This is a genomic window from Kitasatospora sp. NPDC127060 (genome assembly GCF_042724935.1).
GTDB lineage: Bacteria > Actinomycetota > Actinomycetes > Streptomycetales > Streptomycetaceae > Kitasatospora.
The window spans coordinates 57,672-101,807 of sequence record NZ_JBHXEG010000021.1; the positions used below are offsets into that span (position 1 = coordinate 57,672).

The following is a 44,136-nucleotide window of genomic DNA, read 5'->3' on the forward strand; positions in this document are numbered from 1 at the left end:
CCGGACGCCGAGTGGCTGCTGCCCGGCGGGCCCGGCGGCGCCGGGGACCCGGCCGCGGTGCGCCGCGGCATCGGCTACGCCGTCGGCATGGTGCACATGCTGGGCGCCGAGGGCGAGGACGAGGTCTCCACCGCCACCGTGCGGGTCAGCGGCGACCACGCCACGGTGATCTGTGCGGCCGTCGACGCCGGGCAGGGCTTCGCCACGCTGGCCCGGCAGATCGTGCAGAGCGTGCTGGGCGTCAGCGAGGTCTACATCGCGCCTGCCGACAGCGACCAGTCCATCGCCGGGCCGTCCGCGCGGGGCCGGCACACCTGGGTCTCCGGCGGGGCGGTCGAGCGGGCCGCGCTGATGGTCCGCCACCAGCTGCTGCAGCCGATCGCGGCCAACTTCGGGATGTCGGTGGAGCTGTTGCAGATCGCCGACGGCAAGATCACCTCCTACGACGGGGTGCTGGGGATGCCGGTCGCCGAGGCGCTGGAGGGCAAGGAGCTCTGGGCCACCGCCCAGTGCCGCCCGCACCCGACCGAGCCGCTGGACGAGTCCGGGCAGGGCGACGCCTTCGTCTCCATCTCCTTCTGCGCGATGCGCGCGGTGGTGGACGTGGACATCGAGCTGGGGGCCGTCCGGGTGGTCGAGATGACCGTCGCCCAGGACGTCGGCCGGGCGCTGAACCCGCGCCAGATCGAGGACCGGATCGAGGCGGGCGTGGCCCAGGGCGTGGGCCTGGCGCTGCTGGAGGACCTGCGCACGGAGGGCGGGGTGCTGGGCAACCCCTCGCTCACCGGCTACCGGCTGCCCACCTCGCTGGACACCCCGGAGGTGCGGATCGCCGCGCTGCTGGAGGAGCGGGACGTGGTCGCCACCTTCGGCGCCAAGGCCGTCAGCGCGGTGCCCGCGGTGGTCGCCCCCTCGGCCGTCGCCGCCGCCGTCCGGGCCGCCACCGGCCTGCCGGTCGGCCGGCTGCCGATCCGGCCGGAGGACGCCGTCACCGCCTGAGCGGGGCCGGCCGGAAAAGCGGAATGCCGGAATGTCGAATTGCCGGTCGACTTCAAGAAGTCGACCGGCAATTCCCCTTTCGAGGCCGTGGCGGGAATTGAACCCGCGTACACCGCTTTGCAGACGGTTCCCTGAGCCACTCGGGCACACGGCCAGCGAATTCAGGATGGCCGATCGCCGGAATGGGGTCAACGAACTTCTGTAAATTCTGCGTGGCAATGTGTGCTACCGTCGGAGGCGGTGGCCGTTTTCCCGCCACCCCGGACGAGAGCGTCGTACCCGGTGACGACAAGACGACGCAGTTCAGCGGTAATCCGGCCGCTGTGGACTGCGGAGGTACGGCCGTCATGGCTTGGCTCGTTCTGATCGTCTCGGGTCTCCTGGAGACCGTCTGGGCAGTGGCCCTGGAATCGTCCAAGGGTTTCTCCCGCCCCGTTCCCAGCCTCGTCTTCGGCGTCGCGCTGCTGTTCAGCATGGGCGGGCTGGCGTACGCGATGCGCACCATCCCGATCGGCACCGGCTACGCGGTCTGGGTCGGCATCGGTGCGGTCGGCACCGCGCTCTACGGCATGGCCGTCCTGGGGGACGCGGTGACCATGGCCCGGATCGGCTGCCTGCTGCTGATCGTCTCCGGCGTGGTGGGGCTCAAGGTGCTGCACTGACGCCCCGGGGGGCGGCTGGTCCTAGGGCCTGCGACGGATCCGGTCAGGGACCGCGGTCAGGAGTCACCGAGGCGGACGGCTCTTACGATGTTACGTATGACCACTGCCTCCCCCACCTCGGTCGACTCCCCCTCGATACCCTCCGGCTCCGGAGCCGACCCCGGTGGGGGAGTCATGAGCGGCCGCTACCGCGCCCTGACGCTCGGGATCGTGTCGGTGGTCCTGGTGATCGCCTTCGAGGCGACCGCCGTCAACACCGCGATGCCGACCGCGGCCCGGCAGCTGAACGGCCTCGGGCTGTACGCCTTCGCCTTCTCCGGTTACTTCACCACCACGCTGTTCGCCCTGGTCGTCTCCGGTCAGTGGTGCGACCGGCGCGGCCCGCTGCAGCCGCTGTTCACCGGCATCGCGGTCTTCGGCGCCGGCCTGGTGGTGGCCGGGACGGCGCCCGGCATGTGGGTGTTCGTGGCCGGGCGGGCGATCCAGGGGCTGGGCGGCGGGCTGGTGATCGTCGCGCTGTACGTGGTGGTCGGCCGGGCCTACCCGGAGCGGCTGCGGCCGGCCGTGTTCGCCGCCTTCTCCTCGGCCTGGGTGCTGCCCTCCATCGTCGGGCCGCTGGTGTCCGGGGCGGTCACCCAGCACCTCGGCTGGCGCTGGGTCTTCCTCGCGGTGCCGGTGCTGATCCTGCTGCCGCTGGCGGTGATGGGCCCGGCGCTGGCCCGCTCCGAGCGGGAGCACCCGGTGCTCAGGGGTGCCGAGTTCGACCGCCGCCGCACCCTGCTGGCGGCCATGGCGGCGGTCGGCGCCGGCCTGCTGCAGTACGCCGGCCAGCGGCGCGACCTGGTCGGGCTGCTCCCCGGGATCGCCGGGGCGGCGCTGCTGGTGCCGGCCGTGCTGGGGCTGCTGCCGAAGCGGACCCTGCGGGCCGGGCGCGGACTGCCGACGGTGATCCTGCTGCGCGGGCTGGCGGCCGGGGCGTTCCTCGGCGCGGAGGCCTTCGTCCCGTTGATGATGACCACCCAGCGGGACCTTTCGCCGACCCTCTCCGGGCTCACCCTGACCAGCGGCGGTCTCACCTGGGCGCTGGGCTCCTGGCTGCAGGGCCGGCCCGGGGCCGAGCGCTACCGCGGGGCGATGATCCGGGGCGGCTTCGTGCTGACCGCGGTGGCGATCGCGGGCGCCGCGCTGGTGCTGGTCCCGGCGGTGCCGGCCTGGACGGCGTCGGTGGCCTGGGGCGTCGGCGGCATCGGAATGGGGCTGACGGTCGCGAGCGTCAGCGTGCTGATGATGAAGCTCTCCGCGCCGGAGGACGCCGGGGCCAACTCGGCCGCGCTGCAGATGAGCGACGCGCTGGGCAACGTGCTGCTGACCGGTCTGGCAGGGGTGCTGTTCGCGGCGCTGGGCGGCGGCTCGTTGGCCGCCGCCCAGGAGGGCGCCGGGGCCGACGGCTCGCCCGGCGCCTTCGCGGTGATCCTGCTGGTGATGGCCGCGGTGGCGGCGCTGGGGGCGCTGCTCTCCGGCCGGATCCGTCCGAAGGGCTGAAGCTCAGCCGGCCGTGGCCGTGGCCGTGGCCGTGGCCGTGGCGGTGGGGACCGGCGGCGCCGCCGGGGTGCCGAGGAAGCTCTCCCAGCCGCCGGCCGGGGACTGGCCCGGGCCGAGGCCCTGCAGCTTGCGCAGCACCGCGGGGTCCTGGGCGTCCAGCCAGTCCACCAGTTGGCGGAAGGAGACCAGCCGGACCTCCGGCTTGCCCGCGATCGACTTGAGCACGTCCTCGACGGCGTTCATGTAGATGCCGCCGTTCCACTCCTCGAAGTGGTTGCCGATGATGTACGGCGCCCGGTTGCTGTTGTAGGCGCGGTCGAAGCCCATCAGGTAGGAGTCCCGGGCCTGGGCCTGGAAGCCCGGGTAGAGCGCCGGATCGGCCTTGGTGTTGGAGCCGCACTGGTTGAACATGATGTTGTAGTCCATCGACAGCACCTGGAAGGTGTGCCCGGGGAACGGGATGGCCTGCAGCGGGAGGTCCCACAGTGCGCCGCCCTGGATCTTCTGCGGCCACACCTGGGTGCCGTTGCCGCTGCTGTCGTAGCGCCAGCCGCGCTTGACGGCGGTGGGCAGCAGGTTGCGCTGGCCCTCCAGGCAGGGGGTGCGGCTGCCGATCAGCTCCTTGCGGTAGTCGAAGGGCAGGGCGGGCAGGTCGGTGAAGCCGGTGTTGGTGCGCCACTTCGTCACGAAGTCCATCGCCTGCTGGATCTCGCTGTCCCACTCCTCCGGGGACCACGCGCTGACCCCGGTGGAGCCGCAGAAGTGGCCGTTGAAGTGGGTGCCGATCTCGTGGCCCTCCAGCCAGGCGGCGTGCACGTTCTCCAGGGTGTCGTGGATGTGCTGGTCGCTCAGGTAGCCGATCTCGGAGGCGCCGACCTTGTGCTGCGGGGGGCGGTACAGGTCCTTCTTGGACTCCGGCAGCAGGTACAGGCCGCTGAGGAAGAAGGTCATCGAGGCGTTGTGCTCCTGGGCCAGCCGGCGGAAGCGGGCGAACAGGCCGTTGTCGAGTTCGCCGGCGCCGTCCCAGGAGAAGACCACGAACTGCGGGGGCCGCTGGCCGGGTTGGAGCCGCTCGGTGACGGGCTGGTGGGGCTGGGCACCGGTGTCCGAGGTGGAGCCGTCGCCGATCAGTACGGCCTGCGGCTTCTGCGGGACCGGGGCCGGGGTGGTGCTCTGCCCGTCCGGCGGGCCGGCCGGGGTGGCGCTCTGCCCGCCGGCCGCGTGTTCCCCGCCGTCGGCCCGGTCGGTGCCGCAGCCGGTCGCCAGGGTCGCGGCGGTGGCCGCTCCGGCGGCCAGCAGGGTTCGGCGGGAGAGCGCGTCCATGGTCACTCCGTTCGTGAGGCGATCGGCAGGCGGCCGGCTCGGGTGCCGGGTGCGCGCGGCGTGCGGAAGTCCGGTCCGACCGGAGGGGGATGTCCGGGCCGACCGGAGGGGGATGGAGCCCGTGACCGGGTCAGCATGGCATGCGGTCCGGAACGGTCGGAGAGGCGCAGCGGACGGTCGGGATCGATCGCCCGATTGACGCAACCGAACCGGCGGGCCGGAACGTCGATGCTGTTCGACGAGTGGTAGGGCCGCGGTCGCCCGCGCGACAGTGGAATCACGTTCCGTGGTGACACGGGTACCCGGCGCAGGACCGGAGCCGCAATCCCTGCCGATCGGCGGGTGCGGATACGACCGTCGTGGGGACGTGCCGTAGGGTCCGATCCGATTGAATGAGTTCCCAGGAAACTCTCAGGAATGGGATCCGGGCCGGCAGGAGGGAGCACCCGTGGGCGACCAGCAGAGCAGGAGCCCCTGGCCGGGCACCCTCGCGGCCGGCGCCGCGCTGGTGCTCGGCGCCTGGCTGCTGCACGACGGCGGCTCGCCCGTGCTGCCGCCCGCGCCGACCGGCCAGGCGCTGTCCGGCTTCGCCCCGGTCTCCGTCGTCCCCCCGCTCGGCCCGTCCGCCCCGACCCGGATCCGCATCCCGGCCGTCCGCCTGGACGCCCCGGTCACCGAGCTGGGCCTGGACCCGGACGGCCACCTCCAGGCCCCGCCCGCGACCGACCGCAACCTCGCGGGCTGGTACCGCGGCGGGGCCACCCCCGGCCAGCGCGGCACCGCCATCCTGGCGGGGCACGTCGACAACCAGGCCGGGCCGGCCGTCTTCTACCACCTGGGGGCGCTCCACCGCGGCGACCGGATCGAGATCGCCCGCGCCGACGGCGCCACCGCCGTCTACCAGCTGTACGCCATCGAAGTGCACGACCGAAAGGACTTCCCGGACGACCGGGTCTACCGCCAGGCCGCCGACGCACAGCTGCGGGTCATCACCTGCGGTGGCGCGTACAGCGAGGAACAGGGCTACGAGGGAAACGTCGTCGCCTACGGATTCCTGGCCGACACCACACCGCCGGGCAAAGCCGCATGACCACGCTCACCCTCGCCACCCGCTGGAACCCGATCGACTGGCCGCTCACCCACGGCCCGATCCCGTACGCCGTGCTCGCCGCGGGCTGGGGTGCGCTGGCCCTGCTGGCGTTCTCCCGGCACGAGCGCTGGCGCGCCCCGCGCATGCTCGGCGCCCTGCTGCTCGGCGGGGTGCTGACCGTCCTGGTGAAGATCGCCGTCGACGACTGGTGGCACCCCTTCCCGGAGGGCACCCCGGACTTCGTGCTGCGCTGGATCGGCGTCGCGCTGTTCGCCATCGCCCTGCTCTGCTTCCGCGCCCCGCTGCTGACCGTCCGCCGCCGGCTGTTCGCGGTCGGCGGCCTGGTCCTGGTGGTGCTGATGGCCGCCTCGCAGGTCAACCGGGGCTTCGACCAGTACCCGACGGCCCGGGCCATGCTGGCGCCGCAGACCGACGAACTGACCACCGGACGGGCGACCGCCACCGTGCAGGGCACGCCCGACCGCCCGCTCGCCGAGGTCTGGCACGCGCCACCCGGCCTGCCGGACAAGGGCACCCTGTCCACCGTGACCGTCCCCGGTACCAAGTCCGGCTTCTCGCCGCGCCCCGGGTACGTCTACCTGCCGCCCGCCTACCGGGCCAACCCCCGGCCGCTGCTGCCCGTCGTGGTGCTGCTGCCCGGCCAGCCCGGCGGTCCCGAGGACTGGGTGAACTCCGGCGCGGTCCGGGAGACCATGGACGCCTTCGCCGCCCGGCACCAGGGCCTCGCGCCGATCGTGCTGGTCGCCGACCAGACCGGCGGAAACTTCGCCAACCCGCTCTGCATGGACTCCCAGATCGCCAAGTCGCAGACTTACCTGGCCGTCGACATCCCGGACTGGATCCACCACAACCTGCAGACCGCCACCGGCCGCGGTGCCCTCGCCATCGGCGGGCTCTCGCTCGGCGGGACGTGCGCGCTGCAACTGGCCGTCAACGCGCCCGAGGTGTACGGGACCTTCCTGGACATCTCCGGACAGGAGGAGCCGACCTTGGGCAGCCACCAGGAGACCGTCGCCAAGGCCTTCGGGGGTGACGAGGCGGCCTTCGCCGCCGTCGACCCGGTGCACGTGATGGCCCGCAAGAAGTTCCCCGACACCGCCGGCATGATCGTGGTCGGCGCCGACGACCCGTGGTTCCGGCCGGGCCAGGAGAAGATCCACGCCGCCGCCCAGGAGGCCGGGATGAAGGTCGGCTTCCAGACCATCCCCGGCTGGCACAGCTGGGTGGTGTTCCGGCAGGCCCTGGAGCAGAACCTGCCCTGGCTCTCCCAGCAGATGGGCCTGATCCGGTGAGCCGACTGCTCGCGGCCCCGACCGCACCGCCGCCGGCCGCCGAAGCCGGGCCCGGCAGCGACCTCGCCCCGGTCACCCGGACGCCGGAACCCGGCCCCCAACGGATCCGCCGGGCCGCCCGGGCGCTCGGCGGCCGACTGCGCTCGGCGCCGCTGACCCTGGCGATGCTGGCCGGGCTCTGGGCGCTCGGCGCGGCCACCGGGAGCCTGTCCGGCGGGCCGTCCGCCCGGCTGCTCGCCCGCGTCGGCGTCGGCCAGGGCACCCTCGGTGAGGGCCACTGGTGGACGCCGGTCACCTCACTGTTCTGGTGCTCGGGCATCGGCTCGTACGTCTTCACCAGCCTGCTGCTGCTCCTGGTCGGCCCGGGCGCCGAGCGCCGGCTCGGCCGGCTGCGCACCCTCGCGGTGCTGGCCGGCGGGCAGCTGGCCGGCACCCTGCTGGGCACCGCGCTGGTGGCCATCGGCTCCTCGGCCGGGGAGCAGTGGACCGCCTCGGTGGCCGACCAGACCGCGGTCGGGCCAGCCATCGGGCTGTTCGCCCTGGCCGGCGTGCTCGGCTACCGGCTCACCGTTCTCTGGCGCCGTCGGCTGCACCTGCTGGTGCTGCTCGTCCCGCTGGTCATGACGCTGTACGTCGGCCACCTGCAGAGCGTCCAGCGGTGCGCCGCGGCGCTGGTCGGCCTCGGCCTGGGCGCGCTGCTCAGCCGCGGGCGGCCGTACCTGCGCAGCCACCGCTCCTCGCACACCGAGACCCGGGTGCTGGTCGCGCTCTGCCTGGTCGCCGCCGCCTGCGGGCCGCTGATCGCCTCGCTGTACGACAACGCCAGCGGGCCGTTCAACACCTTCTCCGAGCTGTACTTCTCGCACCGGCTCAGCCCGGAGGAGGTGGCCGACTTCTGCGCCGTCTCGGCGCACGACTGCGCCCGGGCGCACGCCGTCGAGCGGATATTCGACACCCCCGGCCGGCTGATGGCCGCGCTGTTCCCGGCGCTGCTGCTGGTGCTCGCCGAGGGGCTGCGCCGGGGCCTGCGGTTCGCCTGGCGGATCAGCGTCGCCACCGAGCTGCTCTGGGCCGTGCTGCTGGCCTGGCTGTACTTCGAGGCCGGACCGGTCAGCGGGGACGTCGTGCAGTACTTCGTCGAGGCGATGCTGCTGCCGCTGCTGACCACCGTCCTGCTGCTGGCCACCCGGCAGCGGTTCCGGCTGCGGCTGTCCGGCCGGGCGGTGCGCCGGCTGGCCGCGGTGGTCGGCGGGGCCGCGCTGGTGGCCTCGGCGGCGTACGTGGGCCTCGGGCGGGTGGTGGCCGGGCAGTTCGAGCCGGGTGCGGGCCTGCGCGGGCTGGTGAACGGGCTGCCGGCCCAGTTCCTGCCGCCCGCGTACAACGACCTGCTGCCGGACTACCCGATAGCGGTCGGCCCGGTGGCGCTGTTCCTGGAGACGTACTGCGGGCTGGCGTTCTGGGCGGTCGCGCTGGTCGCGCTGCTGACGGCGTTCCGGCGGCCGGTGCTGCGCACCGACCCGGCCGCGGTCGCCCGGGCCCGGGCGCTGCTGGCCGAGCACGGCGGCGGGACGCTGTCCTTCATCACCACCTGGGACGGCAACCACTACTGGTTCGACGAGGGGGGCCGCGCGGCCGTCGCCTACCGGGTGGTCGGCACCGTCGCGCTGACCACCGGCGACCCGTTCGGCGCCCCGGAGGACCGGGCCCGGGCGGTGGCCGGCTTCGCCCGGTACTGCGACGCCCGGGGCTGGACGCCGTGCTTCTACAGCGTCTGCGCCGACACCCGGGCGGCGACCGCCCAGCTGGGCTGGCGCTCGGTGCAGGTCGCCGAGGACACCGTGGTGCCGCTGCCCGAGCTGGCCTTCACCGGCCGCAAGTGGCAGGACATCCGCACCGCCCTGAACAAGGCCGGAAAGCAGGGCATCACCGCCGAGTGGTGGGCGTACCACGAGGCGCCGCTCGCGCTGCGCGAGCAGATCCGGGCGATCTCCGAGGAGTGGGTCTCCGAGAAGGGCCTGCCCGAGATGGGCTTCACCCTCGGCGGGCTGGAGGAGCTGGACGACCCGGCGGTGCGGGTGCTGGTCGCGGTGGACCAGGACCGGGTGGTGCACGGGCTGACCAGCTGGATGCCGGTGTACGAGGACGGCGAGCCGGTCGGCTGGACGCTGGACTTCATGCGCCGGCGCTCGGACGGCTTCCGCGGCGTGAACGAGTTCCTGATCGCCTCGGCCGCGCTCGGCTTCAAGGGCGAGGGCGCCCGCTTCCTCTCGCTGTCGGGGGCGCCGCTGGCCCGCGCCCGGCAGGACGAGGAGCCCACCGGGCTGCAGCGGATGCTGGACTGGATGGGCAAGGTGATGGAGCCGGTGTACGGCTTCCGCTCGCTGCTGGCGTTCAAGGCGAAGTTCCAGCCGGAGTACCGGCCGATGTTCATGGCCTACCCCGACCCGGCCGCGCTGCCCGGCATCACCAGGGCGATCGGCAAGGCGTACCTGCCGCACCTCACGGCGGCGCAGGGCGTCCGGCTGATGCGCAAGCTGTCCGGCTGATCCCGCGGGCCCCGGAGGCGTGGGGGCGCTCCCGGACGCCGTCCGCGCGGTTGGTGCGGTCGGTGCGGTCGGTGCGGTCGGTGCGGTCGGTGCGGTTCGCGGGGTCCGGGTGGCCAGGGTGGCCAGGGTGTCAGCGCCGTCAGTCGAGCAGTTGGGCGAGCGCGCCGTCGGCGTCCAGGTGCAGGTGCTCCTCGCCCTCCGGGACGACCAGCCGGCTGCGCCACAGGAAGCGCCGCAGGTCGGCGCTGTCGAACTGGAGCAGGGCGGTGCCCTCCGGGGCCCGCAGTTCGACCATGGTGCGCCGGCCGGGCGCGGGCCGGACGTGCACGTCGCCGACGCCGGCCGGCAGCTCCAGGCCGGAGGAGAGCAGCCGGCGGGCGAACACCCAGACGATGGACTCGGCGTCCTGGCCGTCCGCGGCGTCGTCCAGCGAGAACTCGACGGGGAACGCCATCCGGACCGCGAACGGGTCCTCCGGCAGGTAGGACAGCACCACGCGCAGCCGGGCGGAGCGGTGCGGGGAGAGGATCAGGCGGGCCTGGACGGTCTCTTCGACGATGGCGTGCAAGGGTGGGCCCTTCGTTCGGCGGCCGCCCGACGGCAGGTGGGGTTGGGGCGGCCTCACCCTGGTGAGAGTCCCGTGACCGGTGGGGATTACCCGGTTACGCGAGTGAATCGACGTGACCTGCGTCACATCGATTTCCGGCCGTCCGGGCCCGGCGCGAAGCCCGTCCTGGAGGCTCGAACGGCCCCGGGCCGGTAGGCTGGGCGGGTTGTCCGATCGCCGCCCGACCGCGGGACGGGGCCGAAAAACCGCCTCTGACCTGCGATGATCCCCCTCGGAGACCGTGAGTACTGCCGCCGCCTCCTCGATGCCGCTGTTCTCCGACACACCGGAGCCGCAGGAGCCCGTCCGGGCCGTCGGCCATGCCGCGCCCGCCGCCTCGCACCACCTCTCCCCGGCCTTCCCCGGTCGTGCCCCCTGGGGCACCGCGGGCAAGCTGCGGGCCTGGCAGCAGGGTGCGCTGGACAAGTACATCGAGACCCAGCCGCGCGACTTCCTCGCGGTCGCCACCCCGGGCGCAGGCAAGACCACCTTCGCCCTCACCCTGGCCTCGTACCTGCTGCACAACCACCTGGTGCAGCAGGTGACGGTCGTCGCACCGACCGAGCACCTGAAGAAGCAGTGGGCCGAGGCCGCCGCGCGGATAGGCATCCGGCTGGACCCGGCGTACTCCTCCGGCCCGCTGTCCCGGGACTACCACGGCATCGTGGTCACCTACGCGGGCGTCGGGGTCAACCCGATGCTGCACCGGAACCGGACCGAGGCCCGCAAGACCCTCGTGATCATGGACGAGATCCACCACGCCGGTGACTCCAAGTCCTGGGGCGAGGCCTGCTTCGAGGCCTTCGAGCCGGCCGCCCGCCGGCTCGCGCTGACCGGGACGCCGTTCCGCTCGGACACCAACCCGATCCCGTTCGTCGCCTACGACGCCGGCAGCGACGGCATCCGCAAGTCCATCGCCGACTACACCTACGGCTACGGGCACGCGCTCGCCGACCACGTCGTCCGCCCGGTGATCTTCCTCAGCTACAGCGGCAACATGCGCTGGCGCACCAAGTCCGGCGACGAGCTGGAGGCCCGGCTCGGCGAGCCGATGACCAAGGACCTGATCGCCCAGGCCTGGCGCACCGCGCTGTCCCCGCAGGGCGAGTGGATCCCGTCCGTCCTCCAGGCCGCCGACCGACGGCTGACCGAGGTCCGCAAGGCCATCCCGGACGCCGGTGGACTGGTGATCGCCACCGACCAGAACGTGGCCCGCGCCTACGCCAAGATGCTGCGCGAGATCAGCGGCGAGAAGGTCACCCTGGTGCTCTCCGACGAGGCCGAGGCCTCCCAGCGGATCTCCGACTTCGCGGAGGGCACCTCGCGCTGGATGGTCGCGGTCCGCATGGTGTCCGAGGGTGTCGACGTGCCCCGGCTGTGCGTCGGGGTGTACGCCACCTCGATCTCCACCCCGCTGTTCTTCGCCCAGGCCGTCGGCCGCTTCGTGCGTGCCCGCAAGCGCGGCGAGACCGCCTCGGTGTTCCTGCCGACCATCCCGATGCTGCTGGGCTTCGCCAACGAGATGGAGCTCCAGCGCGACCACGTGCTGGACCGGCCGAAGAAGGAGGGCGACGGCCTCTTCGACGAGGAGGACCGGCTGCTCGCCGAGGCCGAGCGGGCCAACGACGGGCCGGACGGCGCGGGCGGCGAGGAGTTCTCCTACGAGGCGCTGGGCTCCGAGGCGGTCTTCGACCGGGTGCTGTACAACGCCATGGAGTTCGGCATGCAGGCCCACCCGGGGAGCGAGGAGGAGGAGGACTACCTCGGCATCCCGGGCCTGCTGGAGCCGGACCAGGTGCAGATGCTGCTGCAGAAGCGCCAGCACCGGCAGATCCAGCGCAGCAAGACCAAGCCCGCCGAGGAGGCCGACCTGCTGGAGCTGCCGGCCGAGCAGCGGCCGGTGGTCACCCACCAGGAGCTCCGGGAGCTGCGCAAGGAGCTGAACGCGCTGGTCGCCGCCTGGCACCACCGCACCAACCAGCCGCACGGCACCGTCCACAACGAGCTGCGCCGCCAGTGCGGCGGGCCGCTGACCGCCCAGGCCACCGCCAACCAGCTGAAGGCGCGGATCGCCAAGATCCGGGAGTGGGCGAAGTAACGGTCCGGCAGGCGGGTCCGGGCCGACCGGCCCGGACCCCGCCCGCCCGGGGTGTCCGGACTTCGGACCGGGCTCGAACCGACGCCCGAACCCGGCCGGTGGATTGGTGGGTTTCGTCCGGATTTCCCGGCGGCGCCGATGACGATCACGACCGAATTTTGGACAACCACTTCCGCCGCGACATTTCCTTCACTACCTTTCCCCCACGCTCTTCCGCCGGGCAACCCCCGAGGGACGGGCTCCGCAGGACCGTGCGGTCGTCAAGGACGACGCCGCGCGGCCCGAGCGCGGCCACCCCCACCTGCGCGCGACACCGACCTTTTGGCCCGGCGCCGCCGCCCCGCGAGCGCCGCGGAAAGGACTGCCCGTCGTGACTGCAGAGACCTCCCAGACGTTGGACCGCGGCGTCCGCGTCCTCAAGCTCCTCGCCGACTCCGAGCGCGGGCTCACCGTCACCGAGCTGGCCGCCCGGCTGGCCGTCAACCGCACCGTGGTCTACCGGCTGCTCGCCACCCTGGAACAGCACGGCCTGGTCCGCCGCGACATCGGCGGCCGGGCCCGGGTCGGCCTGGGCGTGCTGCGGCTGGCCCACCGGGTGCACCCGCTGCTGCGCGAGGCCGCGCTGCCCGCCCTGCGCAGCCTCGCCGAGGACCTCGGCGCCACCGCCCACCTGACCCTGGTGGACGGCAACGAGGCGCTGGCCGTCGCCGTGGTCGAGCCCAGCTGGACCGACTTCCACGTCGCCTACCGCACCGGCCTGCGCCACCCGCTCGGCGAGAGCGCGGCCGGGCGGGCGATCCTGGAGGCCCGTGCCTTCCCCAGCCAGCGGCGGCCCGAGCAGGGGTTCGTCATCACCCGTGCGGAGGAGCAGTCCGGGGCCAGTGGGGCCGCGGCCGCGCTGCTCGGACTGAGCGGCATCGAGGGCAGCGTCGGCGTGGTGATGCTCAACGGGCTGGTGCCCGAGCGGGTCGGCCCGCGGGTGGTGGAGGCTGCCACCGAGGTGGCCGACGCGCTGAGGTAGGGCCCGGACCGGAGCGCCCGGGGACGAGCGGGCGAATCACGGCGCCCGGTGTGTTTGGATTCCCCTTGTGTCCGACACCAAGCTGCCCAAGGCCCTCCCGTCCCCGCGGACCCGCTCGCTCGCGCTCTGCGGGGTGCTGGTCGCCGCGCTGTTCGGCGTGGCGGCCTTCGTTCCGCTGCCGTACACGATCACCTGGCCGGGCCTGACCGCGGACACCCTCGGCAGCTACCAGGACCGGCCGGTGCTCACCATCACCGGGGCGCCGCTGCGCAGCACTGACGGAGAGCTGCGGATGGTCACCATCTCGGCCACCAACCCGGGGCAGAAGACCACCTTCTGGCGGGCGCTGCGGGCCTGGTTCGACCCGGACGAGGCCGTCCGCCCGACCGAGACGGTGTACCCGCAGAGCAACCCGACCAAGGCCGAGCAGGTGACGGCCCAGCAGATGGCCGAGTCGCAGGACAGCGCCACCGCGGCCGCGCTCGGCTACCTCCACCTCTCGCCGGACCAGGTGAAGGTCAAGGTCGACCTGGGCGACGTGGGCGGACCGAGCGCCGGACAGATGCTGGCGCTGGGCATCGTCGACAAGCTCGCCGGCGACGGCAAGGGCGGCGACCTCACCGGTGGGCTCAAGATCGCCGGCACCGGCACCATCGACGACAAGGGCACCGTCGGCCCGGTCGGCGGCGTCCCGCTGAAGACCCAGGCGGCGGCCCGGGACGGCGCGACGGTCTTCCTGCTCCCCAAGGACGAGTGCACGGACGCCAAGGTGAACACCCCCAAGACGCTGCGGCTGGTGCCGGTGGGCACGCTCGCCGAGTCGGTCGCCGCGCTGGACGCGCTGCGGAGCGGCGGCAGCGTTCCCAGCTGCTGACCCCCATCCGGCTCGGGCCGCGCTCGCGCCTTGGGCCGCCCGCCGGGGCCGCCCGCCGGGGCCGCCCGCCAGGGCCGCCCGCCAGGGTCGGCTGCCCTGGGCCGCCCGTCCCGGGGCTCAGAGGCCGAAGGCCACCGAGGCGAAGTCGTCGCCCCGCCTGGTCCGCAGCTGGGCGGCGACCCCGGCCAGCGGTGGGCCTGGGCCATCGGCAGTGAGATCGAGACCGCGCCGATGCCGTCGGCCGCGACCGGGGTCGTCATGGGGGGCCGTCCCGGGGCCGGTCCGAGCGCCGTCCCGAGGGCCGTCCTGGGGGAGGACGGGGCTGGCACGGGTATCGGCGGACCGACGCGCGGCGCGGGTAGGGGTGGAACGTCCATGTGTGGATCTTGGGGCTGACGAGGCCTCATGCCCATGCCGAATCGGCACATCGCGCCGGACGGGCCGTCCTACTCGGCGGCCGCCTGGTCCACCAGCGGCAGGATCCGGTAGGGCACCGGGTTCTCCAGCACGATCGCGGTGGAGGAGCGGACGATCCCGTCGAAGCCCACCACCCGGTCGATCACCCGCTGGAGGTCCGCGTTGGAGCGGGCCACGATCCGCACCAGCATGTCCCCGATCCCGGTGATCGTGTGCAGCTCCAGCACCTCCGGCACCCACGCCAGGTGCGCCCGGACGTCCGCGCCCTGGCCCTGGGAGATCTCCAGGGTGGCGAAGGCCGTCACCGGGTAGCCGATCGCGGCCGGGTCCACCTCCGGGCCGAAGCCGCTGATCACCCCCTTGGCCTGCAGCCGGTCCAGCCGGGCCTGCACGGTGCCCCGGGCGACCTGCAGCCGGCGCGAGCACTCCAGCACGCCGATCCGGGGCTCCTCCGCCAGCAGCCGGATCAGCCGGCCGTCCAGGGCGTCGATGGTGTCGTTCCCCCCGCCGGCCGCGGCCGGGGGAGCGCCCTGGGGAGTGCCCTGGGGCGCGGGCGAATCGGGGGAGCCGGGGGAGCCGGGGGAGCTCGGGGCGTGGGCGGGGGGCATCGCGGGGCCGTCCTCCGGTGGGCATTCTGTACAGCGGTGCAGCCGATTCTCCCGCCCCGGGGCGCACCTTGACCAGGAGGAAACGGAACGCGTACGACGACGCCGTCGACCGGGGCGCGGTGTCGCCGGCCGAGCCGTACGAGGTGCGGGACCGCTTCGGCCCGGTGGTGCCGGCCACCGTCGCGGTGCCGGGCGGCACCCGGCACACCCTGGTCGACCGGGCGGGGCACGCGGGGCCGTACCTGCCGGGGTACGGGCCCTTCGCGGGCTGGAGGCCGCTTCGCAAGGCTGGAGGCCGCTACGAGCCGTCCGTTGGTGACGGGCCCGGCTCAGCGGATCGCCGTCTCCACGATCGGCGGGTGGCCGTTCCAGTAGACGAACACCGAGTTGGCCTGGTCGTCCTTGGTGAAGTCCACCCGCATCCAGCGGTCGCCGTTCCACACCTGCATCTGCCAGCCCGGGTCCGGAGTGGCGGAGACCAGTGAGGCGCTGTCGGCCCGGATGTCGAGGGCGACCCGGCCGCCGGGGATCGGGTAGCTCCGCACCGTGGACGTGGTGGCGGCGGTGGGCGCGGGCCGCTTGGGCGGGGTGGTGGCCGCGGGGCCGGCCGGGGCGTGCGCCGCGGTGGTGGCGGCGTTCGTGGTCGGGGACAGTGCGGGCGGCAGGTTCGGGGTGTCGGTCGTCGGCGTCCGGCCGGGGGTGGCGCTCGTGCCGTACGGGGTGCTCCCGGCCTTCGGGGACGGCAGTGGCAGCGCGGTGGGCTGCTCGAACGCGGCTCCGGTGAGCACCGCGTGCACGCCGAGCCAGGACAGCGCCACCGCCGCCCCGGTGGCCGCCGCCCAGGCGCAGAGCTGTACCAGTCCGTTCCGCATCGTCCGCACATCCTGCCGTACTTCCCGGTCGGCGGGGACCGGCACCCCTGGTGTTCGGCAGGGCAGTTGCCCGATGTCCGGGCGCCGCCCGGACCGGCCCCCGAGGTACAGACCACTGCCCGCCGATGGCGTACCGTGCAGGGCCATGGCAACAGTGCTCGTGGTCGAGGACGACCCCTTCGTACGGTCCGCGCTCATCCGCCACCTGACCGACACCGGTCACGCGGTCCGCAGTGTGGGCACGGCCCTGGAGGCGCTGCGGGAGGTCGCCCAGGTCGGCTGCGACCTGGTGATCCTGGACCTGGGCCTGCCCGATCTGGACGGCAGCGAGGCGCTGAAGATGATCCGGGGCCTGACCGACGTCCCGGTGATCATCTCCACCGCGCGGGACGACGAGGCCGAGATCGTCCGGCTGCTGAACGACGGGGCCGACGACTATCTGGTGAAACCTTTCTCCGGAGAACACCTGAGCGCTCGGATGGCCGCCGTGCTGCGCCGGCTCGGCAGTGGCGCCGCCCCCGTCACCCAGGTGCTGCGGGTCGGTGGCCTGGCCATCGACCTCCAGCGGCGCGAGGCCGTCCTGGACGGGCGGCTGCTCGACCTGACCCGGCGTGAGTTCGACCTGCTGGCCTTCCTGGCGGCCCGGCCCGGCGTGGTGGTGCCGCGCAAGGAGATCCTCGCCGAGGTCTGGCAGCAGACCTACGGCGGCGACCAGACCATCGACGTCCACCTCTCCTGGCTGCGCCGCAAACTCGGTGAGACCGCCTCCAACCCCCGCTACCTGCACACCGTCCGGGGAGTCGGGGTCCGGCTGGAGGCCGCCGCGGGGCCCGCGGAGCACCGGACATGAAGCGGTTCGCGCACTCGCTGCGCTGGGCCATGATCAAGGCCGCGGTGGCCGGGACCACGATGGTCGCGCTGGCCTTCCTCATCCCGCTCGGCCTGATGGTCCAACAGACCGCCCGGGACCGTGCGTTCACCGCCGCCGAACGGCAGGCCGCGGCGCTCGGGCCGGCGCTGGCGATCACCACCGACCAGGACGCCGTCAACCGGGCGCTGGCCAGCACCGACGCGGGGACGCAGGGGCGGATGGCGGTCCACCTGCCGGCGGCCGCGGGGGCGTCGGCCGGTGCAGCCCCGGCCGCCGACGCAGCCCCGGCTGCCGGGGGAGCACCGGCCGACGGCGGAGCGGCCCCCGACGGTCCGACCCTCGGGGAGGCCCGCGCCACCGCGGCCGACGTGGCCACGGCCGGCGGCCAGGGCCGGGCCTTCACCGTCGCGGTGCCCGGCGGCTACGCGCTGCTCCAGCCGGTCGCGGTGGACACCGGGCGGAGCGCGGTGGTCGAGGTGTTCGTCGCCGAGAGCGACCTCACCCGGGGCGTCTCCACCGCCTGGCTGGTGCTCTCCGCGGTCGCGCTCGGCCTGGTCGCCATCTCGGTGCTGGTCGCCGACCGGATGGGCGGCCGGATCGTCGCCTCCGCCCGCCGGCTCGCCACGGCCGCCCGCTCGCTCGGCGCCGGGAACCTCGCGGTGCGCGTCCCGGTGGAGGGCAAGCAGGTCGACGGCAGCCCCGAGGAACTGCGCGAAGCCGGCCAGGCGTTCAACACCATGGCCGACCGTGTCGCCCAACTCCTCGCCGCAGAACGTGAGTTGGCCGCCGATCTGTCGCACCGGCTGCGCACCCCGCTGACCGTGCTGCGCCTCAACGCGGCCTCCCTCGGCGATGGCGACGCAGCCGACGCCACACGGCACGCGGTGGCCCAACTCGAGCGCGAGGTCGACCAGATCATCCGCTCCGCCCGCCGCGCCCCCGAGGACGCGCCCGCCGTCACGGTCGGCTGCGACGCCGCCGAGGTGATCCGCGAACGGGTCGGCTTCTGGTCCGCGCTCGCCGAGGACGAGGGCCGCCGCTGGCAACTGGCCGGTGCCGAGGGCGCCGCACCGGTGCCCGTCCAGCGCGGCGACCTCGCCGCCGCCGTCGACGCGCTGCTCGGCAACGTCTTCCGGCACACCGCCGTCGGCACCGCCTTCTCGGTGGACGTCCTGGCCACCGGCAGCTCGGTGATCGTGCTGGTCGGCGACGCCGGACCGGGCTACAGCGACCCGAGCGCCGCGCTCAGACGCGGCGAGGGCCACGGCGGGGAGGGCTCCACCGGCCTCGGGCTGGACATCGTCCGCAAACTCGCCGAGTCCACCGGCGGGGACCTCGCCCTCGGCCGCTCCGCCGTGCTCGGCGGCGCGGAGACCCGGCTGCGGCTGCGCACCCGGCCGGACGAGGCCCTGCCCGCGCGCACGGGCCGGCGGCGGACACGGGGCGCGCTGTTCCCGAAGTGACGGCGGGCCGGGGGTGGTCCCGCCCGCCGGAGGTCCGGAGGTGACGGCGCGTCGAGGGCTCTTTCCTTAACGGCGGCCTAAGGGAGGTTCACCCCTCGCTCAGCCCGCCCGTCCGGCCCCCCGGGCGCCGCTAGCGTCGGTCGCGCCGGTCACCCGACCGAGCCGGGCAGGCCGCCCGGGACGTCCGTACCCACTCGTACGCACCCGTACCCACTCGTACGAAGCCGTACGAATCCGTACGAAGCCGTACGAAACCTGTCCGACGGCGGCCGACCGACGGCACCGCACCGGTGCCGACCGCAGGCAGCCGCGGAGGTAACGCGCCATGACCATCCAGCCCACCCGCCGTTCCGGCCACCGCCGGCGCAGCCGCAAGGGGACGATCATCGGGGCCTCGGCGGTCGCCGCCGTGCTGGTCGCGGGCGGGGTCGTGGTGCTCGCCTCCTCGGCCAGTGCCGCCTCGCTCGGCGCCGTCTACAGCCGGACCAGCAGTTGGGACGCCGGTTACACCGGCCAGTACCTGGTCACCAACCCGGCCGCCGACCCGATCGACGACTGGACGCTCAGCTTCGACCTCCCGGCCGGTGCGAAGATCGACTCGCTCTGGAACGCCACCTTCACCGCCGACGGGCAGCACGTCATCGTCAAGCCGGAGTCCTGGAACAAGCGGCTGGAGCCGGGCCGGAGCGTGGTCGTCGGCTTCGTCGCCCACGGCGCGGGCGCGGCGCAGGCCGAGCCGGGCAACTGCCTGATCAACGACACCTCCTGCAAGGCCGGCGAAGGCCCCGCGCCCACCCCCTCCGGGCGGCCGACGGTGGTGCCGACGGGCACCGCCTCGCCGTCCGCCACCGCGACGGCCACGGCCACCGCCACCGCGGCGCCCAGCCCGACCACCACCGCGAAGCCGACCACCCCGGCGCCGACCCCTGTGACGACCGGCCCCGGCCAGCCCGCCACCCCCACGGCGACCGGTGTGCCCGTACCGCCGGTCGGCGCCGGGGGCGGCTTCGCGCCGTACGTGGACACCTCGCTCTACCCGCCCTACGACCTGGTCGCCACCGCCAAGGCCACCGGCGTGAAGAACTTCACCCTCGCCTTCGTGGTCTCCGGTGGCGGCTGCGTGCCCAAGTGGGGCGGGGTCAGCGACCTCTCCGCCGACGCGGTGGCCGCCCAGATCGGCGCGCTGCGAGCGATCGGCGGCGACGTCCGGGTCTCCTTCGGCGGCGCCAACGGCAGCGAGCTGGCCCTCACCTGCGGCTCGACCGCCGACCTGGCCGCCGCGTACCAGAAGGTCGTCGACGCGTACGGGGTGACCAGGCTCGACTTCGACGTCGAGGGCGCCGCGACCGCCGACACCGCCGCCAACACCCGGCGGGCCCAGGCGATCGCCCAGCTGCAGCACGCCGCCGCCGCCAAGGGCAAGGCCCTCGACGTCTCCTTCACCCTGCCCGCGCTGCCCTCCGGCCTGACCCAGGACGGCGTCGGCCTGGTCGCAGGCGCCAAGGCGAACGGCGTCGCGATCGGCGCCGTCAACATCATGGCCATGGACTTCGGCGACGGCGTCGCCCCCGACCCGCAGGGGCGGATGGGCACGTACGCGATCGCCGCGGCCACCGCCACCCAGGCCCAGGTCAAGAGCGTCCTGGGGCTGGACGACGCGGCCGCCTGGCGCAAGGTCGCGGTCACCCCGATGATCGGCGTCAACGACGTCGCCAGCGAGGTCTTCACGGTCGCCGACGCCAAGCAGCTCGCCGACTTCGCGGCGGGGCGGCACCTCGCCTGGCTGGCCATGTGGTCCGGCACCCGGGACAAGGCCTGCGAGGGCGGGGCCAAGGGCTTCGCGGACGCCAGCTGCAGCAGCATCGTCCAGCAGCCGCTGGAGTTCACCCGGGCCCTCGGGAGCTACACCGGCTGAGCCGTACCGGTCCGCCCGCCGAGGACCTGGCGCCACAAAGGCCGAGACCGTACCGGCTCGCCAGGCCGGGGCCCCGCGCCCGTCCGAGGGCCCGGACCCGCCCGCCGGCCCCCGACCGCCCCGACCGCCCGTGCTCAGCCCGCAGCCGAGCACGGTCGGCCGGGGCCCTCTCGTCACCGTGCGTAATCGAACGTGCCCAGGCCGGGACGGGCCGCATCCGGTATCGTCGCTGGTTGGCCGAGCGGTGGACGGAGTGGACAGTGACAGCGGTGCAAGACGAGCGCAGCCCGGCGGGGACCGTACCCGCCCCTTCGCCCGCCCCCCTGTCGGACCGGCTGCGGATCGCGGTCGGGGCCCCGGTGCGCGCACTGCGTGAGGCCCCCCGCCGACCGATGCTGGTCGCCTCGTCCGTGGCGCTGCTGTCACTGCTCGTGTACGCGGTGGTCCGCCACTTCGTGCACACCTCGATGGTCGACATGGTCGTCTACCGGGCCGAGGGCGCCGCCGTCGCCAACGGCGCCGACCTGTACGCGCTGCGCGTCACCGAGTGGAACCTGCCCGCGACGTACCCGCCGTTCGCGGCGATGCTGTTCGTCCCGACCACCTGGTTCCCGATCCCCGTCCTCCGGGTGGTGATCACTCTCGGCAACCTCGGACTGCTCGCCCTGCTGGCCCACCTGTCCTTCAAGCTGGTCGGCTGGCCGCGCCGCGAACTGCGGCCGATCGGCGTCGTCCTGATCACCGGCCTCGGCGTCTGGCTCGAACCCGTCTTCACCACGCTCCGGTACGGCCAGATCAACCTCGCGCTCGCCTGCCTGGTCCTCTGGGACCTCACCCGCTCGGACGGCCACCGCAGCAAGGGCATCGCGATCGGCATCGCCGCCGGCATGAAGCTCACCCCCGGCCTGTTCGCCGTCTACCTGCTGATCACCGGCAGGGTCCGGGCCGCCTTCACGGCCGGCCTCACCTTCCTCGGCACCTTCCTGATCGGCACGCTCTTCCTGCCCGACGCCACCTGGGGCTTCTGGACCAAGTACCTCTACGACTCCTCCCGGGTCGGCAAGACCGAGATCGTCGACAACCAGTCGCTCCGCGGCGCCTTCGCCCGACTGCTGCACAGCTCCGACCCCGGCACCCTGGCCACCCTCGGCGCCGGGCTGGCCGCGCTGGCCGGCCTCGCCATCGCGGCCTGGGCCGCCCGCAGCGCCCGCTGGCTGCCCCGGGCCGAGGCCTGGGGCTTCTGCGTCACGGCCGTGACCGCCGTGCTGATCTCGCCGATCAGCTGGACCCACCACTGGGTCTGGTGCGTACCGGTGCTGGTGCTGCTCGCCGCCGAGGCCTCCGTCGAGCACGCCCGCCCGGCGGGCGTCCGCCGGCTGCGCTGGCGGGCCGCGTTCTGGGCCACCCTGCTGGCCTTCCTGTCCTTCGCGATGTGGGCGGCGAAGCCGGTCGGCGCGGCGGTGCTCCAGATGTCGGCCCTGCGCCAGCTGCCGACCTCGATCTATCCGTGGGTCGGAATCTGCTTCCTGCTCGCCGCCGCCATCCGGATAAGGGCCCGGCGGCGCTCCGCCGGCGCCCCGCTGGTCCGGCTGCCCGGACAGCGCGACGGCGGCGGCCCCGATGCCGCCCGCGGTCGTCAGCAGGCCCCCGCGGCCCGCTGAGCCGGCGGGGGCTCCGTCGCTCCTGCTCTCCTGCTCCGCTCGGTCGCCCGGTCCCGAGGCCTGCTCGCGCTCCCGCGCGGGCCCGGCCTCCGGTGGCCCGTGGTCCCGTCCGTCCTCGTGCCGCCGGTCGGTCCGTCCGTCCTCGTGCCGCCGGTCGGTCCGGTGCTGCTGGACGGCCCGGTGCACGCTGCGGCGCACGACCCGCACGCCTACGCGAGCAGCTCGGCGAGCGAGCCGTCCATGTCCAGGGCGGCCAGCTCGCTGCCCGGCGGGACCAGCCGGTGCGCCCGCTCCAGCCAGGCGGCGACCACCGGCAGCGGCGCCTCCAGCAGCGCGTCCCCGGCCGGCGAGCTCAGCGCCATGCACAGCACGCTGCGCCGGCCCGAGCGGGTCGGCCAGATCCGCACGTCGCCCTGGCCGCACGGGCGGAAGGTGCCCTCGACCAGCAGCTCGCGGGCGAACACCCAGGTCACCGGGGAGCCGGTGTCCAGGTGGAAGGTGATGTACACCGCGTACGGGTCGTGGCTGCCGTAGGTCAGCCGGGCCGGGACGGGGACGCTGTGCTCGGGGGAGAGCACCAGGTTCAGCTCCAGCTCGTGCTCCACGACGCTGACGGGGCGGTCCATGATCGTCTTCCTCTCTGCCTTCGGTTCGTGCCCGGTTCCGGGCCCCTTGACCTTTGAGAGGGCGGTCCAGGCGGGTTCTTACACACGTTTCCGGGATTTCTCCCGGAAGTTTCGGGTGGGGTGGTGAACGGTCGGGACTGCGGCGCGCGACCACCCGTCCCGCGCCCGGTTCCTTACCTCGGGCGGCCGTCCGCTGTCCGGGGAATCGCCAACTTCCCGTCGGCACTCCGGCGAGGCACTACCCTTTGTGACAGTCCGACGACTGTCCGCCTTCGGTGCCGCCCCCACGCGCCCCGAGCGCTCCGGGGCGTGCGCAGGCGCGCCGTAGCGGCCCGCCGTGAGCCCGACGTCCGAACCGTTCCGAGCTGTTCCGACCCGTCCCGACCCATCCCGATCCGGCCGACCCGTTGCGAACCCGTTTCGACTCGCCGAGGCCCGGCCCGCCCCCACCGGTCCTCGTCGGGACCTGACAGGAGAAGACCCCCATGACGGACCGCCCCTTCGCCGTCGACGGCGACCCGGCCGTCGCAGCCGAGCCCGGCTACTACCCCGACCCCTCGATCCCCGGCTTCGTCCGGTACTGGGGCGGCTCGGCCTGGGTCCCGGGTACCAGCCGGCCCGCGCCCGCCGAGGGCGAGGTGCTGCAGCCGCCCCGGTTCGCCACCAGGAGGCCCGCCCCCGACATTGCGGCGGCGGGGCGGACGGTGCCACCGCCGGTGGTGCCGGTGCCGCCCGCGCGTTCGGAGTCGCCGGTGCTGGCGCCTCTGTCGATGCCGGTGCCGGTGGCGGCAGGGGAGCTGCGGGAGGCGGGGGAGGCGCCGGGTGGCGGGGACACCGGGCCGGTGTACCTCGACCAGACCACGGGCGGGGCGTCCTTCGTGATCGGGCCGAGGGTGGCGGAGGCGATCGGCGGGCCGGTCTTCCGGACCGTCGAGCCCTCGGTGGAGGAGGCACCCGGGGTGCCGGGGGCCGTCGAGGCGTCCGGCTGGCAGGCCGATCCGCAGGCGCAGCGCGGGCTGATGGAGACGGGCGGGGCGCAGCGCTGGGTCTCCTGGGGGGTGCTTCCAGGGGCGCTCGAAGACGAGGAGGGGCGTGCGGAGGGGGAGCGCGCTGCGGTTGCTGTGGAGGTTGCCCGGGAGGCCGTCGGGGGGGCCGCCGCCGAGGTTGCCGTGGCCGTCGCGCCCGCCGTGGCGGTGGCGGTCCGGGCGGTGACCGCGCCCGTGGAGGTCGTGGCCGCACCGGAGGCCGAGGTCGCGCCCGCCACGGCCCGTACGGCGCCCCGGCCGACACCGACACCGACACCGACACCGGTGCCGACGGCCGCGCCCCCCGTCGCCGCGTCCTCCGCTGCCGCGCTGCCCGTGGTGCGGCCGGCCCGGGAGGCCCCCGCCCGCCGCCGGGCGACGGCCCCGGTGCCCGCCGGGCTGGGGCGGCGACTGGCTGCCCGGGCGGTGGACACCGGAGTGCTGCTGGTGGTCGCCGTCGCGGCCGGGATCCCGCTCGGCGGCTCGGTCTCCGAGCACCTCCAGCAGAAGCTCGACCAGGCCAGGATGGCCAGCTCCCTCACCCGCCGTCAGGTCCAGGTCTGGCTGGTGGACGACGTGGTGCTGGGCAAGCTCGCCGCCCTGATCGGCATCCTGGTGTTCGTCAGCCTGGTCTACGAGGTGCTGCCGGTCGCCCGGACCGGCCAGACCTTCGGCAAGCGGCTGGCCCGGATCCGGGTGGTGGACGCCGGTGCCGCCGGTGCCCGGAGCGGGCTGAGCCTCGGCCGTTCGCTGCTGCGGTGGGTGGTCCGGCAGGTCGGTGTGGTGCTGCTGCTGGGCCTGGTCTGGCCGCTGTTCGACCGTCCGGCGCGGCGCGGCTGGCAGGACCGGGCGGCTCGCACCCGGGTGGTCCGCGGCTGAGGCGGGCCGCGAGTGAGGCGGGCCGCGAGTGAGGCGGGCCGTCGGGCAGGCTCAAAACGGGACAAAATGTCCCAAACCTTGCGAATGTGTGATGTTCTACTCGGGGGATGAGCACCCACGACCCCTCAGGCCCCCAGTCGGAGGGGGGCGGTCAGCCCTCCTTCGACAAGCAGCCGCCGCCCCCGGGCGGCGGCACACCGGAAGGCGAACCGCCGGGCCCCACCCCGTCCGGCACCCCCACCGAAGGCCCCGGCGCCTACCGGGGAAGCTACGGCGGGCCGACCCCCGGTCAGAACCCCTACGGCGGCCACCAGCCGTACGACCAGCACCCGCCCGGCTACGACGGCCCCGGCCCCGGTGCGTACGGCACCCCCGGCGGCGGGCCCGTCCCCGGCATGCCGCCGATCGGCACCTGGCCCAAGCGGATCCTCGCCCGCCTCATCGACTACGTCCTCATGCAGGCCGTCGGCGTCATCATCGTCGGCCCCTTCGTCGACCTCAGCACCCGCCAGGGCACCACCGAGGCCTTCTGGCTCGGCTGCGCCATCTACCTCGTCTACGAGGCCCTGATGCTCAGCCGGGACGGCCAGACCCTCGGCAAGAAGGCGATGAAGATCCGCGTCGCCATGCTGATCGACGGCAACCCGCCCACCCCGGCCGCGGCCTGGACCAGGGCCGCCGTCTACATCCTCCCGGCCGTCGTGTGCTGCGCCGCCCTGTGGTGGGTCGTCGACGGCCTGTTCGGCGTCTTCGACCAGCCCTACCGGCAGTGCATCCACGACAAGGCGGCGAAGACCGTGGTCGTCACCACCGAGATCTGAACCCGGCGGCGGGACGGCGCCCGGCGGCGGATCAGCGCTGCCGGGCGTACTCGCGCCCGGCGGTCGCCGGGGAGGCTCCGGACCGGCCGGCCGGCGCGGCCGAACGGGCCGAGACCGACACCGAGAGCACCGTCACCACGGTGCCGAGCGCCAGCGCGAACCCGACCAGCACCGCGACCTCCAGGACGCCCGAGGCGCCGGAAACGGCCAGCAGTGCCACCGTGGTGGCGACGACGGTGAACGAGCCGAGGCAGAACTGGGCAGCGGACGGACGCGGCATGGCGGGGGTCCTTCGCACGTCGGGGGAAACGGGCGGGAATGGTGCCGATTGCCAGAAGTCGTACCCGGCAAGGGAGTTCGGTACGACCAGGCTAGTCCGCGAGCCCGGGGGCACAGGGGGCGCACGGACTCACCCCGGGGTCGTCCACGCACCTCGGTACGGTGGAGCCCGACCCACACCAAGCAGACCGGGGGAAACCGACCGTGCCCATCCCCGCCGACTGGCCCACCACCGAGGCCCAGGCGCTCGCCGAACAGGAACGGCTGCGGCCGCTCGTCCGCGCTCAGGACGACGACACCCCGTACCGGCTGATCGCCGGCGTCGACGTCGCCTACGACGACGACCACGACCTCGTCGCCGCAGCGGCCGTCCTGCTCGACCGGGACACCCTGGCTGTCGTCGAAGAGGCCACCGCCGTCGGCCGGATCGCCTTCCCCTACGTCCCCGGACTCCTCGCCTTCCGCGAACTCCCCGCCGTCCTCGACGCGTTGGCCGCTCTCACCCGCACCCCCGACACCGTCGTCTGCGACGGCTACGGCCTCGCCCACCCGCGCCGCCTCGGCCTCGCCAGCCACCTCGGCGTCCTCACCGGACTGCGCACCCTCGGCGTCGCCAAGACCCCCTTCACCTTCGACCACCACGACCCCGCCCCGGAACGCGGCTCCTGGACCCCGCTCACCGACTCCGCCACCGGCGAGGAGGTCGGCCGCGCCGTCCGCACCCGGCCCGGCGTCAAACCCGTCTACGTCTCCGTCGGCCACCGCATCGGCCTCGACACCGCCGTCCGCACCACCCTCGACCTCGCCGACCGCTACCGACTGCCCGAAACCACCCGGCACGCCGACTCCCTCTGCCGCCGCGCCCTCACCGCGGCCCTCGACACCGGGACGCCTGCGAACTGACCCGGCCCCCGGCGGGATCCGGGCCCGGTGTGTTAGACATGAGACAACCGGGGCCCGGCCCCGACCGCCGGGAACGGACGCACGGGGGGCGCCGCCATGGGATCAGGGACCGGATCGACCGGGGGAGCCAACCAGGGCTACCGGGTCGAGATCGAGCAACTGCGCACCTTCGCCGGCCAAGTACGGATCCTGCTCAAGGAATTCGAGAAGGACGCGAACGGCAGCGCCACCCACGGACGCAGCGGCCTCGGCAAGAGCGCCTTCGGCACCTTCGCCGAGGCCACCGAGATCCACGGCCGCTACAGCACCATGCGGGACGCCCTGCGCGACGTGCTCAACCAGCTCCAGCAGGCGATCGACGAGGCCCAGAAGAAGGCCGACCTCACCGCGACCAACTACGAGGAGCACGACCAGCACGTGAGCCGGAAGCTCACGCTGTCCGGCGACGGCTGGTCCGTCGCCCAGCCCTCCGCCACCAGCGAAGTCGCCTACCAGGCGAACCAGGTCCCGGCCAAGCGCGGCAACGCCACCATCTGACCCACCACCGACCGGAGGTGAACCACCCGTGGTCTACACCGACTTCACCAAGTACAGCCACGCCGATCTCCGCAAGATGGCACAGGCCCTCGACCCCGGCGCGGTGATGGCCGCCGGCGACCCCTGGCGCAAGGCCGCGACCACCCTCAAGGAGATCCGCAAGACCCTCACCAACGCCAGCACCGAGGCCGCCACCTCCTGGGACGGCACCTCCAGCGACTCCTTCCACACTGCGATGCTCACCCTCGCCGGCAACATCAACGAGGCCGCCGCCTACGCCAACGACGCGGCCAACACGCTGCACAACATGTCCGAGGCGATGGCCAAGGCCAAGCGCGACATGCCCGAAGAACCCGGCAACTGGGACCAGTTCAAGGACAAGGTCGGCGACTTCTTCAGCAGCGAGGACGACCACATCCAGATCACCGACCGGAAGAAGGCCGAGGCAGCGGCGGTCATGCAGACCCTCGCGATGCACTACCGCATCGCGACGCCGACCCTGAAGGCTCCGACGCCGCCGGGCGCCCAACAGCCGAGTAAATGGGAAGACCCTGACAAGGCGTCGTCGAATGACCAGAGCGGTGCGGCAGCTGTGGCTGCCACGGTCTTCTCGGGGACCTCATTCGGAACGGCCGGAGCGTCTGCACGGTCGGCAACCGTCACCGCCCCGCAGCGACCCAAACCCGCTCCGACACCGGTGGCAGCCAGTTCCACGTCCAGGAGTGCGCCCGTTCCGACCGATTCCGGAATCAAGGGAGGCACGGCCCAGGCCTCGACGAAGCCGTCGAGCACCGTGAGCCGTGGTTCTGCTGACGGCATCTCGGGCACGCCGGTCTCCCGGCCGAGCGGAAGTGTGCCGAGTCCGGTTACCTCCGGGACTCAGACGTCGGGCCTGAGCACGCCATCACTCGAAGGGCACACGAGTACACCCGCCGTTGGCAGTGGACCGACGTCGGCGAATCCCGTTGGCCCCAACACACAGGGCAACCCGGTCGGGCCTGGCTTCGGACAGGGCAAGACCGGCTTCGGCGGCAAGGAGTTCTCCGTGGGCGCCAATCCGACGGAGGGCGCTATCGGAGCAGGGAGCCAGGGCATGCCCGGAGCCAAGGTGGGTGGGACTCTTGGTCGGCCCGTTGGTGCCGTTCGGGAGACGATGCCCCCTGCTGCCGGCGCAAGCAGCAAACAGGCCTTCACAGAAGGCGGATCCGGGTTGGGTGCTCGAAATCGGATGGGTGTGGAATCCGGCGCCCGAGGTACGGGAGTCATGTCGCCGGGCATCCCGATGAGTGAAACACAGCGTCGCAAGAAGGATCGGAGCAGGGACGGCAAGCGCCCGGAATACCTTGTCGAGGACGAGGAAACCTGGGCGTCGGACAAGCTGGTCAACCCGAACGTGGTGAAATGAGGCCGGTCCGCAAACGGACGGGTGATCGGAATGCATCCCGCAGGTCGGCGATCTGCGGGATGCCTTGTTGAGTGGGGTGACCGGGTTTGGCGAGCCGCTGGTTGGCGCGTAGTGCGGCGGCCGTTGCCGCCGCGGCATTGGTCTGGGGCACGGCAACACCGGCAGCAGTGGCCGATCAGGTCCGTGATCAGCAGTGGCCTCTGAGGACTTTCGAGGCCGAGACGAAGATCTGGGCGGTGAGCCAGGGTGACGGAATTGTCGTCGGCGTGGTCGATACCGGTGTAAACCAAGATCACCAGGACCTGGCCGGGCAAGTGCTTCCTGGGGCTGACTTCTCGGGTGGTAATACGGACGGTCGCGTTGACACTGACGGTCACGGCACTGGAATGGCGAGCCTGATCGCGGGGCACGGGCACGGGACACAAGCAGGAGTCATGGGATTGGCTCCGAAGGCGAAGATCCTCCCGGTCAAGGTGGGAACACAAGGCGACGGTCAGGTCCCTCAGGCGAACGGATTCGCGGACGCGATCCGCTACACGGTGGATCACGGCGCGAAGGTCGTCAACGTCTCGCTCGGAGGGAACTACCGCTTCGACTCACAGCTGCGCAAGGCCGTCAACTACGCCGTCTCGAGAGATGTTGTGCTGGTCGCCGCTACAGGAAATACCGGCCTGGACATGGACGTCAACTATCCGGCCGCCTTTCCCGGGGTTGTGGCTGTGGGGGCCGTGGACTCCAACGGTGCCGTATGGGAAAAGTCCACGTCTGGCCCCGAGACGACACTGACTGCGCCCGGTGTGGGGATCTATCACGCCTCAGCGAATTCCCCGACGAGCTATGGCTCCGGAAACGGTACGTCCGACGCCGCCGCCTATGTCTCGGCCACTGCTGCGCTCATCCGCTCCAAATACCCCGATCTGTCCGCTGGCCAGGTGATCAACCGGTTGGTTAAGTCGGCGACCCCTCCGTCGAACGGGACTGTGGTGCCCAACAAGCACTACGGCTATGGGGTCCTCGCTCCAGCGAAGGCGTTGGAGCCGAATCCCGCCGTGGACAACGGGCCGAAGGAGAACCCGTTGGCGAACCGGCCCGAGTCGAAGGGCACGCCGCCGAGCGATGACGACACCGATGCGACGGACCAGCCCTCCGCGCCTCCGGCCCCCGAGGCCGGTTCCGGTGGTGGGGGTGGTGACGTGACCGGGCTGGTGGTCGCGGCGGTGGCGGCCGGGGCCGTGGTGGTGGGGGCGTCGGCGGCTGCGGTGGTGATGTCGCGGCGGCGGAAGCGGGCATTGGCTGCGGCGCCGCCGTATCCGCCGCAGCCGCCCTACGGGGGGCCTGGTCGGTGAGTGGTGCCGAGCCGGTCGTCGCGTAGGGCGGCGGCCAAGTGGGGGACGTCCCGGTAGCGATCGTCCCAGTGGTGGGCCGGCCGGGCGCCCAGGATGCCGGGACTTTCGGCGCGGGGCCTATTCGGCGACGGCGATCTGCTCCCGGTGGTGGGTGGGGGTGGTGAGTTCGTCGACGATGGCGAGGGCGAGGTCGGCCTGGGCGATCCGGGGACCGAGGACGTGGGGGCCGCTGACCCGGTAGTGACCGGCGCCGGGGGCGGTGCGGTCGAGGTCCATCGGCGGGGTGACGACGACCCAGTCGAGGGTGGCGGGGGAGGCGTGCAGCAGGTCGAGGGCGGCGGTGTGGCCGAGCGAGAAGGTGCGGTAGGCCTCGGGGAACTCGGGGTCGTCGTGGACGGCGACGCCGGGGGCGGTCTGCAGGGTGGTGGCGACGCCGACGCTGAGCAGGCGCGGTACGCCGGCCCGGCCGAGGCCGGTGACGAGGGCGCTGGTGGCGGCGCGGTAGAACTCGCCGGAGGGGGTGTCGGGGGTGTAGACGGAGCTGATGGCGGCGGGGTGTCCGGCGGCGGTGGCGGCGACGGCGGACGGGTCGGTGACGTCGCAGCGCACCAGGGTGACGCCGTCGGCGGCGAGGTCGGCGTGGCGTTCGGGGTCGCGGACGGCGGCGGTGACGGTGAGGCCGCGTCGGCGGGCTTCGGCGATGACGGCGCGGCCGACCTGTCCGCCTGCGCCGTAGACGATGACGTCCGCGCGGTGCTGCTGGGCTGCGGTGCTGCTCATGGGGGGGGGTCTCCGGTGGGCCGGTGGCGGGCGTTGTCGTCCGCCGGTGCGGTGACGGTAGACCGGGGGGTGCCGGTTACTTCAACGGAACCGTCCTCGCCGTGGCCGGTCGCCCGGGTACGGTCGGTGGCATGACGCAGACCGTGCCGGCGCCGCTGCCGGCGGACTTCTTCCCGGCCGACTGTCCGGTGCAGTCGGTGCCGGTGCTGGGCAGCCGGAAGTGGGCGTGGCGGATCATCCGTTGTCTGGAGGGCGGGCCACGCCGGTTCTCGGAGCTGCGGGTGCCGTTGGCGGGCATCACCGCGAAGGTGCTGACGGAGTCCTTGCGTTCGATGGAGCGGGACGGCGCGGTGGTCCGCACCGAGTACCCGGGGAATCCACCACGGGTCGAGTACGCGCTGACGCCCTTGGGGCGGACGCTGCTCGGGCCGATGGACGCGGTGTGCGAGTGGAGCCGCGAGAACCTGGACGGCCTGCTGGCGGCCCGGCTGGAGTACGAGCGCGACTCGCCCTGACCGCCCTGACCGCCCTGACCGCCCTGACCGCCCGGCTCTACCAGGCTGACCGGCCTGACCGCGGGTACGGCCCGGTCTGGCGGCATTTCGGCGCTCGCTGGCGCCATTGCCGCTGGTGGGCCGGTCCGCGGGGCGGCCATGCTGGGCCCATGAGCACTCCTGAGTACCTCGTGAGCCCCGCCGACGCGATCGTCCCCGACACCAAGGACTGGACCTGGGTGCTGGAACGCCCCTGTCCCGATTGCGGGTTGGACACCCCTGGGGTGGTGCCCGCGGACGTCGCCGGGATGATCCGGGCCAATGCGGCGGCCTGGCTGACGGTGCTGGCGGGCGACGAGGACGGGCTGCGCCGCCGGCCGCGGCCGGAGGTCTGGTCGGATCTGGAGTACGCCTGCCACGTCCGGGACGTCTTCCGGCTGTTCCTGGTCCGGCTGGGGCTGATGCTCGATCAGGACGGCCCGATGTTCCCGAACTGGGACCAGGACGAGACGGCGGTCGCCGAGCGCTACCACGAGCAGCGGCCGCAACTGGTGGCGGCGGAGCTGGCGGAGGCCGGGGAGGCGCTGGCAGTGGCGTTCGAGGAGGTGTCGGGGGAGCAGTGGCGGCGGACCGGGGCCCGTAGCGACGGGGCGCGGTTCACCGTCGAGTCCTTCGCCCGCTACCTGATCCACGACCCGGTGCACCACCTCTTCGACGTGACCGGCGGGCGGGTCTGAGGCCGGTTCTGAGACAGGGCCGGGGGCCGGGTCTGAGGCTCGGTCTGAGACCTGGGGTGAGAACGGGTCTGAGACCGGCTCCGAGGTCGGCCCCGAGGCCGCCTCCGGGGCCTGGCGCCGCGGCTCACCAGCCGGAGGCCTCGCGGAGCATGGTGCGGCGGAGCCGGCCGGCGACGCTGGCGGTGTCGGTGCCGATGACGTCGGCGATCTCCGGGGCGGCGAGGCCGACGACGTAGTGGAGGATCGCCAGGTCGTCGTCGGCGGGGTGGTGGCCGGGTTCGGCGGCGGCCGCCTGCCGGGTGTGGTCGGCGACGGTGCCGCGCAGGATCTGCCAGGCGAGCGCGGTGGGGTTCGGACTGGTGAGCAACTCCCGCCATTGGACGGCGATTTCCGCGAAGGCGTGTTGGACGGCGATGGCCGCGTCGGCGTGCTCGGTCAGCCACACCCGGGCGTAGCTGAGGTACCGGGGGCGGTGGAGTTCGCAGAAGGCCGCGAACTCCAGCGGTACGTCCTCCGGTTCGTCGGCCCTCGGGGGAGGGTCGGCGGCGCTCGTATGACGGTTGGTCATCTCGTCTTCTCGGCAAGGGAGATGGATTTCTGACGGTCGATCGTCTGTGCTCACTCTACGGTAGGCCCTCGGTGCGCTGGGTGACCAATCTGATGGAATGCCCGGAACCCGCCGCCGCTCGTCCGGTTCCGGTGGCGGTCGGTGCGGTGTGGCGGCGGTACTGCCGGTCGGGGCCGGTCGGGGGAGTGCTGCGCAGTGCTGCTGGGGGCGTGGCTGGGAGTGCGGCTGGAAGCGTGTCGCGGCTGGTCAGAGGGTGTGGGACGGCTGTGGTCGCACGGCAGTTGAGGTGCCACCGTAGGGCCTGCCGGGTCCGGCGTCCACGCCCAGGGCGCGAAGTCGCGTCCGCACTACCACCTGTGCGACCGCACTCACGGTGGGGGTTGCGCCGGGGCGGGTGGGAGTGGGTGCGTCGAACGCGCCCCGGCGGCCTGCGGCGACCGGGGCGCGGGGCGGGGCGGCGCGGGGCCGCCCGGTCAGGAGTTCGGGAGCGCCTCCGTCGGGGAGATCCGGTCGTCGGCGGTGTGGCCGCGTTCGACCTGGGCGGGGAAGGCCTCGACGGCCCGCCGCCGGGCGAGTTGGGCGGCCACGGCGGCCGCGGCCGCAGCCGCTGCGGCGGCTCCTGCGGCGGCCTCCTCACGCTCGCACCGGTGGGTGCCGGGCGTTCCGGGGACGTGGGCGGTCGTGCTGTGTCCGCCGCCCGGGTGCGCGCCCCCGGCATGGCCACCGGTGGTGTGCGGGCCGGTGGTGTGCGGGCCGGTGGTGTGCGGGTCGGTGGTGTGCGGGTCGGTCGCGTGCCCCCCGGTGGCGTGCCCGCCGCCCGGGTGCGCCCCTCCGGTGTGCGTCGCGCCGGCGCGCGCCCCCGCCGCGCGCCGCCGGCGGCCGAGCTCGACCCGCTCGGCGTGTTCCTCGGCCGCCTGTCTAGCGGCCAGGTAGGCCTGCACGGCGGCCATGCCGTAGACCGGCTGGATGAGCTGGTGGCCCTTGAAGAAGGGTCTGGCCGGGGCGAACCCGGCGGCGACCACGAGGTCGCGGATCTCTGCTATCTCGGCCTCGCTCCGGGCGGTGAAGCGGACCTCCCAGCCCTTCTTGTACGTATGGCCCTTCTCACCGCTACGGCGGGCCGGGTCCGGGCGGCGGACGTATCCGGGCAGACGGCCGAGGCGGAGCTGGGCCGCGCGGAGGCCGGCGGTCTCGTCACGTGACATGACGTAAGCCTAGGCAATCCGAGAGGTGCGATTGACGCCCGGCGGGTCCCTCGCCGTATGCCCTTGATCACTCTGGGTCAGACGGCCAGGTCGGCAATCGTTTTCGATCAGATCCGATAGCCATATGAACGTCATTTACTCCAAATGAGTGAGGGTATGAGGACTTTAGTGCAGGCTGATCCCGGTTTCGCGACGGTTGGGTAACGGTGCGTCAGGCTGCCGCACGCGGGTCGCTGGGGTTGGGGATGGTGAGCGCATGAGCTACCGGATTCCCTCGCCGCCGCCGTCCCTCGAGGAGTTGGCGAAGCGTCAGCAGAACGTCGTCACCGCGAGCCAGCTGCGCGCCCGGGGCGTGCCGGCCCGGGTCATCACCGAGCACTGCCGCCGGGGCGGCCCCTGGCAGCGGCTGCTGCCCCGGGTCTACCTGCTGCAGTCCGGCGAGCCCACCCCGGAGCAGCGGATGTGGGCCGCGCTGCTGTACGCGGCGCAGAACGGCCGGGAGGAGGGTCGTCGGGACGGCGCGGTGATCACCGGCGCGGCCGCGCTGGCGCTGTACGGCTTCGCGGCCGTGCCCCGGCTGCCCGCGGTGACCGGGGTGGACGTCCTGGTGCCCCGGCAACGCCGGCTCAAGGACGCCGGCGAGGTGCGGATCCGGCGCACCGAACGGGAGTTGGAGGCCCGCTCGGTGCACGGACTGGCCTGCGCGCCGGTCGCCCGGGCGGTCGCCGACGCGCTGGCCGAGTGGACGGTGGACGGCGCTCCGGCGGGCGCCCCGGTGCCGGTCCGCGAGCTGCTGCGGGAGGCCGTGTCCCGACCGGACGCCCGGTGCACGGTACGGGAGTTGGCCACCGAGCTGGTCGAGTCCGGGCTGACCGGGGAGCCCCGGGTGCGCGCCGCCCTGGACGAACTCCTCGCTGCCGAGCGGGACTTCGTGCTGGAGCAGGTGGACCGGCTGGTGGACGAGTGGCTGCTGCCCGCCCCGTTGGCCACCCCGGAGCTGCGGATGCGCGGCGGCACCTACATCGGTGTCCCGGACCTCTACTGGCCGGAGCGGGGCGTCGCGGTCGAGGTGGACTCGGACCTTCGCTGCGTCAGCGAGGGCGAGGCCGCCTGGGTGCGGGGAGGCCAGCACCGGATGGAGTACCTGGGCATCCGGGTCGTGTACGTCTCCGGGGCCCGGCTGGCCGCCGACCCGGACGCGGTCGGCGGGGAGCTGCGCGAGGCCTATCGGGTCGGCGGGACGGACGTGGTGGAGCTGATGGTGGCCTGAGGCCGGTCCGCGCTCCGCACGAGCGCTCGTCCGCGCCTTGGCTGAACGCTCGTCCGTGCTCCGCATTCCGTACGAACGCTCAGGCGGGACGGACCACCGGCGCGCCGACCAGCTCGACCCCGGCCGCCCGCAGCTCCTCCAGCGCGGCGGCGGTGGTCTCCGGTGCGACGCCGGCGGTGAGGTCCAGCAGCACCCGGGTGGTGAAGCCGGCCCGGGCGGCGTCCAGGGCGGTGGCCCGTACGCAGTGGTCGGTGGCGATGCCGACCACGTCGACCTCGTCGACCTTGCGCTCGCGCAGCCACTCCACCGGCCCGCGGTCGTTCTCGTCCAGTCCCTCGAAGCCGCTGTAGGCCGCCGAGTAGGCGCCCTTGTCGAAGACCGCCTCGACCGCCCCGGAGATCACCGCGGGCGCGAAGTTGGGGTGGAAGCCCACCCCCTCCGTCCCGGCCACGCAGTGCACCGGCCAACTGGTGACGTAGTCCGGCTCGGTGGAGAAGTGCCCGCCCGGGTCGATGTGGTGGTCGCGGGTGGCGAGGATGTGCTGGTAGCCGGGGGAGGACTCGGCGATCAGGTCGGTGATGGCGGCGGCCACCTCGGCGCCGCCGGCGACGGCCAGGCTGCCGCCCTCGCAGAAGTCGTTCTGCACGTCGACGACGATCAGTGCCCGGTGCATGGTTCGCATCCTCGGATGTGGGGGCGGTGCGCCCCGGTGGCGGGGTCCTCGCGAACGCCGGATGGCTCGGGAGGAACTCCAGGGGAACTCTACGGCTGACTCTAGGGAGTGGCGCGCGGGGGCGGAAGGCTTGGGGCCCGTCTTCGGACTCCCGCCGACGCGGCGGGCGCGACGGGAGTCCGGGACGGGGCGCGCGGACCGCCGCCGGCCGCCCCGGCCCGGCCCGGGGCGGCCCGGCCCGGGGCGGAGCGGCCCGGGGCGGACCGGAGCGGATCAGTCGATCAGCTCGGTGGGGATGACCGGGTCCCCCTTGGAGAGCTGGGTGGCCGACAGCGGCAGCGCGGCCCGGGCCCGGACGTGCCGGTCGCGGGCGGCGGCCAGCGGCTCGCGGCCGACGGCCTCGCCGGCCAGCACCAGCGGTACCTGCACCAGGTGCGGCCGCAGCTCCTCGGGGACCGGACCGGTGCCGACCACCTCGGCCTCGGCCACGCCCTCGGCGTCGGGTCGGCGGGCGGCCCACTTGCGGCCGCCGATGCTGGTCTTGCCGCCGGCCGCGCGCTTGGCCACCGGCACCAGCGGGCCGTCCGGGGTCTCGGCGCGGGCGACCAGCTTGTAGACCATCGCGCAGGTCGGGTGGCCGCTGCCGGTGACCAGGCTGGTGCCGACTCCGTAGCCGTCCACCGGGGCGGCGGCGAGGGCGGCGATCGCGTACTCGTCGAGGTCGGAGGTGACGATGATCCTGGTCTGGTCGGCGCCCAGTTCGTCCAGCTGACGGCGGACCCGGTGGGCCGCCAGGATGAGGTCGCCGGAGTCGATCCGGACCGCGCCCAGTTCGGGCCCGGCGACCTCGACGGCGGTGCGGACGGCCTCGCGCAGGTCGAAGGTGTCGATCAGCAGGGTGGTGCCCTTGCCCATCGACTCGACCTGGGCCCGGAAGGCGTCCCGCTCGCTGTCGTGGACCAGGGTGAAGGCGTGCGCGGAGGTGCCGGTGGTGGGGATGCCGTGGAGGTAGCCGGCCTCCAGGTCGGAGGTGGCGGCGAAGCCGGCCACGTAGGCGGCCCGGGCGGCGGCGACGGCGGCCTGCTCGTGGGCCCGGCGGGCGCCCAGTTCGATCACCGGCCGGCCGCCGGCCGCGGCGGTCATCCGGGAGGCGGCGGCCGCGACGGCGGAGTCGAAGTTGAGGATCGAGAGGATCACCGTCTCCAGGATCACCGTCTCGGCGAAGCTGCCCTCGACGGTGAGCACCGGCGAGCCGGGGAAGTAGACCTCGCCCTCGGGGTAGCCGTGGATGTCGCCGCGGAAGCGGTAGTCGGCGAGGAACCGCAGGGTGTCCTCGTCGATCACGCCCTGGTCGGACAGCCAGTCCAGTTGGGCGGTGTCGAAGCGGAAGTTCTCGACGGCGTCCAGCACCCGGCCGGTGCCGGCCATGACGCCGTAGCGGCGGCCGCTGGGCAGGCGCCGGGTGAACACCTCGAAGACGGAGCGGCGGTGCGCGGCCCCGCTGCGCAGGGCGGCCTGCAGCATGGTGAGCTCGTAGCGGTCGGTGAGGAGCGCGGTCGAACCGGCCGCGCGCACTGAAGTGGCGTCCATGCGGATGATGCTACTACCACTTAGCGTCAGAGTGACGATTTCTCGCGGCGCGACCCGGGTCGGAATCGCCCGGGTGTCCCCCGGATGGCAGCATGGGGCTTGAGGAGCAACGGACGAGTGTGCAGCGAGGAGGCCCCGCGGTGAGTGTCGCGCCCGTGGAGATCGAGCGCCCGGAGGTCGAAGGACAGCCGGTGACGGAACCGGACACGCCGTGGGTGACCATCGTGCACAACGACCCGGTCAACCTCATGAGCTATGTCCAGTACGTCTTCCAGGCCTACTTCGGCTACCCGAAGGACAAGGCCCGGAAGCTGATGATGGACGTGCACACCAAGGGCCGGGCGGTGGTCTCCAGCGGCTCCCGCGAGGAGATGGAGCGGGACGTCCAGGCGATGCACGGCTACGGCCTGTGGGCGACGCTGCAGCACGACTGACCGCCCAGCGGCGCACAGCTGACTGACCGCCCGCCGGCCCGGCGGCGCGGCCGAAGACGACGAAGACGGGCTGACCGATACAGATGGCTGGGTTGTTCGAGAGCACCGGCGATGGTGGCGCGGCGATCGCGCTGGACGAGGTGGAGGCCTCCATCCTGCGCTCGCTGGAAGTGCAGATGCTGGAGCTGATCGGCCCCGGCCCGGGCGGGGCGGGCGACGACCCGCTGGCGGCGCTGTTCGCCGAGGGCCCGTCCGAGGCCCCCGCAGATCCGGCGCTGGCCCGGCTCTTCCCGGACGCCTACGGCGGCCCGGGCGCGCCGGAGGACGACGAGACGCGGGCCGCGGCCGCCGAGTTCCGCCGCTACACCGAGCTGGACCTGCGGGCCCGCAAGCGGGACGACGCGCTGCAGGTGGTCCGGAGCCTGGACGGCCTCGGCGGTGGCGGGGTGCTCAAGCTGGCCGCCCCCGACTGCCTGCGCTGGCTGGGCGCGCTCAACGACCTGCGGCTGACCCTCGGGGCGCGGTTGGAGATCGCCGAGGAGGATGAGCAGAGCCTCTACGGGCTGCCGGACGGCGACGAGCGCAAGCCGCTGGTGATGGCCTACCTGTGGCTGGGGGCGCTCCAGGAGTCGCTGCTGGAGGCGATCGCCGACTGACCGCGGGCGGCTTCCACCGTCTGCCCGGCGTGCTCTGCCGATGCGCTCCGCTCGACGTCCTGCCCCTCGATCCTGCCCGCTTTCGGGCAAGCCCCGGCCGTTCGGTCCAGTATGTGGACGATTGGCCGGGGTATTTTCCCATAAAACGGGCAAAAGCTAGCAGGACATGCTCAAATATCGCTCAGATGAACACCGGTATCCGGATCGGGCGTGGTACGACTTCTCCCCACAAACGAGGCCCTCCCAGGACGGTGACCATGGCCGAGCAGATCTACGACCAGGTGGTCGACGCGAAACCGGACGAGGAGGGCTACGAACGGGGGCTGGGCAGCCGCCAGATCCAGATGATCGCGATCGGCGGCGCGATCGGCACCGGCCTCTTCCTCGGCGCCGGCACCGCGATCTCCAAGTCCGGACCGAGCCTGATCCTCTCCTACGCGGTGGCCGGCCTGGTGATCTTCGCGATCATGCGCGCCCTCGGCGAACTGCTCACCTACCGCCCGGTCTCCGGCAGCTTCGCCGAGTACGCCCGGGAGTTCCTCGGCCCCTTCGCCGGCTACGTCACCGGCTGGACGTACTGGCTGTTCTGGGTCGTCACCGGCATGGCGGAGACCACCGCCGCCGCCGTGTACGTCAAGTTCTGGGCGCCCGGCATCCCGCAGTGGGCCAGCGCGCTGACCTTCCTGGTCATCCTCTACGCGGCCAACCTGATCTCGGTGAAGCTGTTCGGCGAGATCGAGTTCTGGTTCTCCATGGTCAAGGTCACCGCCATCATCGGCATGATCCTGATCGGCATCGGCGTGCTCACCCTGGGCTTCAGCAAGGCCGGTGACACCGCGTCGATCACCCACCTGTGGCAGGACGGCGGCTTCTTCCCCAAGGGCATCGGCGCCACCGTGATGACCCTGCAGATCGTCATGTTCGCCTACCTGGGCGTCGAACTCGTCGGCGTCACCGCGGGCGAGAGCGAGAACCCCGAGAAGACGCTGCCGCGCGCCATCAACACCCTGCCCTGGCGCATCGCGCTGTTCTACATCGGCGCCCTGGTCATCATCCTGTCGCTGGTCCCCTGGCGGGAGTTCCAGCCCGGCGTCAGCCCGTTCGTCGCCGCCTTCGGCAAGATCGGCATCCCGGCCGCGGCCGGCATCATCAACTTCGTGGTGCTCACCGCCGCTCTCTCCTCCTGCAACTCCGGGATGTACTCCACCGGCCGCATGCTGCGCGACCTCGCCCTGCGCGGCCAGGCCCCCGCGCGGCTCACCAAGCTCAACACCCGCCGCACCCCGGCCTTCGCGATCACCTTCTCCTGCCTGCTGATGGGCGCCGGGGTGGTGCTCAACTACCTCGTCCCGGCGCGGGCGTTCGAGTACATCACCTCGGTCGCCACGGTCTGCGGGCTGTGGACCTGGGCGATGATCCTGATCTCCCAGATCCGCTACCGCAGGGCCTGGCGGGCCGGCCACCTGCCGCCGCCCACCTTCAAGGCGCCCGGCGGCGCCTGGGTCAGCTGGGCCGCCCTCGCCTTCCTGGCCATGGTCGTGGTGCTGATCGCCCTCGACGAGGACAACCGGATCTCGCTGTACGTCTTCCCGGTCTGGGCGCTGGCGCTGGTGATCGGCTACCAGGTCCTCAAGCGCCGCAACCCGCAGTCCGTCCACGGCCCCGCCCACGACCACCTGCACGCGGGCAGCGGCGGCTGAACCCCGGGCCCGCGGCCACCCGCGACCGGGTGGCGGACACCCGGTGACCGGGCCTCGGACGCCCCGGCGGACGCCTGCCGGGGCGTGGCATCCTGACCACCATGCTGACCATCACCCGAGAACTCCGCGACCGGATCGTGGCCCACGCCCGCGCCGACCACCCGGACGAGGCCTGCGGCGTGGTCGCCGGACCGGCCGGCAGCGGCCGGCCCGAGCGGTTCATCCCGATGCTCAACGCGGCCCGCTCGCCCACCTTCTACGAGTTCGACTCGGGCGACCTGCTCAAGCTCTACCGCGAGATGGACGACCTGGACGAGGAGCCGGTGATCGTCTACCACTCGCACACCGCCACCGAGGCCTACCCCTCGCGCACCGACGTGAGCTACGCCTCCGAGCCGTTCGCCCACTACGTCCTGGTCTCCACCGCCGAGGGCAACGGCGAGGACGACTCCTACCAGTTCCGTTCGTTCCGCATCGTGGACGGAGTGATCACAGAGGAAGACGTCCAGGTCGTCGAGGCCTACCCGGCCTGACCGGCACCCACCTGGGCGCGGCCCGCCGACCCGCCGCGAGCGGTCGGCGGGCCGGTGCCGTAACGGCGGAATCCCAACATCCGAAACAACAACATCCGGATCCCGAGACGGGCATGTCGAAGCGGGCCCGGGAATCTATACGATGAGCCCATGCGTTCCGTCGATGTGAGCAACCAGGCCCCGGGCACCCGCCTCGTGGCGCGCCTGCACATCGACCTGTGCCGGCACGCCGGCGCGATCTGTCCCGGCACGCCCGCGCGCTCCCGCTGAGAGCCGCCCCGCCCCACCCGGGCCCTGCCACCTCCCCGGCGGCGCCGAGCCCCGGACACCCTCCGCCCCGCCGCGCCCGCCGCGGCCCACCCATCTCCACGACTCGCACAGGAGCGCACCCATGGCCATCGAGGTCCGCATCCCGACCATCCTCCGCACCTACACCGACGGCGCCAAGGCCGTCGAGGGCAACGGCAGCAACCTCGGGGAACTCTTCACCGACCTCGACGCCCGGCACCCCGGCATCGCCGCCCGGCTGCTCGACGGCGGCGAGCTGCGCCGCTTCGTCAACGTCTACCTGAACGACGAGGACGTCCGGTTCCTGGAGGGCATCTCCACCGCCCTCGCCGACGGCGACAGCGTCACCATCCTGCCCGCCGTGGCCGGCGGCGCCCGCTAGGACGCCCTAGTCTCCCGGCTCCCCCGCCCCTGCTGTCCGGCGGCGGGGGAGCCGCCCTCTTCACCCTCACCGCCGTGGCCGGAGGCCTCCCTTGCGATACGACAGTCCGCTCGAAGCCGTCGGCAACACCCCGCTGGTCCGCCTGCCCCGGCTGTCCGCCGCCGTGCCGGGCAACGACGGCGGCCTGGTGACCCTCTGGGCGAAGCTGGAGGACCGCAACCCGACCGGTTCCATCAAGGACCGCCCGGCGCTGCACATGATCGAGCGCGCCGAGGCCGACGGCCGGCTCACCCCCGGCTGCACCATCCTGGAGCCCACCAGCGGCAACACCGGCATCTCGCTCGCCATGGCCGCCAAGCTCAAGGGCTACCGGATGGTCTGCGTGATGCCCGAGAACACCAGCGAGGAACGGCGCGAACTGCTCCGGATGTGGGGCGCCGAGATCATCCCCTCCCCGGCGGCCGGCGGCTCCAACACCGCCGTCCGGATGGCCAAGGAGATCGCCGCCGAGCACCCGGACTGGGTCATGCTCTACCAGTACGGCAACCCCGACAACGCGGGCGCCCACTACACCACCACCGGCCCCGAGATCCTCGCCGACCTCCCGACCGTCACCCACTTCGTGGCCGGCCTCGGCACCACCGGCACCCTGATGGGCGTCGGCCGCTACCTGCGCGAGAAGGCCCCCGGCGTGCGGATCGTCGCCGCCGAGCCGCGCTACGACGACCTGGTGTACGGGCTGCGCAACCTCGACGAGGGCTTCGTGCCCGAGCTCTACGACGCGGAGGTGCTCACCACCCGCTTCTCGGTCGGCTCCGCGGACGCCGTCCGCCGCACCCGTGAACTCCTCCAGCAGGAGGGCATCTTCGCGGGCGTGTCCACCGGCGCCATCCTGCACGCCGCGATCGGTGTCGGCCGCAAGGCGGCGGCCGCCGGGGAGCGCGCGGACATCGTCTTCGTGGTCGCGGACGGCGGCTGGAAGTACCTCTCCACCGGCATCTACACCGCCGAGTCCACCGAGGCGGCGGTCGAGGCCCTGCAGGGCCAGCTCTGGGCCTAGTTCCGCTGCAGGGCGGCCTGGGTCCGGGCCCAGACCTGCCGGTCCACGGTGCCGGTCCGGCGGCGGAAGGCCGACAGCGGCACCTCGCGCAGCTCGTCGGTCTCCAGCCAGCTGGCCCGGCCCTGCCGGTCGCCCACCGAACCGGGCGGCAGCGGCAGCACGCCCGGGCGCTCCGCGTGGTGCTTGCTGGTGATCTTCGCGACGGTGGCCGTCCGGCCGTGCACCCGCAGCACCAGGCAGGGGCGGTCCTTGGAGCCCGGGCCGTCCTCGAACGGCACCTCGGCCCACCAGATCTCCTGCGGCTCCGGGCCGGCCTTGGTGCTCGGGCGCGGCCGCGGCCCGGTGGGGCCGGTCGGGCTCGTCGGGCGCGGTGCCGGGCGGGTGCGCCGCAGCAGCGCGCCCGCGACGGCGGCCAGCACGGCGACGGCCGCCACCGGGAGGACAACCCAGATGCCAGTCATGCGGCGAACCGTACCGGCCCGGCGGTGAACGCCACCACCGTGGCGGCTGTGACAGTTGAGCATTTGTCCGTACGTTGCTCCCGGTTCGTCACGGATCCGCCACGACGCCCGTTCTGCCGACTGCGCCCCGGTGCCGCCCGGAGAGGCTGCCTCACGAACGTCCGCCGCCGTCCCCCCGGAGGTGCTTTCGTGAGCGGGAACGAACTCTGGTCGTACGCCGAGATCGCCCGGCACATCAACGTCCAGCCCGAGACCGTCCGCAACTACCGGCGGCACGGGCTGCTGCCGGAACCGGACGTGATCGACGGCAGCGGACATCCCCGCTGGTACCCCGGGACCATCCGGACCTGGGCCCGCAACCGGCCCCGGCACCGCTGATCCCGCGGCGTTGCCCCCGCCCCGGCGGTCTGGGTGATTCCAGCCACAGCCCGGCACGGGGACGGGGGCAAAGTGCCGGTTCGCCCTTACTCTCAACACACCAACGCAGTACCACCGGCCGGTCCACCGGCCCGGCCTGCGGTTTTCCATGCTGTTTTCCATGCTGTTTCGATGCCGTTTTCCAACAGCAGCCAGGACGTGTCGGGGCGGAGGGGCTCGGATGAAACTGACCGTGGTGGGGTGCTCTGGGAGCTTCCCGTCCGCCGACTCGCCGTGCTCCAGCTACCTGGTCGAGGCCGACGGCTACCGCGTGGTGCTGGACCTCGGCAACGGCGCGCTCGGCGCGCTGCAGAAGTACACCAGCCTGTACGAGGTCGACGCCGTCCTGCTCAGCCACCTGCACGCGGATCACTGCGTCGACCTGTGCGCCTACTGGGTCGCCCGCAACTACCGCGCCGAGGGCTGCCCCGGGCTGCTGCCGGTGTACGGTCCGGCCGGCACCGCCGAGCGGCTGGCCCGCGCGTACGACATGCCGGAGAACCCCGGAATGAAGGAGGTGTTCGAGTTCCGTACGCTCACCCCGGGCAGCTTCCGGCTCGGACCGTTCCGGGTCTCCGTCGCGCAGGTCAACCACCCGGTCGACGCCTTCGCCTTCCGACTGGAACACGACGGCCGCTCGCTGGTCTACTCCGGCGACACCGGTGAGAGCCCCGAACTGGTCGAACTCGCCCGCGACGCCGACCTGTTCCTCTGCGAGGCCGCGTACCTGGACGGCCGCGACACCTACCAGGCCGTCCACCTCAACGGGCGGGAGGCCGGCGAGCACGCGGCCGCCGCCGGCGCCCGCCGACTCGTCCTCACCCACATCCCGCCGTGGACCGACGCCGAGCGCAACCGCCTTGACGCCGCCGCCGCCTACCCGGGCCCGGTCGAACTGGCCCGCGCCGGCGCCGTTTACGAGCTCTGAGCCGCTCCTGACACCCCGTCGGCCAGCCGGCGCGGCGGAAGTCCTCGCCGGTGAAGGCGCTCGCGCGGCCGCAGGCCCTCGGCGAGGAAGAAGTAGTCGAACTTCCCGAGCTCGGCGGTCTGCGCGAGGTGGCGGAAGGACGCGAACTCGATGTGGCCCGGGTCAAGCTGACTTGACCAGGGGTTCCGGCGGTTCGCCAGCCGCCGTCGTCGTGGGCCGGACACGCCGAAGGCCCCGCCCGGCCGCTGGGGGAGCGG

43 protein-coding genes, 1 tRNA gene, 1 pseudogene and 1 riboswitch (1 of these 46 cut by a window edge) are annotated in these 44,136 nt (G+C 73.3%); of the genes and pseudogenes, 31 read left to right on the top strand and 14 right to left on the bottom strand.

Annotation, left to right across the window (positions count from 1 at the left end):
• Positions 1 to 999 carry the end of a xanthine dehydrogenase family protein molybdopterin-binding subunit gene (locus ACFWIS_RS14725; RefSeq protein ID WP_380453691.1) on the top strand. It extends 1,332 nt beyond the left edge of the window, so only the last 999 of its 2,331 coding nucleotides appear in the window; its start codon lies beyond the left edge, outside the window; its stop codon occupies positions 997 to 999.
• A gap of 82 nt (positions 1,000 to 1,081) precedes the next feature.
• Here the strand turns inward: ACFWIS_RS14725 and ACFWIS_RS14730 are convergent.
• Positions 1,082 to 1,153, bottom strand: a tRNA-Cys gene (locus ACFWIS_RS14730).
• 83 nt (positions 1,154 to 1,236) lie between these two features.
• Positions 1,237 to 1,302, top strand: a riboswitch (guanidine-III (ykkC-III) riboswitch).
• A 44-nt stretch (positions 1,303 to 1,346) separates the two neighbouring features.
• On the opposite strand from ACFWIS_RS14730, the gene ACFWIS_RS14735 reads away from it, so the two are divergent.
• Together ACFWIS_RS14735 and ACFWIS_RS14740 are read left to right on the top strand one after the other, a co-directional pair.
• Positions 1,347 to 1,661: a DMT family transporter gene (locus ACFWIS_RS14735; RefSeq protein WP_380453693.1), complete on the top strand. Its 315-nt coding sequence runs from the start codon at positions 1,347 to 1,349 to the stop codon at positions 1,659 to 1,661.
• A 96-nt stretch (positions 1,662 to 1,757) separates the two neighbouring features.
• Positions 1,758 to 3,203, top strand: coding sequence for an MFS transporter (locus ACFWIS_RS14740; protein WP_380453695.1), 1,446 nt, complete (start codon positions 1,758 to 1,760; stop codon positions 3,201 to 3,203).
• 3 nt (positions 3,204 to 3,206) lie between these two features.
• On the opposite strand, the gene ACFWIS_RS14745 is transcribed toward ACFWIS_RS14740, so the two are convergent.
• Positions 3,207 to 4,526, bottom strand: a complete 1,320-nt coding sequence (locus ACFWIS_RS14745) for a hypothetical protein (protein WP_380453697.1) — start codon at positions 4,524 to 4,526, stop codon at positions 3,207 to 3,209.
• Between the two features lie 448 nt (positions 4,527 to 4,974).
• Here ACFWIS_RS14745 and ACFWIS_RS14750 point away from each other — a divergent pair, with 448 nt between their 5' ends.
• From ACFWIS_RS14750 to ACFWIS_RS14760, 3 genes are read left to right on the top strand one after another with little or no spacing between them, the layout of a single operon-like run.
• On the top strand, positions 4,975 to 5,616 hold the full coding sequence (locus tag ACFWIS_RS14750) for a class F sortase (RefSeq protein WP_380453699.1): 642 nt from the start codon (positions 4,975 to 4,977) through the stop codon (positions 5,614 to 5,616).
• On the top strand, positions 5,613 to 6,929 hold the full coding sequence (locus tag ACFWIS_RS14755; RefSeq protein ID WP_380453701.1) for an alpha/beta hydrolase: 1,317 nt from the start codon (positions 5,613 to 5,615) through the stop codon (positions 6,927 to 6,929). Before ACFWIS_RS14750 ends, ACFWIS_RS14755 begins: the two co-directional genes overlap by 4 nt.
• The gene (locus ACFWIS_RS14760; protein ID WP_380453703.1) at positions 6,926 to 9,475 is read left to right on the top strand and encodes a rhomboid family intramembrane serine protease; all 2,550 of its coding nucleotides are present in this window, start codon (positions 6,926 to 6,928) and stop codon (positions 9,473 to 9,475) included. The genes ACFWIS_RS14755 and ACFWIS_RS14760 overlap by 4 nt, the downstream gene beginning before the upstream one ends.
• Positions 9,476 to 9,614: 139 nt before the next feature.
• Here ACFWIS_RS14760 and ACFWIS_RS14765 read toward each other — a convergent pair whose 3' ends face one another.
• Positions 9,615 to 10,043, bottom strand: a complete 429-nt coding sequence (locus tag ACFWIS_RS14765; RefSeq protein WP_380453705.1) for an SsgA family sporulation/cell division regulator — start codon at positions 10,041 to 10,043, stop codon at positions 9,615 to 9,617.
• 304 nt (positions 10,044 to 10,347) lie between these two features.
• Between ACFWIS_RS14765 and ACFWIS_RS14770 the strand changes: the two genes are divergently transcribed.
• The 3 genes from ACFWIS_RS14770 to ACFWIS_RS14780 all read left to right on the top strand — a co-directional run bounded on the left by ACFWIS_RS14770 (position 10,348) and on the right by ACFWIS_RS14780 (position 14,075).
• On the top strand, positions 10,348 to 12,180 hold the full coding sequence (locus tag ACFWIS_RS14770; protein ID WP_380453754.1) for a DEAD/DEAH box helicase: 1,833 nt from the start codon (positions 10,348 to 10,350) through the stop codon (positions 12,178 to 12,180).
• A gap of 370 nt (positions 12,181 to 12,550) precedes the next feature.
• Positions 12,551 to 13,201, top strand: coding sequence for an IclR family transcriptional regulator (locus tag ACFWIS_RS14775; RefSeq protein WP_270146684.1), 651 nt, complete (start codon positions 12,551 to 12,553; stop codon positions 13,199 to 13,201).
• A 67-nt stretch (positions 13,202 to 13,268) separates the two neighbouring features.
• Positions 13,269 to 14,075 (top strand): S16 family serine protease, encoded by an 807-nt coding sequence (locus tag ACFWIS_RS14780; RefSeq protein ID WP_380453707.1) that lies wholly within the window; start codon positions 13,269 to 13,271, stop codon positions 14,073 to 14,075.
• Positions 14,076 to 14,521: 446 nt separating this feature from the next.
• Here the strand turns inward: ACFWIS_RS14780 and ACFWIS_RS14785 are convergent, their stop codons facing one another.
• A complete protein-coding gene (locus tag ACFWIS_RS14785) occupies positions 14,522 to 15,100 on the bottom strand; it encodes an Lrp/AsnC family transcriptional regulator (protein WP_380453709.1) in 579 nt (192 codons plus the stop codon).
• Positions 15,101 to 15,429: 329 nt separating this feature from the next.
• The gene (locus ACFWIS_RS14790; RefSeq protein WP_380453710.1) at positions 15,430 to 15,972 is read right to left on the bottom strand and encodes a hypothetical protein; all 543 of its coding nucleotides are present in this window, start codon (positions 15,970 to 15,972) and stop codon (positions 15,430 to 15,432) included.
• 145 nt (positions 15,973 to 16,117) lie between these two features.
• Between ACFWIS_RS14790 and ACFWIS_RS14795 the strand changes: the two genes are divergently transcribed.
• From ACFWIS_RS14795 to ACFWIS_RS14810, 4 genes are all read left to right on the top strand, one after another.
• Positions 16,118 to 16,822, top strand: a complete 705-nt coding sequence (locus tag ACFWIS_RS14795; RefSeq protein ID WP_380453712.1) for a response regulator transcription factor — start codon at positions 16,118 to 16,120, stop codon at positions 16,820 to 16,822.
• Positions 16,819 to 18,306, top strand: a complete 1,488-nt coding sequence (locus ACFWIS_RS14800; RefSeq protein ID WP_380453714.1) for a sensor histidine kinase — start codon at positions 16,819 to 16,821, stop codon at positions 18,304 to 18,306. The genes ACFWIS_RS14795 and ACFWIS_RS14800 overlap by 4 nt, the downstream gene beginning before the upstream one ends.
• A gap of 325 nt (positions 18,307 to 18,631) precedes the next feature.
• Positions 18,632 to 20,221, top strand: coding sequence for a cellulose binding domain-containing protein (locus tag ACFWIS_RS14805; RefSeq protein ID WP_380453716.1), 1,590 nt, complete (start codon positions 18,632 to 18,634; stop codon positions 20,219 to 20,221).
• Between the two features lie 260 nt (positions 20,222 to 20,481).
• Positions 20,482 to 21,882 (top strand): glycosyltransferase 87 family protein, encoded by a 1,401-nt coding sequence (locus tag ACFWIS_RS14810; protein WP_380453718.1) that lies wholly within the window; start codon positions 20,482 to 20,484, stop codon positions 21,880 to 21,882.
• A gap of 209 nt (positions 21,883 to 22,091) precedes the next feature.
• Here ACFWIS_RS14810 and ACFWIS_RS14815 read toward each other — a convergent pair whose 3' ends face one another.
• Positions 22,092 to 22,508, bottom strand: coding sequence for an SsgA family sporulation/cell division regulator (locus ACFWIS_RS14815; RefSeq protein ID WP_188307044.1), 417 nt, complete (start codon positions 22,506 to 22,508; stop codon positions 22,092 to 22,094).
• A gap of 485 nt (positions 22,509 to 22,993) precedes the next feature.
• Between ACFWIS_RS14815 and ACFWIS_RS14820 the strand changes: the two genes are divergently transcribed.
• A complete protein-coding gene (locus tag ACFWIS_RS14820; RefSeq protein WP_380453720.1) occupies positions 22,994 to 24,412 on the top strand; it encodes an RDD family protein in 1,419 nt (472 codons plus the stop codon).
• Positions 24,413 to 24,519: 107 nt separating this feature from the next.
• Entirely contained in the window at positions 24,520 to 25,233 is a 714-nt protein-coding gene (locus ACFWIS_RS14825) for an RDD family protein (protein WP_380453722.1), read from the top strand.
• A gap of 31 nt (positions 25,234 to 25,264) precedes the next feature.
• Here ACFWIS_RS14825 and ACFWIS_RS14830 read toward each other — a convergent pair whose 3' ends face one another.
• On the bottom strand, positions 25,265 to 25,513 hold the full coding sequence (locus tag ACFWIS_RS14830; protein WP_380453724.1) for a hypothetical protein: 249 nt from the start codon (positions 25,511 to 25,513) through the stop codon (positions 25,265 to 25,267).
• Between the two features lie 203 nt (positions 25,514 to 25,716).
• On the opposite strand from ACFWIS_RS14830, the gene ACFWIS_RS14835 reads away from it, so the two are divergent.
• From ACFWIS_RS14835 to mycP, 4 genes are all read left to right on the top strand, one after another.
• The gene (locus tag ACFWIS_RS14835; protein ID WP_380453726.1) at positions 25,717 to 26,415 is read left to right on the top strand and encodes an endonuclease V; all 699 of its coding nucleotides are present in this window, start codon (positions 25,717 to 25,719) and stop codon (positions 26,413 to 26,415) included.
• Positions 26,416 to 26,511: 96 nt separating this feature from the next.
• Positions 26,512 to 26,952, top strand: a complete 441-nt coding sequence (locus ACFWIS_RS14840) for a hypothetical protein (protein WP_380453727.1) — start codon at positions 26,512 to 26,514, stop codon at positions 26,950 to 26,952.
• 28 nt (positions 26,953 to 26,980) lie between these two features.
• Entirely contained in the window at positions 26,981 to 28,357 is a 1,377-nt protein-coding gene (locus ACFWIS_RS14845) for a hypothetical protein (RefSeq protein WP_380453729.1), read from the top strand.
• 167 nt (positions 28,358 to 28,524) lie between these two features.
• The gene (gene mycP, locus ACFWIS_RS14850; protein WP_380453731.1) at positions 28,525 to 29,703 is read left to right on the top strand and encodes a type VII secretion-associated serine protease mycosin; all 1,179 of its coding nucleotides are present in this window, start codon (positions 28,525 to 28,527) and stop codon (positions 29,701 to 29,703) included.
• Positions 29,704 to 29,820: 117 nt separating this feature from the next.
• On the opposite strand, the gene ACFWIS_RS14855 is transcribed toward mycP, so the two are convergent.
• Positions 29,821 to 30,483 carry an NAD(P)-dependent oxidoreductase gene (locus tag ACFWIS_RS14855; RefSeq protein WP_380453733.1) on the bottom strand — a complete coding sequence of 221 codons (663 nt, stop codon included), beginning with the start codon at positions 30,481 to 30,483 and terminating at the stop codon, positions 29,821 to 29,823.
• 131 nt (positions 30,484 to 30,614) lie between these two features.
• On the opposite strand from ACFWIS_RS14855, the gene ACFWIS_RS14860 reads away from it, so the two are divergent.
• Complete coding sequence (locus ACFWIS_RS14860) at positions 30,615 to 30,998, top strand: winged helix-turn-helix transcriptional regulator (protein ID WP_380453735.1); 384 nt, start codon at positions 30,615 to 30,617, stop codon at positions 30,996 to 30,998.
• Between the two features lie 149 nt (positions 30,999 to 31,147).
• Positions 31,148 to 31,714 (top strand): DinB family protein, encoded by a 567-nt coding sequence (locus ACFWIS_RS14865; RefSeq protein ID WP_380453737.1) that lies wholly within the window; start codon positions 31,148 to 31,150, stop codon positions 31,712 to 31,714.
• A gap of 124 nt (positions 31,715 to 31,838) precedes the next feature.
• Here the strand turns inward: ACFWIS_RS14865 and ACFWIS_RS14870 are convergent, their stop codons facing one another.
• Positions 31,839 to 32,282, bottom strand: a complete 444-nt coding sequence (locus tag ACFWIS_RS14870) for an RNA polymerase sigma factor (protein WP_380453739.1) — start codon at positions 32,280 to 32,282, stop codon at positions 31,839 to 31,841.
• 473 nt (positions 32,283 to 32,755) lie between these two features.
• Positions 32,756 to 33,487, bottom strand: a complete 732-nt coding sequence (locus tag ACFWIS_RS14875; protein ID WP_380453741.1) for a hypothetical protein — start codon at positions 33,485 to 33,487, stop codon at positions 32,756 to 32,758.
• 256 nt (positions 33,488 to 33,743) lie between these two features.
• On the opposite strand from ACFWIS_RS14875, the gene ACFWIS_RS14880 reads away from it, so the two are divergent.
• Positions 33,744 to 34,757 (top strand): hypothetical protein, encoded by a 1,014-nt coding sequence (locus ACFWIS_RS14880; protein WP_380453743.1) that lies wholly within the window; start codon positions 33,744 to 33,746, stop codon positions 34,755 to 34,757.
• A 79-nt stretch (positions 34,758 to 34,836) separates the two neighbouring features.
• Here the strand turns inward: ACFWIS_RS14880 and ACFWIS_RS14885 are convergent, their stop codons facing one another.
• Positions 34,837 to 35,430: an isochorismatase family protein gene (locus ACFWIS_RS14885; RefSeq protein WP_380453745.1), complete on the bottom strand. Its 594-nt coding sequence runs from the start codon at positions 35,428 to 35,430 to the stop codon at positions 34,837 to 34,839.
• Positions 35,431 to 35,703: 273 nt separating this feature from the next.
• Positions 35,704 to 37,020 carry a nicotinate phosphoribosyltransferase gene (locus ACFWIS_RS14890; protein ID WP_380463720.1) on the bottom strand — a complete coding sequence of 439 codons (1,317 nt, stop codon included), beginning with the start codon at positions 37,018 to 37,020 and terminating at the stop codon, positions 35,704 to 35,706.
• Positions 37,021 to 37,160: 140 nt separating this feature from the next.
• On the opposite strand from ACFWIS_RS14890, the gene clpS reads away from it, so the two are divergent.
• From clpS to ACFWIS_RS14925, 7 genes are all read left to right on the top strand, one after another.
• Positions 37,161 to 37,454, top strand: a complete 294-nt coding sequence (gene clpS, locus ACFWIS_RS14895; protein ID WP_030284071.1) for an ATP-dependent Clp protease adapter ClpS — start codon at positions 37,161 to 37,163, stop codon at positions 37,452 to 37,454.
• Between the two features lie 83 nt (positions 37,455 to 37,537).
• Positions 37,538 to 38,110, top strand: coding sequence for a DUF2017 domain-containing protein (locus ACFWIS_RS14900; protein ID WP_380463718.1), 573 nt, complete (start codon positions 37,538 to 37,540; stop codon positions 38,108 to 38,110).
• Between the two features lie 257 nt (positions 38,111 to 38,367).
• Entirely contained in the window at positions 38,368 to 39,810 is a 1,443-nt protein-coding gene (locus tag ACFWIS_RS14905; protein WP_380463716.1) for an amino acid permease, read from the top strand.
• 101 nt (positions 39,811 to 39,911) lie between these two features.
• Entirely contained in the window at positions 39,912 to 40,343 is a 432-nt protein-coding gene (locus ACFWIS_RS14910) for a Mov34/MPN/PAD-1 family protein (RefSeq protein ID WP_380463714.1), read from the top strand.
• Positions 40,344 to 40,493: 150 nt separating this feature from the next.
• Entirely contained in the window at positions 40,494 to 40,613 is a 120-nt protein-coding gene (locus ACFWIS_RS14915; protein ID WP_317621128.1) for a putative leader peptide, read from the top strand.
• A gap of 121 nt (positions 40,614 to 40,734) precedes the next feature.
• Complete coding sequence (locus ACFWIS_RS14920) at positions 40,735 to 41,013, top strand: MoaD/ThiS family protein (protein ID WP_360496886.1); 279 nt, start codon at positions 40,735 to 40,737, stop codon at positions 41,011 to 41,013.
• 91 nt (positions 41,014 to 41,104) lie between these two features.
• Positions 41,105 to 42,073, top strand: a complete 969-nt coding sequence (locus ACFWIS_RS14925) for a PLP-dependent cysteine synthase family protein (protein WP_380463712.1) — start codon at positions 41,105 to 41,107, stop codon at positions 42,071 to 42,073.
• On the opposite strand, the gene ACFWIS_RS14930 is transcribed toward ACFWIS_RS14925, so the two are convergent.
• Entirely contained in the window at positions 42,070 to 42,534 is a 465-nt protein-coding gene (locus tag ACFWIS_RS14930) for a type II toxin-antitoxin system PemK/MazF family toxin (RefSeq protein WP_380463710.1), read from the bottom strand. The genes ACFWIS_RS14925 and ACFWIS_RS14930 overlap by 4 nt on opposite strands.
• A gap of 189 nt (positions 42,535 to 42,723) precedes the next feature.
• Here ACFWIS_RS14930 and ACFWIS_RS14935 point away from each other — a divergent pair, with 189 nt between their 5' ends.
• Together ACFWIS_RS14935 and ACFWIS_RS14940 are read left to right on the top strand one after the other, a co-directional pair.
• Positions 42,724 to 42,912 (top strand): MerR family transcriptional regulator, encoded by a 189-nt coding sequence (locus tag ACFWIS_RS14935; RefSeq protein ID WP_380463708.1) that lies wholly within the window; start codon positions 42,724 to 42,726, stop codon positions 42,910 to 42,912.
• A gap of 220 nt (positions 42,913 to 43,132) precedes the next feature.
• Entirely contained in the window at positions 43,133 to 43,879 is a 747-nt protein-coding gene (locus ACFWIS_RS14940; protein WP_380463706.1) for an MBL fold metallo-hydrolase, read from the top strand.
• Here the strand turns inward: ACFWIS_RS14940 and ACFWIS_RS14945 are convergent.
• Positions 43,867 to 44,136 (bottom strand): annotated as a pseudogene (locus ACFWIS_RS14945) (hypothetical protein); the annotation flags it as partial. The gene ACFWIS_RS14940 and the pseudogene ACFWIS_RS14945 sit on opposite strands and share 13 nt — an antisense overlap.

Bases quoted from the DNA above. Each gene is read 5' to 3' on its own strand.
- ACFWIS_RS14820 (WP_380453720.1), top strand. From the start codon at position 22,994: ATGACGGACCGCCCCTTCGCCGTCGACGGCGACCCGGCCGTCGCAGCC.
- ACFWIS_RS14910 (WP_380463714.1), top strand. From the start codon at position 39,912: ATGCTGACCATCACCCGAGAACTCCGCGACCGGATCGTGGCCCACGCC.
- ACFWIS_RS14900 (WP_380463718.1), top strand. From the start codon at position 37,538: ATGGCTGGGTTGTTCGAGAGCACCGGCGATGGTGGCGCGGCGATCGCG.
- ACFWIS_RS14915 (WP_317621128.1), top strand. From the start codon at position 40,494: ATGCGTTCCGTCGATGTGAGCAACCAGGCCCCGGGCACCCGCCTCGTG.
- ACFWIS_RS14770 (WP_380453754.1), top strand. From the start codon at position 10,348: ATGCCGCTGTTCTCCGACACACCGGAGCCGCAGGAGCCCGTCCGGGCC.
- ACFWIS_RS14830 (WP_380453724.1), bottom strand. From the start codon at position 25,513: ATGCCGCGTCCGTCCGCTGCCCAGTTCTGCCTCGGCTCGTTCACCGTC.
- ACFWIS_RS14790 (WP_380453710.1), bottom strand. From the start codon at position 15,972: ATGCGGAACGGACTGGTACAGCTCTGCGCCTGGGCGGCGGCCACCGGG.
- ACFWIS_RS14880 (WP_380453743.1), top strand. From the start codon at position 33,744: ATGAGCTACCGGATTCCCTCGCCGCCGCCGTCCCTCGAGGAGTTGGCG.
- ACFWIS_RS14865 (WP_380453737.1), top strand. From the start codon at position 31,148: ATGAGCACTCCTGAGTACCTCGTGAGCCCCGCCGACGCGATCGTCCCC.
- ACFWIS_RS14870 (WP_380453739.1), bottom strand. From the start codon at position 32,282: ATGACCAACCGTCATACGAGCGCCGCCGACCCTCCCCCGAGGGCCGAC.
- ACFWIS_RS14840 (WP_380453727.1), top strand. From the start codon at position 26,512: ATGGGATCAGGGACCGGATCGACCGGGGGAGCCAACCAGGGCTACCGG.
- ACFWIS_RS14860 (WP_380453735.1), top strand. From the start codon at position 30,615: ATGACGCAGACCGTGCCGGCGCCGCTGCCGGCGGACTTCTTCCCGGCC.
- ACFWIS_RS14890 (WP_380463720.1), bottom strand. From the start codon at position 37,020: ATGGACGCCACTTCAGTGCGCGCGGCCGGTTCGACCGCGCTCCTCACC.
- ACFWIS_RS14735 (WP_380453693.1), top strand. From the start codon at position 1,347: ATGGCTTGGCTCGTTCTGATCGTCTCGGGTCTCCTGGAGACCGTCTGG.
- ACFWIS_RS14875 (WP_380453741.1), bottom strand. From the start codon at position 33,487: ATGTCACGTGACGAGACCGCCGGCCTCCGCGCGGCCCAGCTCCGCCTC.
- ACFWIS_RS14755 (WP_380453701.1), top strand. From the start codon at position 5,613: ATGACCACGCTCACCCTCGCCACCCGCTGGAACCCGATCGACTGGCCG.
- ACFWIS_RS14740 (WP_380453695.1), top strand. From the start codon at position 1,758: ATGACCACTGCCTCCCCCACCTCGGTCGACTCCCCCTCGATACCCTCC.
- ACFWIS_RS14940 (WP_380463706.1), top strand. From the start codon at position 43,133: ATGAAACTGACCGTGGTGGGGTGCTCTGGGAGCTTCCCGTCCGCCGAC.
- ACFWIS_RS14795 (WP_380453712.1), top strand. From the start codon at position 16,118: ATGGCAACAGTGCTCGTGGTCGAGGACGACCCCTTCGTACGGTCCGCG.
- ACFWIS_RS14885 (WP_380453745.1), bottom strand. From the start codon at position 35,430: ATGCACCGGGCACTGATCGTCGTCGACGTGCAGAACGACTTCTGCGAG.
- ACFWIS_RS14805 (WP_380453716.1), top strand. From the start codon at position 18,632: ATGACCATCCAGCCCACCCGCCGTTCCGGCCACCGCCGGCGCAGCCGC.
- ACFWIS_RS14800 (WP_380453714.1), top strand. From the start codon at position 16,819: ATGAAGCGGTTCGCGCACTCGCTGCGCTGGGCCATGATCAAGGCCGCG.
- ACFWIS_RS14825 (WP_380453722.1), top strand. From the start codon at position 24,520: ATGAGCACCCACGACCCCTCAGGCCCCCAGTCGGAGGGGGGCGGTCAG.
- ACFWIS_RS14815 (WP_188307044.1), bottom strand. From the start codon at position 22,508: ATGGACCGCCCCGTCAGCGTCGTGGAGCACGAGCTGGAGCTGAACCTG.
- ACFWIS_RS14785 (WP_380453709.1), bottom strand. From the start codon at position 15,100: ATGCCCCCCGCCCACGCCCCGAGCTCCCCCGGCTCCCCCGGCTCCCCC.
- ACFWIS_RS14855 (WP_380453733.1), bottom strand. From the start codon at position 30,483: ATGAGCAGCACCGCAGCCCAGCAGCACCGCGCGGACGTCATCGTCTAC.
- ACFWIS_RS14920 (WP_360496886.1), top strand. From the start codon at position 40,735: ATGGCCATCGAGGTCCGCATCCCGACCATCCTCCGCACCTACACCGAC.
- ACFWIS_RS14930 (WP_380463710.1), bottom strand. From the start codon at position 42,534: ATGACTGGCATCTGGGTTGTCCTCCCGGTGGCGGCCGTCGCCGTGCTG.
- ACFWIS_RS14905 (WP_380463716.1), top strand. From the start codon at position 38,368: ATGGCCGAGCAGATCTACGACCAGGTGGTCGACGCGAAACCGGACGAG.
- ACFWIS_RS14745 (WP_380453697.1), bottom strand. From the start codon at position 4,526: ATGGACGCGCTCTCCCGCCGAACCCTGCTGGCCGCCGGAGCGGCCACC.